The sequence below is a fragment of the Reyranella sp. genome, assembly GCF_052439685.1.
Taxonomy (GTDB): Bacteria; Pseudomonadota; Alphaproteobacteria; order Reyranellales; family Reyranellaceae; genus Reyranella.
In genome coordinates, this window is the sequence record NZ_JBQVQG010000004.1 from 60,562 (window position 1) to 116,075 (window position 55,514).

At 65.4% G+C, this 55,514-nt stretch carries 55 protein-coding genes (2 of these 55 only partly in view); 28 read left to right on the top strand and 27 right to left on the bottom strand.

The window, feature by feature from the left end; genetic code table 11:
• The 3 genes in view from cobS to ACT6UX_RS07285 are tightly spaced (at most 18 nt apart) and all read left to right on the top strand, a layout consistent with a single transcriptional unit that may run on beyond the window.
• Positions 1-760 carry the 3' portion of a cobaltochelatase subunit CobS gene (gene cobS, locus ACT6UX_RS07275; protein WP_444774479.1) on the top strand. Its footprint begins 245 nt before the window's first position, so only the last 760 of its 1,005 coding nucleotides appear in the window; the start codon falls outside the window, past its left edge; it ends in the stop codon at positions 758-760.
• An 18-nt stretch (positions 761-778) separates the two neighbouring features.
• Positions 779-2,692, top strand: a complete 1,914-nt coding sequence (gene cobT / locus ACT6UX_RS07280; protein ID WP_444774480.1) for a cobaltochelatase subunit CobT — start codon at positions 779-781, stop codon at positions 2,690-2,692.
• 18 nt (positions 2,693-2,710) lie between these two features.
• Complete coding sequence (locus ACT6UX_RS07285; RefSeq protein WP_444774481.1) at positions 2,711-3,706, top strand: esterase-like activity of phytase family protein; 996 nt, start codon at positions 2,711-2,713, stop codon at positions 3,704-3,706.
• Positions 3,707-4,054: 348 nt separating this feature from the next.
• Here ACT6UX_RS07285 and rpmB read toward each other — a convergent pair whose 3' ends face one another.
• From rpmB to ACT6UX_RS07310, 5 genes are all read right to left on the bottom strand, one after another.
• Positions 4,055-4,363, bottom strand: a complete 309-nt coding sequence (rpmB, locus tag ACT6UX_RS07290; RefSeq protein WP_444774482.1) for a 50S ribosomal protein L28 — start codon at positions 4,361-4,363, stop codon at positions 4,055-4,057.
• A 75-nt stretch (positions 4,364-4,438) separates the two neighbouring features.
• On the bottom strand, positions 4,439-4,921 hold the full coding sequence (locus ACT6UX_RS07295; RefSeq protein ID WP_444774483.1) for a YcgN family cysteine cluster protein: 483 nt from the start codon (positions 4,919-4,921) through the stop codon (positions 4,439-4,441).
• A complete protein-coding gene (gene meaB, locus ACT6UX_RS07300) occupies positions 4,911-5,909 on the bottom strand; it encodes a methylmalonyl Co-A mutase-associated GTPase MeaB (RefSeq protein WP_444774484.1) in 999 nt (332 codons plus the stop codon). The genes ACT6UX_RS07295 and meaB overlap by 11 nt, the downstream gene beginning before the upstream one ends.
• Positions 5,910-5,924: 15 nt before the next feature.
• Positions 5,925-7,082: an MFS transporter gene (locus ACT6UX_RS07305; RefSeq protein WP_444774485.1), complete on the bottom strand. Its 1,158-nt coding sequence runs from the start codon at positions 7,080-7,082 to the stop codon at positions 5,925-5,927.
• Complete coding sequence (locus ACT6UX_RS07310) at positions 7,069-8,937, bottom strand: ABCB family ABC transporter ATP-binding protein/permease (protein WP_444774486.1); 1,869 nt, start codon at positions 8,935-8,937, stop codon at positions 7,069-7,071. The genes ACT6UX_RS07305 and ACT6UX_RS07310 overlap by 14 nt, the downstream gene beginning before the upstream one ends.
• Positions 8,938-9,043: 106 nt before the next feature.
• On the opposite strand from ACT6UX_RS07310, the gene ACT6UX_RS07315 reads away from it, so the two are divergent.
• The gene (locus ACT6UX_RS07315; protein WP_444774487.1) at positions 9,044-9,877 is read left to right on the top strand and encodes a DUF3108 domain-containing protein; all 834 of its coding nucleotides are present in this window, start codon (positions 9,044-9,046) and stop codon (positions 9,875-9,877) included.
• Positions 9,878-9,959: 82 nt separating this feature from the next.
• Here the strand turns inward: ACT6UX_RS07315 and ACT6UX_RS07320 are convergent, their stop codons facing one another.
• From ACT6UX_RS07320 to ACT6UX_RS07330, 3 genes are all read right to left on the bottom strand, one after another.
• A complete protein-coding gene (locus ACT6UX_RS07320) occupies positions 9,960-10,274 on the bottom strand; it encodes a GIY-YIG nuclease family protein (RefSeq protein WP_444774488.1) in 315 nt (104 codons plus the stop codon).
• 93 nt (positions 10,275-10,367) lie between these two features.
• Positions 10,368-12,524, bottom strand: a complete 2,157-nt coding sequence (gene scpA / locus ACT6UX_RS07325; RefSeq protein ID WP_444774489.1) for a methylmalonyl-CoA mutase — start codon at positions 12,522-12,524, stop codon at positions 10,368-10,370.
• A gap of 42 nt (positions 12,525-12,566) precedes the next feature.
• Positions 12,567-13,778: a polyhydroxyalkanoate depolymerase gene (locus tag ACT6UX_RS07330; protein ID WP_444774709.1), complete on the bottom strand. Its 1,212-nt coding sequence runs from the start codon at positions 13,776-13,778 to the stop codon at positions 12,567-12,569.
• Positions 13,779-13,859: 81 nt separating this feature from the next.
• Here ACT6UX_RS07330 and ACT6UX_RS07335 point away from each other — a divergent pair, with 81 nt between their 5' ends.
• Positions 13,860-14,516 (top strand): glutathione S-transferase family protein, encoded by a 657-nt coding sequence (locus tag ACT6UX_RS07335; protein ID WP_444774490.1) that lies wholly within the window; start codon positions 13,860-13,862, stop codon positions 14,514-14,516.
• A 155-nt stretch (positions 14,517-14,671) separates the two neighbouring features.
• Here ACT6UX_RS07335 and ACT6UX_RS07340 read toward each other — a convergent pair whose 3' ends face one another.
• Entirely contained in the window at positions 14,672-15,205 is a 534-nt protein-coding gene (locus tag ACT6UX_RS07340) for a DUF3833 family protein (RefSeq protein ID WP_444774491.1), read from the bottom strand.
• Positions 15,206-15,314: 109 nt separating this feature from the next.
• Between ACT6UX_RS07340 and ACT6UX_RS07345 the strand changes: the two genes are divergently transcribed.
• A complete protein-coding gene (locus ACT6UX_RS07345) occupies positions 15,315-16,274 on the top strand; it encodes an alpha/beta hydrolase (protein ID WP_444774492.1) in 960 nt (319 codons plus the stop codon).
• Between the two features lie 135 nt (positions 16,275-16,409).
• On the opposite strand, the gene ACT6UX_RS07350 is transcribed toward ACT6UX_RS07345, so the two are convergent.
• Positions 16,410-18,224, bottom strand: a complete 1,815-nt coding sequence (locus ACT6UX_RS07350) for an adenylate/guanylate cyclase domain-containing protein (RefSeq protein ID WP_444774493.1) — start codon at positions 18,222-18,224, stop codon at positions 16,410-16,412.
• Positions 18,225-18,376: 152 nt separating this feature from the next.
• The gene (locus tag ACT6UX_RS07355; protein WP_444774494.1) at positions 18,377-19,282 is read right to left on the bottom strand and encodes a LysR substrate-binding domain-containing protein; all 906 of its coding nucleotides are present in this window, start codon (positions 19,280-19,282) and stop codon (positions 18,377-18,379) included.
• Positions 19,283-19,399: 117 nt separating this feature from the next.
• Here ACT6UX_RS07355 and ACT6UX_RS07360 point away from each other — a divergent pair, with 117 nt between their 5' ends.
• Together ACT6UX_RS07360 and ACT6UX_RS07365 are read left to right on the top strand one after the other, a co-directional pair.
• Complete coding sequence (locus tag ACT6UX_RS07360; protein WP_444774495.1) at positions 19,400-19,951, top strand: carboxymuconolactone decarboxylase family protein; 552 nt, start codon at positions 19,400-19,402, stop codon at positions 19,949-19,951.
• Between the two features lie 129 nt (positions 19,952-20,080).
• Positions 20,081-20,947, top strand: coding sequence for an alpha/beta fold hydrolase (locus tag ACT6UX_RS07365; RefSeq protein ID WP_444774496.1), 867 nt, complete (start codon positions 20,081-20,083; stop codon positions 20,945-20,947).
• Between the two features lie 198 nt (positions 20,948-21,145).
• On the opposite strand, the gene ACT6UX_RS07370 is transcribed toward ACT6UX_RS07365, so the two are convergent.
• The 5 genes from ACT6UX_RS07370 to ACT6UX_RS07390 form a co-directional block, all read right to left on the bottom strand.
• Positions 21,146-21,538, bottom strand: a complete 393-nt coding sequence (locus ACT6UX_RS07370; protein ID WP_444774497.1) for a hypothetical protein — start codon at positions 21,536-21,538, stop codon at positions 21,146-21,148.
• 247 nt (positions 21,539-21,785) lie between these two features.
• A complete protein-coding gene (locus tag ACT6UX_RS07375) occupies positions 21,786-23,207 on the bottom strand; it encodes a UvrD-helicase domain-containing protein (protein ID WP_444774498.1) in 1,422 nt (473 codons plus the stop codon).
• Positions 23,197-24,906: an ATP-dependent nuclease gene (locus ACT6UX_RS07380; protein ID WP_444774499.1), complete on the bottom strand. Its 1,710-nt coding sequence runs from the start codon at positions 24,904-24,906 to the stop codon at positions 23,197-23,199. Before ACT6UX_RS07380 ends, ACT6UX_RS07375 begins: the two co-directional genes overlap by 11 nt.
• A 269-nt stretch (positions 24,907-25,175) precedes the next feature.
• On the bottom strand, positions 25,176-25,676 hold the full coding sequence (locus ACT6UX_RS07385) for a hypothetical protein (protein ID WP_444774500.1): 501 nt from the start codon (positions 25,674-25,676) through the stop codon (positions 25,176-25,178).
• 142 nt (positions 25,677-25,818) lie between these two features.
• A complete protein-coding gene (locus ACT6UX_RS07390; protein ID WP_444774501.1) occupies positions 25,819-26,352 on the bottom strand; it encodes a hypothetical protein in 534 nt (177 codons plus the stop codon).
• Between the two features lie 483 nt (positions 26,353-26,835).
• Between ACT6UX_RS07390 and ACT6UX_RS07395 the strand changes: the two genes are divergently transcribed.
• Positions 26,836-27,777, top strand: a complete 942-nt coding sequence (locus tag ACT6UX_RS07395) for an IS110 family transposase (RefSeq protein ID WP_444774502.1) — start codon at positions 26,836-26,838, stop codon at positions 27,775-27,777.
• A 71-nt stretch (positions 27,778-27,848) separates the two neighbouring features.
• On the opposite strand, the gene map is transcribed toward ACT6UX_RS07395, so the two are convergent.
• A complete protein-coding gene (gene map, locus ACT6UX_RS07400) occupies positions 27,849-28,595 on the bottom strand; it encodes a type I methionyl aminopeptidase (RefSeq protein ID WP_444774503.1) in 747 nt (248 codons plus the stop codon).
• Between the two features lie 131 nt (positions 28,596-28,726).
• On the opposite strand from map, the gene ACT6UX_RS07405 reads away from it, so the two are divergent.
• From ACT6UX_RS07405 to ACT6UX_RS07425, 5 genes are all read left to right on the top strand, one after another.
• Entirely contained in the window at positions 28,727-29,869 is a 1,143-nt protein-coding gene (locus ACT6UX_RS07405) for an acyl-CoA dehydrogenase family protein (RefSeq protein WP_444774504.1), read from the top strand.
• A gap of 154 nt (positions 29,870-30,023) precedes the next feature.
• Positions 30,024-31,235 (top strand): acetyl-CoA C-acetyltransferase, encoded by a 1,212-nt coding sequence (locus ACT6UX_RS07410; RefSeq protein WP_444774505.1) that lies wholly within the window; start codon positions 30,024-30,026, stop codon positions 31,233-31,235.
• A 103-nt stretch (positions 31,236-31,338) separates the two neighbouring features.
• A complete protein-coding gene (locus ACT6UX_RS07415) occupies positions 31,339-33,588 on the top strand; it encodes a 3-hydroxyacyl-CoA dehydrogenase NAD-binding domain-containing protein (RefSeq protein ID WP_444774506.1) in 2,250 nt (749 codons plus the stop codon).
• Positions 33,589-33,707: 119 nt separating this feature from the next.
• The gene (locus ACT6UX_RS07420; protein ID WP_444774507.1) at positions 33,708-34,496 is read left to right on the top strand and encodes a 2-keto-4-pentenoate hydratase; all 789 of its coding nucleotides are present in this window, start codon (positions 33,708-33,710) and stop codon (positions 34,494-34,496) included.
• Positions 34,497-34,522: 26 nt separating this feature from the next.
• Positions 34,523-35,008, top strand: coding sequence for a cupin domain-containing protein (locus tag ACT6UX_RS07425; RefSeq protein ID WP_444774508.1), 486 nt, complete (start codon positions 34,523-34,525; stop codon positions 35,006-35,008).
• A gap of 19 nt (positions 35,009-35,027) precedes the next feature.
• On the opposite strand, the gene ACT6UX_RS07430 is transcribed toward ACT6UX_RS07425, so the two are convergent.
• Positions 35,028-35,396 carry a hypothetical protein gene (locus ACT6UX_RS07430; protein ID WP_444774509.1) on the bottom strand — a complete coding sequence of 123 codons (369 nt, stop codon included), beginning with the start codon at positions 35,394-35,396 and terminating at the stop codon, positions 35,028-35,030.
• Positions 35,397-35,610: 214 nt separating this feature from the next.
• On the opposite strand from ACT6UX_RS07430, the gene ACT6UX_RS07435 reads away from it, so the two are divergent.
• The 5 genes from ACT6UX_RS07435 to ACT6UX_RS07455 all read left to right on the top strand — a co-directional run bounded on the left by ACT6UX_RS07435 (position 35,611) and on the right by ACT6UX_RS07455 (position 40,196).
• On the top strand, positions 35,611-36,150 hold the full coding sequence (locus tag ACT6UX_RS07435) for a 2'-5' RNA ligase family protein (RefSeq protein WP_444774510.1): 540 nt from the start codon (positions 35,611-35,613) through the stop codon (positions 36,148-36,150).
• A gap of 17 nt (positions 36,151-36,167) precedes the next feature.
• Positions 36,168-36,740 carry a 2'-5' RNA ligase family protein gene (locus ACT6UX_RS07440; protein WP_444774511.1) on the top strand — a complete coding sequence of 191 codons (573 nt, stop codon included), beginning with the start codon at positions 36,168-36,170 and terminating at the stop codon, positions 36,738-36,740.
• Between the two features lie 27 nt (positions 36,741-36,767).
• Positions 36,768-37,484 carry a RibD family protein gene (locus tag ACT6UX_RS07445; RefSeq protein WP_444774512.1) on the top strand — a complete coding sequence of 239 codons (717 nt, stop codon included), beginning with the start codon at positions 36,768-36,770 and terminating at the stop codon, positions 37,482-37,484.
• A gap of 91 nt (positions 37,485-37,575) precedes the next feature.
• A complete protein-coding gene (locus tag ACT6UX_RS07450; RefSeq protein WP_444774513.1) occupies positions 37,576-38,784 on the top strand; it encodes a putative DNA modification/repair radical SAM protein in 1,209 nt (402 codons plus the stop codon).
• Positions 38,781-40,196, top strand: coding sequence for a UdgX family uracil-DNA binding protein (locus tag ACT6UX_RS07455; RefSeq protein ID WP_444774514.1), 1,416 nt, complete (start codon positions 38,781-38,783; stop codon positions 40,194-40,196). Before ACT6UX_RS07450 ends, ACT6UX_RS07455 begins: the two co-directional genes overlap by 4 nt.
• On the opposite strand, the gene ACT6UX_RS07460 is transcribed toward ACT6UX_RS07455, so the two are convergent.
• Complete coding sequence (locus tag ACT6UX_RS07460) at positions 40,193-40,669, bottom strand: PaaI family thioesterase (RefSeq protein ID WP_444774515.1); 477 nt, start codon at positions 40,667-40,669, stop codon at positions 40,193-40,195. The genes ACT6UX_RS07455 and ACT6UX_RS07460 overlap by 4 nt on opposite strands.
• A 30-nt stretch (positions 40,670-40,699) precedes the next feature.
• Entirely contained in the window at positions 40,700-41,632 is a 933-nt protein-coding gene (locus ACT6UX_RS07465) for an IclR family transcriptional regulator (RefSeq protein WP_444774516.1), read from the bottom strand.
• Between the two features lie 278 nt (positions 41,633-41,910).
• Between ACT6UX_RS07465 and ACT6UX_RS07470 the strand changes: the two genes are divergently transcribed.
• Genes ACT6UX_RS07470 through dxs form a run of 3 tightly spaced genes read left to right on the top strand, consistent with a single transcriptional unit; the run spans position 41,911 to position 45,040 of the window.
• Positions 41,911-42,165, top strand: coding sequence for an exodeoxyribonuclease VII small subunit (locus ACT6UX_RS07470; RefSeq protein WP_296322317.1), 255 nt, complete (start codon positions 41,911-41,913; stop codon positions 42,163-42,165).
• Between the two features lie 9 nt (positions 42,166-42,174).
• Positions 42,175-43,083 carry a polyprenyl synthetase family protein gene (locus tag ACT6UX_RS07475; RefSeq protein ID WP_444774517.1) on the top strand — a complete coding sequence of 303 codons (909 nt, stop codon included), beginning with the start codon at positions 42,175-42,177 and terminating at the stop codon, positions 43,081-43,083.
• Positions 43,084-43,123: 40 nt separating this feature from the next.
• On the top strand, positions 43,124-45,040 hold the full coding sequence (gene dxs, locus ACT6UX_RS07480) for a 1-deoxy-D-xylulose-5-phosphate synthase (RefSeq protein WP_444774518.1): 1,917 nt from the start codon (positions 43,124-43,126) through the stop codon (positions 45,038-45,040).
• Here the strand turns inward: dxs and ACT6UX_RS07485 are convergent.
• On the bottom strand, positions 45,037-46,443 hold the full coding sequence (locus ACT6UX_RS07485; protein WP_444774519.1) for an amidase family protein: 1,407 nt from the start codon (positions 46,441-46,443) through the stop codon (positions 45,037-45,039). The two genes, dxs and ACT6UX_RS07485, sit on opposite strands and share 4 nt — an antisense overlap.
• A 105-nt stretch (positions 46,444-46,548) precedes the next feature.
• On the opposite strand from ACT6UX_RS07485, the gene ACT6UX_RS07490 reads away from it, so the two are divergent.
• Together ACT6UX_RS07490 and ACT6UX_RS07495 are read left to right on the top strand one after the other, a co-directional pair.
• Positions 46,549-47,007: a hypothetical protein gene (locus ACT6UX_RS07490; RefSeq protein WP_444774520.1), complete on the top strand. Its 459-nt coding sequence runs from the start codon at positions 46,549-46,551 to the stop codon at positions 47,005-47,007.
• A 102-nt stretch (positions 47,008-47,109) separates the two neighbouring features.
• Complete coding sequence (locus tag ACT6UX_RS07495; RefSeq protein WP_444774521.1) at positions 47,110-47,670, top strand: hypothetical protein; 561 nt, start codon at positions 47,110-47,112, stop codon at positions 47,668-47,670.
• Positions 47,671-47,881: 211 nt separating this feature from the next.
• On the opposite strand, the gene ACT6UX_RS07500 is transcribed toward ACT6UX_RS07495, so the two are convergent.
• Together ACT6UX_RS07500 and ACT6UX_RS07505 are read right to left on the bottom strand one after the other, a co-directional pair.
• Entirely contained in the window at positions 47,882-48,544 is a 663-nt protein-coding gene (locus ACT6UX_RS07500; protein WP_444774522.1) for a peroxiredoxin, read from the bottom strand.
• 54 nt (positions 48,545-48,598) lie between these two features.
• On the bottom strand, positions 48,599-49,342 hold the full coding sequence (locus ACT6UX_RS07505; RefSeq protein WP_444774523.1) for an SDR family NAD(P)-dependent oxidoreductase: 744 nt from the start codon (positions 49,340-49,342) through the stop codon (positions 48,599-48,601).
• Positions 49,343-49,380: 38 nt separating this feature from the next.
• Between ACT6UX_RS07505 and ACT6UX_RS07510 the strand changes: the two genes are divergently transcribed.
• Complete coding sequence (locus tag ACT6UX_RS07510; RefSeq protein ID WP_444774524.1) at positions 49,381-50,136, top strand: TlyA family RNA methyltransferase; 756 nt, start codon at positions 49,381-49,383, stop codon at positions 50,134-50,136.
• Here ACT6UX_RS07510 and ACT6UX_RS07515 read toward each other — a convergent pair.
• From ACT6UX_RS07515 to ACT6UX_RS07525, 3 genes are all read right to left on the bottom strand, one after another.
• On the bottom strand, positions 50,111-51,073 hold the full coding sequence (locus ACT6UX_RS07515) for a methyltransferase (protein WP_444774525.1): 963 nt from the start codon (positions 51,071-51,073) through the stop codon (positions 50,111-50,113). The genes ACT6UX_RS07510 and ACT6UX_RS07515 overlap by 26 nt on opposite strands.
• A complete protein-coding gene (locus tag ACT6UX_RS07520) occupies positions 51,070-52,122 on the bottom strand; it encodes an alcohol dehydrogenase (protein WP_444774526.1) in 1,053 nt (350 codons plus the stop codon). Before ACT6UX_RS07520 ends, ACT6UX_RS07515 begins: the two co-directional genes overlap by 4 nt.
• Positions 52,123-52,188: 66 nt before the next feature.
• Positions 52,189-53,136, bottom strand: coding sequence for a VOC family protein (locus tag ACT6UX_RS07525; RefSeq protein WP_444774527.1), 948 nt, complete (start codon positions 53,134-53,136; stop codon positions 52,189-52,191).
• A 71-nt stretch (positions 53,137-53,207) separates the two neighbouring features.
• Here ACT6UX_RS07525 and ACT6UX_RS07530 point away from each other — a divergent pair, with 71 nt between their 5' ends.
• From ACT6UX_RS07530 to ACT6UX_RS07540, 3 genes are all read left to right on the top strand, one after another.
• The gene (locus tag ACT6UX_RS07530; protein WP_444774528.1) at positions 53,208-54,137 is read left to right on the top strand and encodes a fumarylacetoacetate hydrolase family protein; all 930 of its coding nucleotides are present in this window, start codon (positions 53,208-53,210) and stop codon (positions 54,135-54,137) included.
• Between the two features lie 105 nt (positions 54,138-54,242).
• Positions 54,243-54,758, top strand: a complete 516-nt coding sequence (locus ACT6UX_RS07535; RefSeq protein ID WP_444774529.1) for a GNAT family N-acetyltransferase — start codon at positions 54,243-54,245, stop codon at positions 54,756-54,758.
• A 133-nt stretch (positions 54,759-54,891) separates the two neighbouring features.
• On the top strand, positions 54,892-55,296 hold the full coding sequence (locus ACT6UX_RS07540) for a RidA family protein (protein WP_444774530.1): 405 nt from the start codon (positions 54,892-54,894) through the stop codon (positions 55,294-55,296).
• A gap of 62 nt (positions 55,297-55,358) precedes the next feature.
• Here ACT6UX_RS07540 and ACT6UX_RS07545 read toward each other — a convergent pair whose 3' ends face one another.
• A protein-coding gene (locus ACT6UX_RS07545; protein ID WP_444774531.1) for an Hsp20 family protein crosses the window boundary here: on the bottom strand, positions 55,359-55,514 show its end. The gene runs 297 nt beyond the window's last position; the window shows 156 of its 453 coding nt (coding positions 298-453); the start codon falls outside the window, past its right edge; its stop codon occupies positions 55,359-55,361.

The following is a 55,514-nucleotide window of genomic DNA, read 5'->3' on the forward strand; positions in this document are numbered from 1 at the left end:
GACCCACATCGAGCAGGTCGCGTCCCGCCTCAACTGGCCCTGCCTCCGCGTCAACCTTGACAGCCACATCTCGCGCATCGACCTGATCGGCAAGGACGCCATCGTCCTGCGCGACGGCAAGCAGGTGACCGAGTTCCGTGAGGGCATCCTGCCGTGGGCGCTGCAGAACCCGACGGCCCTGGTGTTCGACGAATATGATGCCGGCCGCGCCGACGTCATGTTCGTGATCCAGCGCGTGCTCGAGGTCGACGGCAAGCTCACCCTGCTCGACCAGAACAAGGTCATCCATCCGCATCCGGCGTTCCGCCTGTTCTCGACCGCCAACACGGTCGGCCTCGGCGACACGACGGGCCTCTATCACGGCACCCAGCAGATCAATCAGGGCCAGATGGACCGCTGGTCGATCGTGACGACGCTGAACTACCTGCCGCACGAGCAGGAAGTGAACATCGTCGCCGCCAAGACGCCGCACTACAACAGCGAGGAAGGCCGCAAGACCATCGCCGCCATGGTGGCCCTGGCCGAGCTGACGCGCGCGGGCTTCATCGCCGGCGACATCTCGACCGTCATGTCGCCGCGTACGGTGATCACCTGGGCCGAAAATGCGCGCATCTTCGGGGGCGACGTGGGCTTTGCCTTCCGTCTTACCTTCCTGAACAAGTGCGACGAGGTCGAGCGCAGCACGCTCGCCGAGTACTATCAGCGCTGCTTCGGCAAGGAATTGCCGGCGACGAGCGGCAAGGGCGGCAAGCTGCACTAAGTTAGTAAAGAGGGCCGCATGGCCAAGGACTCCACTCCCCTCGAGGAGTTTCGTCGCGTCACCGCCACCACAATGCGGGCGGTGTCGCACAAGGAAGTGAACGTAGCCTTCGTTCCCGATGGCGGTTCGCTGCTGGGCCAGGAGGCCCGCATCACCGTGCCGGCGCGCGACCTGCCGGCCGAGGATGTGAGCCGCGTCCGCGGCGAGGCCGATTCGATGGCGCTGAAGCTGCGCCATCACGACCGCAAGACCCATCTGCGCCGCGTGCCCCGCGGCGAGGCGGCGCGCGCGATCTTCGAGGCCGTCGAGCAGGTCCGGGTCGAGGCGCTGGGCGCCCGCAAGATGGTCGGCGTCGCCGACAATCTTTCCGCCCTGTGGCGCCAGCGCTCCGACCAGCGCGGCCATGCCCGTATCAAGACCAAGGAGGACGCGCCGATCGCCGACGTGATCGGTCTGATCGCCCGCGAGCAGCTGCTCGGCGCGGCGCCCCCCGAATCGGCCAAGGCGATGGTCGACATGTGGCGCGCCGACATCGAAAGCGCCGCCGGCCGCGACTTCCAGAAGCTGCGCGATTCGCTCACCAACCAGGAATCCTTCGCCCGCGCCGCCCGCCAGCTCATCCGCGACCTCAAGCTGGGCGATGAGACCGCCGAGCTGCAGGACGACGACAACGAGGACTCGCAGGACCAGGAGAACGCCGACGGTCAGTCGAACGAGACCGGCGACGACCAGAGCGATTCGAGCGAGACCCAGGGCTATGGCGCCCAGGGCGAGGAGACCGAGGACGCCTCCGAGCAGGACGACGCCTCCGAGACCGCCGCCGACCAGGCCCAGACCGAGATGCAGATGGGCTCGGGCGACGAGGAGGAGCCGGGCCGCGCCGAGCGTCCGTGGCTGCCGCCGGGAGCGCTCAGCAACGAGCCCGCAGGCCAGCAGTATCACGCCTATTCCAACAAGTTCGACGAGATCGTCGAGGCCGACGCCCTGTGCGACGCCGAGGAACTCGGCCGCCTGCGCAACCACCTCGACCAGCAACTGGCGCACCTTCAGGGCGTGATCGGCAAGCTCGCCAATCGCCTGCAGCGCCGCCTGATGGCGCAGCAGAACCGCGCCTGGGAGTTCGACCTCGACGAGGGCATCCTCGACGCCGCGCGCCTCACCCGCGTCGTCACCAACCCGATGCATGCGCTGTCGTTCAAGACCGAGCGCGACACCAACTTCCGCGACACGGTGGTGTCGCTGCTGATCGATAATTCGGGCTCGATGCGCGGCCGGCCGATCACCGTGGCGGCGATGAGCGCCGACATCCTCGCCCGCACCCTCGAACGGTGCGGCGTGAAGGTCGAGATCCTGGGCTTCACGACTCGCGCCTGGAAGGGCGGCCAGAGTCGCGAGCAGTGGCTCGCCGCCGGCAAGCCGGCCAACCCGGGCCGCCTCAACGACCTGCGCCACATCGTCTACAAGCCGGCCGATGCGCCGTGGCGCCGCGCCCGCAAGAACCTGGGCCTGATGCTGCGCGAGGGCATCCTCAAGGAGAACATCGACGGCGAGGCGCTGCTGTGGGCGCATAGCCGCCTGCTGCCGCGCCCCGAAGAGCGCAAGATCATGATGGTGATCTCCGACGGCGCGCCGGTCGACGATTCCACCCTGTCGGTCAATCCCGGCAACTATCTCGAGCGGCATCTGCGCGACGTCATCGACTGGATCGAGACGCGTTCGCCGGTCGAACTGGTCGCCATCGGCATCGGCCATGACGTCACGCGCTACTATCGCCGCGCCGTCACCATCGTCGACGCCGACCAGCTGGGCGGCACGATGATGGAGCAGCTCGCCTCCCTGTTCGACGACGACGACAAGAAGGACACGCGCGCCGCCCGCGGCTCGGGCAAGCAGCCCGGCAAGGGCGGCAAGACCGGCAAGCGCGCGGCCTAGGTCTCGCGTCTGCCTCCGGTGGCGAACCGCGTCCTTCTCACGCTCTGCCTGCTCGTCGCGGCCTGCGCCGGCATCTCGCCGCCGCCGGCCGGCGCGCAGGAACAGCCTGTCACCATCGAGAGTTCGCCGCTCACGCTCAAGATCGACGAGCCCAAGGCGACGAAGGTCGGCCGCCTCGTGTGGCGCGGCGGGATCGAGATGCGCGCCAACCTGCGCAATTTCGGGGGCCTGTCGGATCTGCACGTCACGCCGGACAACCGCACCCTCACCTCGATCTCCGACGAGGGCGCCTGGCTGATCGCCACGCCCCGCTTCGACGCCAACGGCACCCTGGTGGGCCTGAGTGATGCGCGGATGGGTCAGCTGCGCGGCCTCGACGGCAAGCCGATCGAGAGCAAGGCCGAAGCCGATGCGGAGGCGTTCGCGCGCCTGCCCGACGGATCGTGGCTGGTGGCCTTCGAGCGCCGGCACCGGCTGTGGCGCTATCGGACACTGACGGAGACACCGCTCCCGGTCGAAGGCCCCGCCGATATCGGTCGCCAACCCGCCAACGGCGGCATCGAGGCGATGACCGCCCTCCCGGACGGCACGGTGATCGCGATCAGCGAGGAATACAGCCGGCAGGCCGATACGGTGACGGGATGGATCGGCAAGCCCGAGGCGGGCGGCCGCTATGCCTGGAGCGCTTTCGCCTACGCCACCATCCCCGATTACAAGCCGACCGCGCTCGCGGTCCTGCCGGACGGCTCCTTCGCCACCTTGGAGCGGGCTTTCGACATGGTGCGCGGGGTGCGCGTCCGGGTGATGCGATTCGAAGCCGCCCAGCTCAAACCCGGTGCGACCGTGAAGCCCGACGAGCTGGCGCGCCTCGCCTCACCCTACGCCGTCGACAATCTCGAAGGGCTGGCGGCCACACGCGGCGCCAAGGGCGAAACGCTGCTGTGGCTGATGTCGGACGACAACTTCAACCCGCTTCAGCGCAATATTCTGATGCTGTTCGAATTGGCGCGTTAGAGTCTTTCTGACTTCACTCGAATCAGAACAGACTTTCCAACAACGACCTCACCCTGAGGAGCGAACGCAGTGAGCGTCTCGAAGGGTGGGCACGAGCACCACGTCCTTTGCCCATCCTTCGAGACGCACGCCTATGGCGCGCTCCTCAGGATGAGGTGGTGTGGTCAATTTGAAGCACAACGACGACAGCGCCGCCCCAATGACGAATGGTCATCCCCTTCCCCATTCAAATAGGAAAGTGCCCCGTCATACGGGGCGATGGGGTCATGGCGCGGTCGTTCGTCCTTCGGCGCTCTCGGACATTGCAGACAATGTCCTGTCGCTCACGGGGCTGAGCTTCGCTCAGCCCTAAGCCGCAGCCTGCTTCGCGTCCTTCTTGCCCTTGGCCGACACGACGCGGCGCTTCAGCACCTTCATCTCGGGCGAGAGCTTGCTGTCGTTCGTGCCGAGCAGATAGGCGTCGATGCCGCCATTATGCTCGATCGTCTTGATGCCACGCGGCGTCAAGCGCATACGCACTGAATGACCCAGCGCCTCCGACAGGACCGAAGCGACCTGGAGGTTCGACATGAACCGGCGCTTCGACTTGTTGTTGGCGTGGCTCACATTGTTGCCGTACTGGACGGCCTTGCCCGACAGGGCGCAACGACGAGGCATGGCGATATCCGCTAAAAAAAACGATCCCGCCGGAGGGCGGGAAGGCCGGCTTTTTACGGGCCCAGACGGTGCCCGTCAAGCGAACCAGTCCACCACTCTTTCGCTGATGTCGTCGACCTGGTCCTCGGGGATCACCCGCCCCCGGGCAGAGATTCCCGCCTCGTGCACGGTGTTCGGGTCACCCGAGATCAGGGGGTGCCACCAGTAGAGGTCCTGCTTGAGGTGGACAAGCCGATAGCCACAAGTCCTTGGGAGCCAATCCATCTTGGCCACCACCTTTGGGGTCAGCTGGATGCACTCAGGCACGATCTTCTTGCGGTTCTTGTAGTCCTTGCAGAGCGCCGTCTTGGGATCCAGCAGCCGACAGCAGGTGTCGGTCTGGGCGAGCTCGCCCGTGCCTTCGTATTCCAGCTTGTTGACGCAGCACATGCCGCAGCCGTCGCAGAGCGATTCCCACTCCTGCTGGTTCATCTCCCCGAGGGTCTTGCGCTTCCAGAAGGGTTCCTTCTGGGCCTCGGCGGCACGACGTGCGCGCTTCAGAAAGGATTTAGCGGCCATGGAAGGCTTGTAGCATGGACCTTGCCGCCGCGGCGGGAGTCAGACGGCCGGCCTCGACCTCACGCTCCAGCGCGCCCACCCGCCGCCGGACCTCGGGATGGCCCTTCAGCTCCGCCAGCAGGGTTTCGCCGACCTCGTTCCACATCCACGCCCGCGCCTGCTCGGCCCGGCGCTTCTGGATTCCCGTCTCACCCACAGCCGTGTTGAAGCGCTCGACGACGTCCCAGATTTCGAGAATGCCCTCGCCCGTCTGGGCCGAACTGGTGGTGACCTCGGGCGTCCATCCGGGGGTCGGCGAGCGCAGCATGCGCAGCGCATGCTGGTAGTCGGCGGCCGAGCGCCGGGCGGTTGCCTTGAGATCGCCGTCGGCCTTGTTGACCACGATCAGGTCGGCGAGCTCGATCACGCCGCGCTTGATGCCCTGCAGGTCGTCGCCGCCGGCCGGCAGCAGCAGCACGATGAACATGTCGACCATGTCCGAGACGGCCGTCTCGGACTGGCCGACCCCCACCGTCTCGACGATCACCGTGTCGAAGCCGGCGGCTTCCACCAGCAGCATCGTCTCGCGCGTGCGCCGCGCCACGCCGCCCAGGGTGATTCCCGCCGGGGACGGCCGGATGAAGGCGGCGGGACGGCGCGACAGCTCTTCCATGCGCGTCTTGTCGCCGAGGATCGAGCCGCCGCCGCGCTTGGACGAGGGATCGATCGCCAGCACGGCGAGCGACCGGCCGCGGTCCAGCAGCGACAGGCCGAACCGTTCGATCAGGGTCGATTTGCCGACGCCGGGCACGCCGGTGATGCCGAGCCGCACCGACTTGCCGCTATGCGGCAGCACCTCGGCGAGCAGCGCATCGGCGCGCGCCCGGTGGTCGCTGCGGGTCGATTCGATCAGGGTGATGGCCTGTGCCAGCGCACGCCGGTTGCCTGCCAGCAGGGGCGCAAGAAGGGGGTCGGCCGACTCGCCGGAAATCGCTGCGGACGCATTCATCGGCAACCAGCCTTATCAGCCGCGGCGGCGCATTGCCAGCAAGGCGCCCACCGTGGCGATCGCGTAGAAAAAGCCCAGCGTCCAGCCGAGGCCGGGCTCGCCGACCGCATCCATGGCCGCCCCCGTCAGCGGCCGGCCGACCAGCCCGCCCACGACGTAGATCAGGCTGAAGGCGGTATTCGCGCGGGCGATGTCGCCGCCGTTGAAGCGCTGGCCGAGCAGCGCCAGGCCGACCGGATAGATGGCGAACGAGATGCCGCCCCACAGCATGATGACGCCCACGATGGAGAGCGACTGCGCCGGCACGAAGGTGAGGCCGATCACCAGCGCCGCACTGACCATTGCGAGGCCCGCCAGCACGCCCCGCCGGTCGAAATGGTCGGCCAGCCAGCCGATCGGCCATTGCAGGGCCACGTTGCCGACCACGAAGGCCGAAAGCCATAGCGCACCGGTCTCCGGCGCCACGCCGGCACTGACCGCATAGACCGGCAGGAAGCTGAAGGCGACCTGCTCGCCGAGGCCACCGGCAAAGGCCGCGAGCATGGCGAGCGGCGCCGCCAGGAAGATCCTGCCGTAGCCGCTGTCGGCGTGATGCCGGATCGCCGGCGCCCGGTACCGGTAGGGCAACAGCGGCAGCGCGACCAGCAGGGCGAGCCCGGCGCAGGTCAGGAACGGCACCGGCCCGTAGACCCCGACGACCTGCAACACGAAGGGTCCCAGCGCCATGCCGCCCGCAAACATCGCGGCATAGATCGCCATGACCCGGCCGCGTCGCTTCTCCTCGACGACGAGGTTCATCCAGATCTCGCTCACGACCCACGGCACGCCGCCGACCGCGCCGTGCACGAAGGTGAGTGCGAACCAGGCGACCGGATCCGTGATCAGCGTATAGCCGACCGTACACAGGGAGCCCGCCAGGACGGCGGCCAGGATGAGCGGCACGGCGCCGAACCGGGCGGCCAGCCGCGGAATGTACGGCCCGGTGGTGAGCATGCCGATCGCCCAGCCCGCGGCGATGATGCCGATGGTGAGATTGTCCTCGCCCCGCCGCTCCAGGGCGAGCGGCACGAGCGGCATCGCCGCACCCGACTGCAGGCCGATGGCGGCGCAGGCGGCGAAGACGGGAACGAGGGAGCGCCAGGGGCCGGTGGCAGGCGTGCTAGTCGCCGACACGCAGATGCCCTTCGGCACGGTACGAGGCCGGCTCCTCGACGCGGCGCTCGGCCGCGGCGGCGGCCTCCTGCTGGCGGCGCCACATGTCGGCGTAGAGCCCGTTGCGGGCCAGCAGGTCGCCATGCCGCCCGCGCTCGGCGACACGGCCGCGATCGAGGACGATGATCTCGTCGGCGTTGATGATGGTCGACAGGCGATGGGCGATGATCACCGTGGTTCGGCCACGGCTGACCTCTTCCAACGAGCGCTGGATTTCCTGCTCGGTGCGGGTATCGAGCGCGCTGGTCGCCTCGTCGAACAGCAGGATGCGCGGATTCTTGAGGATCGTCCGCGCGATCGCCACGCGCTGCTTCTCGCCGCCCGAGAGTTTCAGCCCGCGCTCGCCCACCGTGGCCTCGTAGCCCTGCGGCAGGGCCACGATGAAATCGTGGATGCGCGCGAGGCGGGCGGCCTCTTCGACCTCCTCGCGGCTGGCGCCGGGCCTTCCGTAGGCGATGTTGTAGTAGATCGTGTCGTTGAACAGCACCGTGTCCTGCGGCACGACGCCGATCGCGGCGCGCAGGCTGGCCTGCTGGACGTCGCGAATGTCCTGGCCGTCGATGCGCACATGGCCGGCCGACACGTCGTAGAAGCGGAACAGGATGCGCGAAACGGTCGACTTGCCGGCGCCGCTCGAGCCGACGATGGCCACCGTATGGCCCGGCGCCACGCGAAAGCTGACATCGTGCAGGATCGGCCGCGACGGCTCGTAGCAGAAGTCGACATGGTCGAACACGATCTCAGCCCCGGCGACGGCGAGCGGTGGCGCGCCCGGCTTGTCGGCGATCTCGGCCGGCACGTCGAGCAGGCCGAACATCTTCTCCATGTTCACGAGCGCATTGCGGATTTCGCGATAGGCGAAGCCCAGCATGTTGAGCGGCATGTAGAGCTGGATCAGGAAGGCGTTGACCGCCACGAAGTCACCGATCGTCATCGTGCCGGCGATCACGCCCTGGCCCGCCATCGCCATCACGGCGACGAGGCCCACGGAGATGATGGCTCCCTGTCCGATGTTGAGCAGCGAGAGCGTGCGGCTGGAGCGGATCGCGGCATCCTCGTAGCGCCGGCGGCCGACATCGTAGCGCCTTGCCTCGTGCGGCTCGTTGCCGAAATACTTCACGGTCTCGAAGTTCAGCAGGCTGTCGATCGCCTTGGCATTCGCCTCGGTGTCGGCTTCGTTCATCGAGCGCACGAACTTGATGCGCCATTCCGAGAAGACGATCGAGAAGACGATGTAGACGCCGACCACGACCAGCGTCACGACGGAGAAGCGCCAGTCGTAGAGGCTCCACAGGATGCCGCCGACCAGCATGATCTCGAACAGCGTCGGCAGGATGTTGAAGGTCGTGAAGCGGATCAGGAAATCCATGCCCTGCGTGCCGCGCTCGATGACGCGACTGATGCCGCCCGTCTGCCGCTCGAGATGGAACCGCAGCGACAGCGCATGGAGATGTCCGAACACTTCGAGCGCCAGGTTGCGGATCGCCCGCTGGGCCACCGGGGCAAAAATGGCGTCCCGAATTTCGCCGAAGGCCTGCGCGGCCACGCGCGCGAAGCCGTAGGCGACGATCAGGGCGATCGGCACCGCGACCGCCTGGGCGGCCTGTGTCCCCAGCGCATCCACCGCGTCCTTGTAGAGAAGCGGGACGTAGACGTTCGTGACTTTGGCCACCACCAGCAGCACCAGGGCGATTGCGACCCGTACGCGGAGCGCCAGTTCATTCTTCGGCCACAAATGGCGCCCGAGAATTTTGATGACGCCCCACGCGCGGGGTCCGTCCACCTTGGGAATGCCGTCAGGGCCTGGATTCGACATGAACGAAAAATGCCTTATTGGGCCACCATGTTGGATGGCGAAGGGCGCCGCGGCCTTCTATCCTGCCCGGCGAGCCGACGTAAGCCCTTCCGGGAAAGGGAGTCTCATGAGATTTCGTAGGGCCCTTGCAGCGATTGCCTTGAGCACGGCCGTGCCCGGCGTGGCGGCGGCCCAGGACGCCGCGTCCGGCGCCCGGCAGGTCGATATCGCCTACGAAATCACCTTCGCGGGCCTCTCCGGCTTCCGCATCGACGTCACGGCCAAGTTCAACGGCGCCAGCTACGACATCCAAAGCCGGACCTTCAAGGAAGGCGTCCTGCGCGCGGTCACCATGCATTATGACGGTCGCAACCGCGCCTGGGGCGGCTTCTCCCCGCAGGGGGCGCGTCCGGCGGCCGGATCGCTGTCGATCGTCGTCGGCGACAAGCCGCGCACCTGGATCGCACAGTATGCCGGCAGCACGGTGCAGGAGACCCACAACCCCGCCTACACGCCGTCGCCGCAGAACACCATCTCCGAGGAGCAGCGGCGCGGTTCGCTCGACCCGCTCTCGGCGGCGCTGAGCGTCGGCATGGCCGGTGACGCGGCCTGCGACCGCACGGTCCAGACCAACGACGGCAAGCGTCGCATCGACGTCATCATCAAGAAAGTCGGCACCGAGCCCGCGGCCAAGGCGGGCGTTCCGGGCGCGCAGGGCGACCTGCTGGTCTGCGAGATCTTCACCCGGCGCGTGGCCGGCGAGTTCGACAGCGCACCCAAGGAGGCCGAAACCGAGCGCGAACGGCCGATGCGCGTCTGGCTGGCCCACATGGACCAGAGCCAGATCCGCTACCCGGCCAAGCTCGAAGCGCAGACCGGCTTCGGCACGATCCGCGGCCGCATCCTCTCCTTCCGCGAACGTCCGATGACGCCGGACGAAAGTCAGGCGATGCGGAAGTAGCGAGGAAGCGAAGGATTCCTGACGTCGTTCAGGGTGACACCGTTGCCGGGTCTGCGCGGTGCGCCAATGCAGAAAAAATGTGTCATGACGAGCGCAGCGAGGGATCCTTGCTCGGCGACACTTCCAAAAGATCAGCCCATGTTGGATTGGCGGCCTCGACCAACTCATTCTTCTTCGACCGCCGCCATCCCTTGATCTGCTTTTCCCGGGCGATCGCATCCTCGACGTACTGGTAATCCTCGGCATAAACGAGGGTCGTCACATTGTAGCGGCCCGTGAAGCTATCTCTTGAAGCTTCGCGATGCTGAGCGATCCGATTTTCGAGATTGTTCGTCACGCCGACGTACATGACGTTCCGGCTGGTGTTGGTGAGCATATAGACCCAGTAGGTCGGCATTCATAACGCCGCGAGACGTCAAGGATCCCTCGCTGCGCTCGGGATGACACCATTTTTGTCATCCCGAGCGCAGCGAGGGATCCTTAGGTCATCTCAGGCCGCGCGCTTCTGGTCGCGCTGGCGCAGGATCGAGAGGATTTCGGCGGCGGCGGCGGGGATGTTGGTGCCCGGTCCGTAGATCGCGGCGACGCCGGCCTTCTTCAGGAAATCGTAGTCCTGGGCGGGAATGACGCCGCCGACCACGACCATGATCTCCGAGGCATTCTGCTTGGCCAGCTCCTCGATGAGCTGCGGCACCAGCGTCTTGTGGCCGGCGGCCTGGCTCGAGATGCCGATCACATGCACGTCGTTTTCGATGGCGGCGCGAGCGGCTTCCTCGGGCGTCTGGAACAGCGGGCCGATATCGACGTCGAAGCCGAGATCGGCAAAGGCGGTGGCGATCACCTTGGCGCCGCGATCGTGGCCGTCCTGGCCCATCTTCACGACCATGAGACGCGGCCGGCGGCCCTCCTCCTCGGCGAAGGCGGCGATGTCGGTTCGGATACGGTCGAGGCCGGCATCGCCCTCCCACTCGCCGGCATAGACGCCGGCGATCGAGCGGATGGTGGCCTGATAGCGGCCGTAGACGCCTTCCAGCGCCGACGAGATCTCGCCCACCGTGGCGCGGGCGCGCGTCGCCTCGATCGAGAGGCCGAGCAGGTTGCCGGTGCCGTTGCGGGCGGCCTCGCCCAGCGCCTTGAGGGCTGCGACGCACTTGGCTTCGTCGCGGGTCGTGCGGATCGTGTGCAGGCGCTTCAGCTGGGCCTCGCGCACGACGTCGTTGTCGATGTCGAGGATGTCGATGGCCGACTCTTCCTTGAGCTGGAACTTGTTCACGCCGACCACGATCTCCTCGCCGCGATCGATGCGGGCCTGGCGGCGTGCCGAGGCCTCCTCGATGCGCAGCTTGGGCATGCCGGCCTCGACGGCCTTGGTCATGCCGCCCAGCGCCTCGACTTCCTCGATCAGCTTGCGGGCCTCGGCGACCAGGCTGGCGGTCAGCGATTCGACGTAGTAGCTGCCGGCCAGCGGATCGACGACCTTGGTCACGCCGGTCTCGTGCTGGAGGATCAGCTGGGTGTTACGCGCGATGCGCGCCGAGGTCGGCGTCGGCAGCGCGATCGCCTCGTCGAACGAATTGGTGTGCAGCGACTGCGTGCCGCCCAGTACCGCCGCCATCGCCTCGTAGGCGGTGCGGATGACGTTGTTGTACGGGTCCTTCTCGGTCAGCGAGACGCCCGAGGTCTGGCAGTGGGTGCGCAGCGACAGCGAATCGGCCTTCTTGGGCTCGAACGGCTTGATCAGCTCGGCCCACAGGAAGCGCGCGGCGCGCAGCTTGGCCGCTTCCATGAAGAAGTTCATGCCGATGCAGAAGAAGAACGACAGGCGCGGCGCGAAGGCGTCGATGTCGAGACCCTTCGCCTTGGCGGCGCGCACATATTCGAGACCGTCAGCCAGCGTGAACGCGAGTTCCTGGACCAAGGTCGAGCCCGCCTCCTGCATGTGATAGCCGGAGATCGAGATCGAGTTGAACTTGGGCATGTAGAGCGCCGTGTGCTCGATGATGTCGGCCACGATGCGCATGGAGGGTCCGGGCGGGTAGATGTAGGTGTTGCGGACCATGAACTCCTTGAGGATGTCGTTCTGGATCGTGCCCGCGAGCTTGTCCTGCGGCACGCCCTGCTCCTCGGCGGCGACGATGTAGCCGGCCAGCACGGGCAGCACGGCGCCGTTCATCGTCATCGACACGCTCATCTTGTCGAGCGGGATGCCGTCGAACAGGATCTTCATGTCCTCGACGGAATCGATCGCCACGCCCGCCTTGCCGACGTCGCCGACGACGCGCGGATGATCCGAATCGTAGCCGCGATGGGTGGCGAGATCGAAGGCCACCGACAGGCCCATCTGGCCGGCCGCGAGATTGGCGCGATAGAACTTGTTGCTCTCTTCCGCGGTCGAGAAGCCGGCATACTGGCGGACCGTCCAGGGACGGCCTGCGTACATCGTGGCCTTGGGCCCGCGCGTGAAGGGCGGGAAGCCGGGCAGCGAGCCCACCGCCTCGATCTGCTCGAGGTCGGCCGCCGTGTAGAGCGGCTTCACGGGAATGCCCTCGGGGGTCATCCAGGTGAGATCGTCCAGCGGGCGGTCGCGCAGCTCCTTCGCTGCGAGCTTTTCCCAGTCGGCGAGGGTCTTCTTCGGAAAATCGGCCATGCCCGCAATGTACTGCGGATTTTCGGCCCCCAAAAGACCCGCTTATTCGTTGGCCAAAATCGTGTTTCGCACCAAGGGATAGATCTGGCCGGCCCAGCGACGGCCGCTGAACACGCCGTAATGGCCGACGCCGGCCTGCATATAGTGCTTCTTGCGATAGGGTCGCAGGCTGGAACAGAGATCGTGGGCGGCGACGGTCTGGCCGAGCGCGCAGATATCGTCGCGCTCGCCCTCGATGGTGAACAAAGCGGTGCGACGGATCGCCTTGGGGTTGACCCGCCGGCCCTTCCAGTCGAGTTCGCCCTTCGGCAGCCGGTGCTCCTGGAACACCCACTGGACGGTCTCGAGGTAGAACTCCGCCGTCATGTCGAGCACGGCGAAATACTCGTCGTAGAAGGCCTTGATCGTGTCGGCCTGCTCGGTCTCGCCCTTGGACAAATGCTTGTAGAGGTCGGCCTGTGCCTTGATGTGGCGCTCGGCGTTCATGCTCATGAAGGCGGTGAGCTGGATGAAGCCGGGATAGACCCGCCGCGTGGCGCCGGGATAACGCATCGGCACGCGGTGGATCAGGTTCTGCTCGAACCAGCTGATCGGCTTGCCCATGGCCAGCTCGTTGACCTTGGTCGGGCTGACGCGGGTGTCGATCGGGCCGGCCATCAGGGTCATGCTGCTCGGCTGCGCCGGATTGTCGTCCTCGGCCATGATCGCCACCGCCGCCAGCGCCTGGACGCAGGGCTGGCACACGGCGATGACATGGGCACCCGGCCCCATCACTTCGAGGAACTTGATCAGGTGCTCGACATATTCGTCGAAGCCGAAGCGGCCGTTCCAGATGCCGACGTCGCGGGCATTGGCCCAGTCGGTGATGTGGACGTCATGGTCCGGCAACAAAACGCGCACGGTATCGCGCAGAAGCGTCGCGAAATGCCCTGAAAGAGGCGCGACCAGCAGGACCTTGGGCTGCGGCGGCACGCCCACCTTGGCGAAGCGCAGCAGGGTGCCGAACGGCGTGGCGAACACCTCTTCCTCGCGCACCGTCACCGTCTGGTTGCCGTAGGGCACCTCGGTGATGCCGAAGGAGGGCCGGCGATGGCTGAGCGTGGCCCGCGTCGTCATCTCGCACATCGCGCTGGCCGCCCGCCAGCTGTCGGGCGTCGGACTGCCCCCCGCGGAAAGGGTCTGCCCTGCCGCTGTCGCCCACAGGCGGACCGGGAGCATCATGTCGGCGGCGGTCTGATACATCGCATAAAGCATAAGGGGCGACCGGCTCGGAATTTGCATCTTCGAGGGCACCTAAGATACAGACAGTCCCACCAACCGGGAGGGGTGGAGTCCATGGCCAAGGCCTCGCTCACCATCAGTAGCAAAAACTATTCCTCTTGGTCACTGAGAGGTTTTCTTCTCTGCCGGATGGCCGGCCTCGATTTCGAGGAGCGGGTCGCGCCGTGGGACGATCCCTCCACCCGCGCCGAGCTTCTGCTGCTGTCCCCCTCGTTCCTGGTGCCCTCCCTGGAGGATGGTCCGGTCAAGGTCTGGGACACGCTGGCCATCGCCGAATATCTGCACGAGACCAAGCCGGACGCCGGCCTGCTGCCCAAGGATCCGGCAGCGCGCGCCCATTGCCGCGCGGTCTGCGGCGAGATGCATTCGGGCTTCGCCAACCTGCGCTCGGCCCTGCCGATGAACCTCAAGGTCCGTCACGAAAGCTTCAAGGTGTGGGGCGGCGCCCAGGCCGACATCGAGCGGGTGACCACGATCTGGCGCGACTGCCTGCAGAAATATGGCGGCCCGTATCTGTTCGGGAAGACCCCGACCATGGCCGACGCCATGTACGCCCCGGTCTGCACCCGCTTCCAGACCTACAACGTGAAGATCGACCCGGCCTCGGCCGCCTATCGCGACCTCATGCTCGCCTTCCCGGCGATGGTGGAATGGACCGCCGCCGCGAAGTCCGAGCCCGAGGAAGTCGAGGAGCTGGACGTCGAGTTTTAGGCGCCTTTAAAAATAGCCCGTCGTCTCGACCGAAGCACCGAAGGTGCGGAGCGGGGTGTCCATCTCTAGACCAAAAGCCGGCAAATCGTCGGGAGAAGGTCTCTCCGCTCCGCCTCGCTGCGCGAGGCTCCGGTCGAGACGACGGGGGTTTTAGCTCAGCTCCCCGGCGCCCGCCTCAGCTCCAGCTCGACCCGGCCGACGCGGAGGCCCCATTTGCCGACGGTGGCCTTGTTGATCAGGGAGCCGTCTGGGTTGAGGGCCAGGACGTCGGAGAAGTCGACGGTCCAGCCGCCCAGGCTCACCGCATATTCCAGCCGCACCACCTTGCCCTCGGTCCACGCCCGCGCCTGCCCCACGACATCCTCGCGATTGCCGACATAGGTGCCGGGCGCGGTGCGCTCCAGACGCCAGGTCTTGCGGTCCTTCTCGCCGTCGGCATAGGCGAAATCCTCGACCAGGGTCAGCACCTTGCCGTCCCACGTGCCGTCGATCACCACGTCGAAGCGGCGCTGCGAGCCGGTCCAGCTGTTGGTGAACACGCCCTGCCCCACCGTGCGGCCGGGGAAGAACTGTTCCAGCACCAGCGGCGGCGCCGCACTGGCGACCGGCGCGTCCGGCGGCGAGGCGCAGGCCCCCAGCAGCGCGAGCAGGCCGAGCGGGGAGAAACGGGACGGCAGGCTGTATGTCATGGCGGTTGTACGCCGGGACGCGCCCTGCCGGATCACCCGCCGGGTTACCCCCTCTTGTCGGCCCGCGCCCGGCCGCGCACTCTCCGCGCCGACGAACCGGAGGAAACCGATGCTCGACGCCGAAGCCCGCACCCTGCTCGACCTGATGGAGGAGGCCACCAAGGCCGGCCGGCCGAAGCTGGAATCCCTGCCGCATGCGATCGGCCGCGCCGCGGTCGACAAGATGTCGGAGGACAGCGAGGCCGATCCGCCGCAGATCGGCGACACGGTCGACGGCGTCTTCGCCGGACCGGGCGGGCCGGTCAAATACCGGCGCTACCTGCCGCTCGGTGAGACGCTGGCCCTGACGAAGGGTCACCTGCCGACCCTGATCTACTATCACGGCGGCGGCTTCGTGATCGGCAACATCGAGACGCACGATTCGACCTGCCGGCGGCTGGCCCTCAAGAGCCGCTGCCAGGTGATCTCGATCGACTACCGCCTGTCCCCCGAGCATCCCTTCCCCGCCCCGATCGACGACGGCATCGCCGCCTTCCGTTACGTCCGCGACCATGCCGCGTCGCTGGGCGCCGATCCGGCCCGCCTCGCGGTCGGCGGCGATTCGGCGGGCGGCGCGGTGGCCGCCGTCGTGTGCCAGGCGATGCGCGACGCGAAGGAAGCGGGCCCCGCCTTCCAGATGCTGATCTATCCCGCGACGGATTCGAGCAAGGAGAGCGCTTCGCGTCAGAAGTTCGCCGAGGGCTATTTCCTGACCAAGGGCCTGATGGACTGGTTCTGGAAGGCCTATGTGCCGGCCGGCACCGATCTCGCGGACCTGCGCCTGTCGCCGCTGCTGGCCAAGGACTTCGCCGGACTTCCTCCGGCCTTCGTGCTCACCGCCGGCCACGACCCGCTGCGCGACGAGGGCCGCGCCTATGCCGACCGCCTGATCGACGCCGGCGTGAAGACGACCTACGTCAACTATCCCGGCACCATCCACGGCTTCTTCTCCCTGACGCGCTTCCTGCAGCAGGGCCTCAAGGCGAACGACGAGGCGGCCGCGGTGATGGGGGCGTTCTTCGAGACGTGAGGCCGTGCGTCGCCATCGCCTCAAACCACCACCACCACCCTCATCCTGAGGAGCGGTCCGCAGGTCCGCGTCTCGAAGGATGGGCAACGGACGAGGTGCGCGTGCCCACCCTTCGAGACGGCGCTTCGCGCCTCCTCAGGGTGAGGTGGTTGTCTGTAGGGGCGCGGAGGTTGAAGGGCCGAGACGCACGAACCCCACCGGCCGGTCGAAGCCCTTCAGCACGACCTCTTCCTCGCGCTTCGCGACGTCGGCGATGACGCCCTGAACCGCGGGATCGTCGGCCACGGCGCGACTCAACACGACGTCGCCGCCGTCGCTCTGGCCCTGCAGCCGGGCGGCCATGTTCACGGTGGAGCCGAAATAGTCGAGCCGGTCGTTCAGCGTCACCACCACGCTGGGCCCCATGTGGACGCCGAGCTTCAGCGACAGATCCTGATCGGCGATGCGGGCCTGCATGGCGAGCGCCGCCCGCACCGCATGGGCGGGATCGCCGAACGAGGCCATGACGGCGTCGCCGATGGTCTTCACCACCGCGCCGTCATGGTCGCGCACGATGGCGGCCAGCAGCGCGAAATGCTCGCGCACGACGTTGTAGGCCGCGGCATCGCCCAGCCGCTCGTAGAGCGCGGTCGAGCCGCGCAGGTCGGAGAACAACAGCGCCACCTGGCTCACCCCCGCCTCGTCGCCCGGCCGCAGGGTGGCGGCGGCGAACAGGTCACGGAAGGCCTGCAGCGAGATCACCTCCGGCACGGTCAGCGCCTCGCGCGTCCAGCTGCGATCCTCGATCAGCGCCGCCAGCTCGAAGCCCGCCTCGTTCACGAACGCGACGGTTCCCGCCTCGCCCGAGCCCGCCGGCAAAGCCTCGACGCCCGCCGCCGTCACAAGCAGGCCCGGAAACGCCCCGCCTTCATAGTCGACATCGACCGTTGCGCCGGGATGCAGCGTGCGCAGCCGGTAGCGGCCCGGCGGCAGATCGACCGCCACGCTCCGCCGCTCCCCCGGCGCCAGCAGCAACTGGACCGCGACATGCGGCGTCGCCATCGGGCCGGAGAGGCAGAAGCCGCCCGCCAGCAGCGGCCGCACCGAGGGCGCGGGCGCGAAGGAGAGCTCGACGTTCTTCTCGAAGTCGCGGTCGTAATCGATGTTGCAGGAGGGACAGTGCGCGCCGCGCGGCAGCTCCGACAAAGCCGAGGCCGAGAGCTTGGGCCCGCGGCAGTTGGTGCAGAGCAGGTCCCAGCTCATGGTCAGCAGCCCCGCCCGCACCGAGGCGAGGCAGGCTTCGATGGCGGCGCGCGGCGCCACGCCGAGCTGGCGCGCCAGCCGCTTGGGCTTGAGGTGCTGAAGGTCGCTCGCCATGCCGCCCAGCACCGTGCCGGTCAGCACCCGACCGAGCCCGTTGCCGTAGGGGCTGCGGTCGATCTCCAGCGCCATCGCCGCCGCGCGCTCGAACGCGCCCTCGGGCAGCGCGGGATGCGGCAGCTCGAACGGCGTCTCGCGCTGGCCCTTGAGGAAGGACACGGCCTCCAGGATGCGCTTGCCCACGGCGGCGCCGGCCTGCTCGGCCAGCCGCTTGCCGAACAGGCGGCCCATCAGGGTGAGCGGCTCCCATTCGAGCGCGTAGCGCACCACCGAGCCGCCCTTGCCGTCAGCGGAAAGATCGAACACCGGCCCGAAGCGGCGGAACGGCCCCTTGGAGAAGACCCGCGACACGTTGAAATGGCGGCCCAGCACCCACTCGTAGGGCTTCTCCTCCCAGTCGAGCGTGAACCCCGCCGCCTTGCCGCGGCCGCGGCGCAGCACCGTGCCGTTGGGCTGCGGCGTCTCCTCCAGCACATAGGGCGGCAGGCCCATCGCCTCGTTGAAACGGTTGGTGTCGGCCAGCACCGGCCACAGCACGGACGGCGGCAGATCGAAGGTCCAGCTCCAGGTGCGGCGCGAGAGGGGCGGCATGGGAGTGGTACTGTAGCACGCGGGCGGGCGGATCAGGGGAGGAGCCGTCGTCGAGCATGTCCTTGCCCGGCATGGCAAAGGCCGCCTGTCGCCGCGTCCATGCACCTCATGGATTCCCGTTGTCGGTTCTCGCCGGCTTGTCTGACGCGTTCCTAGAGGACGCCGCGCGACAGTGCAGTCTTCAGCAACGGAGCGGCGAAATCGAGAAAGGCGCGCAGCTTCAGCGGCAGGAGCGGCTGCCCGGTATGGACGAGACTGACCGGCGAGGGCGCCGCTTCGAATTCCTGCAACGCAACGACCAGCGTCCCGGCCCGCACCGCCTTCGCAACCTGGTACGACAGCACGCGCGTCACGCCGACGCCGGCGATCGCCGCATCGATGGCGGCTTCCGCCGTGTTGACGACAAGTCGCGAGTGGATCTTCACGACAGAATCCGACTTTCCGGCTTTGAACGTCCACGAATCGGCAGACATCAGGCCGGAGAAAGTGATGCAGTCGCGCGTCGCCAGTTCCCTGGGATGCTGCGGCATGCCGTGCTCGGCGAAATAGGCCGGGCTGCCGCACAGCACGCGCCGGGTCGACCCGACCCTGGTCGCAACCATGCTGCTGTCGGGAAGCTCGCCGATGCGAATGGCGATATCGACGCGGTCTTCCTGCAGGTCGACGATGCGATCGGAAAGCATCAGCCGGATGTCGATCTCCGGATGTGTCTTGAGAAAAGCCGATGCAACGGGAAGGACGTGAAGGCGGCCGAAGACGATGGGCGCGGAGAGGCTGAGTTCGCCTTTCGGTGCGCTGTACTCGCCCGACGCCGAGCGTTCGGCCTCGGCGACGTCGTCGAGGATCCGCCGGCAGGCCGCAACGAAGGAACGGCCCGCGTCGGTCAGCGTGAGCTGCCGGGTCGACCGGTTGAGCAGGCGGGTGCCGAGATGTCGTTCGAGGTCGGACACTTTGCGGCTGACGGTTGCCAGCGGCATGCCGAGACGTCGGCCTGCCGCCGACAGGCTGCCGGCATCGACAGCCTCGCGAAGGATCGACATGGCATCGAGGCGGTCCATCCGGCTTCCATTTTTTGAGAGGATACTTCTAGATAATACCGTCTATTTGACGAATTCGGAAGGATTTAGACATCCGCGCATCGGGCCATTCCGGCCCGCCCGCACAGGAGCCACCGAATGTCCCGCATCCCGACCCCCGCCACGATCGACGCCGCACCCGCCGCTTCGCAGCCCATGCTCGAAGCGGTCAGGAAGCAGATTGGCGTCGTCCCCAACCTGTTTCGCCTGGTCTCGAACAGCCCGGCCGCGCTCGAAGGATATCTCGGCCTGTCCGGCGCGCTCGCCAAGGGGGCCCTGCCGGCCCAGACCCGCGAGCGCATCGCGCTGGCCGTCGCCGAGATCAATGGCTGCAACTATTGCCTCTCCGCCCACAGCTATATGGCGAAGAACCTGGCCAAGCTCGACGACGCCGAAATCGCCGCCAACCGTGGTGGCGCGTCGAACGATGCCAAGGCCGATGCCGCCGTCCGCTTTGCCGCCAAGGTCGCGCGCGAACGCGGGCACACCAGCGAAGACGACCTGCGCGCCGTCAGGCTCGCCGGCTACAGCGACGCCCAGGTCATCGAGATCGTGCTCCACGTCGCCCTCAACACCTGGACCAACTACATCAACGAAGTCGCCAAGACGGACATCGACTTCCCGGTCGCCGCCGCCCGCAAGGCAGCTTGAATTCAAGGGCCTGCTTCGAGCGCGACCACTCCATTCACTCACAAAAGGTGATCCATGAAATCTGTTCCACACACTTCTGCTGAGACGTCCGTGAAGGGAACCTGCACATCTCCCCGGAACGCCACCCAGGTGACGTTCGGCAGCGTGAAGGTTGGCGGGCTCGACATCGCCTACCGCGAGGCCGGCGATCCGAAGCACCCGAAGCTCGTCCTGTTGCACGGCTTTCCGGCCTCGTCGCATCAATACCGGAATCTCATCCAGGTTCTGGCCGATCGTTTCCACGTGATTGCGCCCGACTATCCGGGCTTTGGAAACAGCGACGCGCCCGATCCCGCCGACTACGCCTATACCTTCGACGGTATCTCCCGGATCATGGAAGGCTTTCTGGCGGCTAAAGGCTTCGATCGCTACGGCCTGTTCGTTCAGGACTACGGCGGCCCGGTCGGCTTCCGCATAGCCGAACGGCATCCGGAGGCTCTGGACTGGCTGATCGTCCAGAATTCCAATGCCTACGAGGAAGGCTTCACCGCAGCATGGGACGGCTTCCGCGGCGCGCTGTGGAAGAACCGATCTGCGGAGACGGAAAAGCCGCTAGCGGCGTTCCTGACCCATGATGCGATCAAGGGCATCTACCTGCATGGCTCCGCCCACCCCGAACTGATCAGTCCGGACAACTGGGAGTCCGACTACGGCTTCATGCAAAGGCCTCACAGTGTCCGGATCAACCTCGATCTGTTCTACGACTATCGTACGAACGTCGCGCTGTATCCGCAGTGGCAGAAATTCCTGCGCGAGCGTCAACCGAAGACCCTGATCTTCTGGGGTCAGGACGACGTCTTCTTCACCCCTGAGGGGGGCGAGGCCTTCCTGCGCGACGTGCCGAAGGCGGAACTGCATCGCCTGGCCGCCGGACACTTCGCCGTCGAGGACAACCTCGAATACATCGCTGCAAACATCAAACGTTATTACGAGACCAAGGTTCTCCCGTCTCGTTGACAAGCTATCGACGGCCAGGTCGCGCCAGGTCGCGCGCCCTGTATCATCCCCGACGGAAGAATGTTCCGTCGGGGGTGCGTTGATCGTACGCCTTGGCTCGAGGCTCGGGTGCCGCGCGTGTCGTTGCCGAACATCGCCGTCATGCGGGCGCAGGCATAGGCTTTGTCGGGCACGACGTTGGCGCCCTGGCCGGCGCAGTTACGGGTCGCGCCGGCCGCACAGGCGGCCCATCAGGGTGAGCGGCTCCCATTCGAGCGCGTAGCGCACCACCGAGCCGCCCTTGCCGTCGGCGGAGAGATCGAACACCGGTCCGAAGCGGCGGAACGGCCCCTTGGAAAAGACCCGCGAGACGTTGAAATGCCGGCCCAGCACCCACTCGTAGGGCTTCTCCTCCCAGTCGAGCGTGAACCCCGCCGCCTTGCCGCGGCCGCGGCGCAGCACCGTGCCGTTGGCCTGCGGCGTCTCCTCCAGCACATAGGGCGGCAGGCCCATCGCCTCGTTGAAGCGGTTCGTGTCGGCCAGCACCGGCCACAGCACGGACGGCGGCAGATCGAAGCTCCAGCTCCAGGTGCGGCGGGAGAGTGGTGGCATGGGGTGGGAGTGTAGCACGCGGGCGGGCGGATCAGGGGTGGGAGATCACGGGTGGGTGAGGCACCAGGTGCCAGGCGGGGATGACTTACCGCGCGCTTCACGAATGCAAGAATTTCGCTACTAGCCTCACACGAGAGAAAGTCCGAAATTTCTTCGCCGTGGTTCACGACATTGGCAACTGCATCGACATCATGGTGACCCAAAAAGGCGATCAGTCAGGGCCGCTGAGTCGCCAAACGACTTAGTGTCATCTTACTGGCGAGAGAGTGTTGCCACGATTGCAGATGATCAATCGTTTGGCCCCGCGTGTCATAGCCACATACAAGTGATTCGCATTCATCTTCTCAGTCTCAAGAATTACACAAGTCTCGGCCTCTAACCCTTTCAGTAGCAACGTACTGCCAACTGTACGCTTCGCGAGTGGCCTGCCAACCAAGCGAGTTTGCTCACGTACCGTTGTCGCCGCCTCTACGGGTGAAACGCCGGTACTATCGCAGATCTTCAAGACATTATAAGCACCACGTAAGATCGCCGGGCGATGCGAGCGGACACCGCCTTCTTCATTGATGGCGGCCAAGGCGGCACCGGCAGCTGCATATGTTCTCTCATCCTCAAACCGGAGCATCGCAGCTTCAGTATCAGAGGCAGCGCGTTTCGCGCGTCCAGCACGCAGTGTCGCCAAGCGAGTAATCATATCGCTGGCACCAACATTCACCATAACAGAGCCGGCGAAGGAAATAAGATGCTGAACCGCGTTTGCTGCCCTCACGTCGAAGCTGTCCGCGAAAGACGTGAGATCTGTCAGATCTACATTCTCCACCGTAACCGCTCCCGGAATTTGCGACGCATAAGCTTGTTGCCCGGAAGGTCTCGTTGACTCAGCTATGATTAGTACCTTTTCGTCCCCAGGAGCATTCCACCGACCGGCGGCCAACCGAGCGGCATGGTCTCGGGCATCTCCGTAAAGCGGAACCCATGTGACATTCTTCGGAATAGAACCCGCGAGATCAATGTTGCCACTTGTCTCCAGAATTTTTCGGATGTCGAGTAGCCATCGGCCAAATTGCTCTTCCCCGACTCGAATCCACCTATGTGGAGTTCTTAGCTCGCCAACCACCGGGAAGTGTTTGCAAACCTGCTCATGCCAATCAGGCAATGGATCACCGAAGCCAAAAATGGCTTGCATAGGGTCCCCAAGGAGAACCGTTCTAAGTGCCCGCCCTGCGTGATAGACGAGACCATGCTGACGTTCCGAGCAGTCCTGATACTCATCCACAATGAGGCGATCATACGAAGCGGCCAAGACGTCATCTATGTGCCGACCCTCTAGAAGTCTCCATGCTGCTTCTCGAATGAGGGGGTAATCGCGTTTCCGATTGTTGAGAAGTAACGCCGTCGGGTCGATTCCTGAGCGCTGTGGAAACGTCTTGGCAAGACGAATAGCCCATCCGTCAATTGTGGAAAGTCGATACCGAGAAGACGGAACTCCTTCTCGATCAAGGCGGGAACGCAGCGCGGCAACTCCCGCATTTGTATGGGTAAGAACGAGAATCGGTTTACCGTCGTCATGCCGCATCAGAGCATCGGCTATGAGATGCGTTTTGCCGCAGCCAGCGGGAGCGGTGATGATACCGCGATCAATCGCTAGCAGGTCGATCTCAACCGGCACTTTGCATCCATCTCCAGATATCGTCGACGATAGCTCGAAAACCGGGCTCGCTTTGGTCCAGGTGCGGTCCCACAATGTCCCGACCAATCTCCTCAGCTCTCGATACTGTCTTGAACCAAGGGTTCTGCTTTGTCTTAGACGCCGCTGCCATTGCCAAGCGCGATGATTGTGTAACGGCAGTCTTGCATGCGGCAAGATTGAGAGTATTTCCGCTTACGGACTTGATCTGGTTGTCAATCAAGTCGGCTCCAAGAAACTCCTCTGCTTTTGCGAGAAGGCTAAGCACAGCCGCATCAGGCATGGATTGAAACAATTCATCTTCCAGTGCGCGCCCGGCTCGCCATTTTAGCACAGAGCTCGCGCCTGCTTGAAAAGCTGCTTCAATGCCCGCGTCAGGTTGTGCATCGTCGTCGCGAAGAACGGAAACGCGGTAACGAAGATCCCTGAACGGCTGCGCTCTGTTGTAGAGTTGCGACACGCCTTTCGCGTCGATGAGACTGACGCCGCTCGCATGAATAGAAATTTGGTTGAGCGTTGTCTTGTAGATGTCGAGACCGCGTATCAATCCAACTTCTGTTGCGCCTTCGCAAACAAGGATTGACGGCGCAAGGAAAGCTTCCGGAAAGGTCCGGATGGTTCCTTGCATTTCGTTCTGCGTGCCAACCGCTGTCGCTATGTGGCCCTGATCAGTCTTCCTGACTACGACGAGCTGGTCCCCGGATAGTTCGCGCAGGGCAACGGGCGAGTGCGTTGTAATGAATCCTTGCAAAGGAGCTTGCTGCTCTTTCGCGCCAAGTGACCCCAGAAGTCGCAATATTCGATGGGGCTCTAGCCCGTGTTCAAGTTCATCAATGAGAATGACTGAAGCCTTCGCGGCTGCCTTGCGCTGCAAACCTGTGAGCAAGAGACGGGTTGACCCAACGCCAAGCGCTCGAAGAGGAACGCCATCTGGCCCATGAAGGGCAATCGTGCCACCAGTGAATGACACCGAATGAGCGTCCAACATAGCCTTAAGCGGTCCACCGGTAGCGATGCCCAATTCTTCCGCCGTCTGGGTTACAATCTGCAATGTTGCGCCAAGCTGCGCCTCTGCTGCGTTACCGAACGCGAGCCTTGCATCACGAGCAGCCTGGGCAAGTGCAGCTGAGGTATCTGCGCGTTCTTCAGACAGCTTGGTAAGCACGGATCCTCTCCGCCATGCGAGATTGTGATCCGCAAGTGCGCCAATGCGATTTGGCGAAATCCGGGCGCGATCGGCCCATGTTAGAAAGCGCTTTTGATCGCGAAGGTCCTCACGCCCGGATACAAGACGCCAAACGGGATCAAGATCACCACCAACAGTGACATTTATTGTGAGGACGGTCTCATGACCGGAGTGCGGTTCATCCGCAACTTCACCATTCGCTGGATTGAGACTGCGAAGATAAGGCGCGTAAGTCTCGATGCTCTTCAACCCATCGTCCAACTCACCGATTGTGATTGAGATTGAGATTGGGGTCTCAACATCAAGATCATGAAAATCGGCATCGGTGATGCTGGGGTTACGTCTTGTGCCGAGACACAGGTCTATTGCATCAAGGATTGTAGACTTGCCGGAATCGCCTGGTCCGATTAGGCAGTTTAGCCCCGGCCCCGGCATCCAATGCAAATGCTGGATGCAGCGATAGTGTTCGATTGCAACAACTCGGATGCGTGCCAAGTGTTCTCCCCCCGGCAGTCACCATAGTGGAAAAATGGACTGCTCGTAATAGGGGCAATCACGCGCGCGATTCGGCTCCCCATTCACTTGGGCACACGGTCTGTGCCTTTCTTGTCACGCAGAGGGTCCCAAAATCTCTCAATCGATTGTGAGCTACTTCATCAATTAGCGGACCACTACGCGTTTTCTATCAGAAGTAGGCCGTGCCGCGATCGGCAGATTCGCGACTGAGCAGGCCGCGTAATCGAAGTGCACACTACTATCGTAACCTAAACCAATTTGGGAGGTGGATAAGGAACGGCATCACCAGGAGCCAACCGAAACCGCTCAACGGGACCATCTGCCGGGCCGATTGCTTCAATATCCCAGTCTGGGGCGCCATGCCTCTTCACAGCAGCGATTGCTTCATCGGGGTCAGGAGTAGCGGCAATCCACAGCGTAACTGTCGGGCGCTCCCAACCTTTGTGCATCGTGACTCGCACGATAGTGCAGTCCGAATCTTTGAGAGGAGACAAGCGAGTTCCCTTCTCATGAGCTAGGGCTGAAAGCGCAGTCAAATTGCGCGACCGCCCAGACGCCAGATATGCCCTCAGGTCTTCGATCGAAATGTACACATAGACCACTTCATTGCCGGGAGCTGCGGTCCAGCTAGCTGCCTTGCGGCCAACTTGCTCAACATGGGCAGCATAGGGCGTCAGAAGCCCCGGCAGTTCACTAACAAACTCCCGGTGTTCCTTCTCAGAGATCATTGCAAGGTAGAGAATTGCCATGGCGCGAATCTATCACCCCGGCAATTGGCCAACCAGAGTGCCAATCTTTCAAGTCGCAGAGAATCACAGCCGTAGCTGAAGCATACCTTGCTTGACATGCTGATGGGGGCTTTGCCGGCAGCAGGAAGAGATCCTCGAAAATTCAAGGCAACGTCACCTTCACCAGCTTCCCGCCCCGCACGTCCACCCGCTTCATCATCGAGCCGCCCTCGGCGCGGTGGCCGGGGCCGTCCCACTTCACGGCGGTCGTGACGTACCAGACGCCGTCGGGGACGCGCGGGAAGGAGAAGCTGCCGGAGGCGTCGCAGGTGGTGCGGCGCAGGGTCGAGACGTAGAGTGGGTCGTCGCGCTCGAACTTCACCGGCGCCAGGCTGGCGGCGCGGGTGCCGCGCGCATCGTTGCCGAAGATCGCCGTCATGCGGGCGCGGGCATAGGCGCTGTCGGGGATGAGGTTGGCGGCCTGGCCGGCGCAGGTGTGGATGGTGTCGCCCGCCTTCATGGTCGCCATGCCGCTCACCGTGTTGGCGCCGCTCTTCTTCGACCACTCGACCTCCGAGGCCGGGATCGGCTGCGACAGCGCGCTGGGCGGCGGCGGGGCCAGCGCCTGGTCGATCTGGGAGCAGCCGGCGGCGGCGACGGTGGCAGCGAGGCCGAGGATGAGGGCGGTGTGCTTCATGGGAGGGGCTGACTCCGGGCTCGTGGGACGGATCGAGGGGCGAAAAGCGTAGACGACAACGCGGGTTGCGGGCCTGTGTTCCTTTCGTGGTTTCGCGGGCGGGGCGGGCTTGGGAGGCCGAATAAACGAAATAATCGAAACAAACGAAACATTCGAAATGAATGTCGCACCTTTTGTTGCGAGTCGGTCGCATTTGACCGTCGTCCCAGGGCGGGGGTTACCCCGCCCGAACCGGAGCGCAGCGGAGTGCAGTGACCTTGCCTCCACGATTAGCCGGCTTTTAGAGAGAAGGTCTCTTGTGTCTTTGAGATTGGGTAAACGCAGACCGGGTCGTGGCTGCTCGAACAGCCACGACCCGGCGACGCGAAGACCGTAGGTCTCTTGGTTACAGTCCGCAGTGGAGCAAGGCTCTCGCGTCGTCATCTTCATCAGCCCGAACGGTTGCCAGGGTTTGAGCCCGGACCACAAGGATGGGAGAGGAAGATGGCCGATATGGTACGGCTGGCTGGCATCGATGTCAGCAAGGACAAACTGGACGTGCACGTACTGCCGTCGGGCGAGAGCCGGACGGTTGCCTATGACCGGCGAGGCCTGGCCGGGTTGCGACGATGGCTGATCGGTCTGGGCGTCGCGTTGGTGGCGGTGGAAGCCAGCGGCGGCTACGAGCGCGAGGTCAGCGAAGTGCTGGAAGATGCCGGCTTGATCGTTCACCGGCTCAATCCCCTGCGGGTGCGCCGCTTTGCCCAGCTGAAGGGCCGACTGGCCAAGACCGATCGTCTCGATGCCCGCACCATCGCCGAGTTCGCCTGCGCCTGGCCGCAAGAACGCCAGCCTCGGCGCGATCCCCGGCGTGAGCGTCTGGCCGAACATCTGCTGGTCCGGCGGCACACCCAGGACGCCATCCTGGACTGCATCAACCAGCTCGAGCACCTGCGCGATGGGCCGCTGCGCCGGCTCGTGACCGCCCGCAAAGCATCGTTGGAACGGGTGCGCGACAAGCTCGACCGCTGCCTGGTCGAGCTCATTGCAGAACACGACGACCTGGCTGACCTCAGCGAACGACTGCGCAGCGTGCCGGCGGTTGGTCCGGTCCTCGCCACCACCCTGATCGCCCTGCTGCCCGAACTCGGATCCTTGACCCGCCGGCAGATCGCCTCGTTGGTGGGTGTCGCTCCCTTCGATCGCAGCTCGGGCCGGCAGAACAGTCCCAAGAGCATCGAGGGCGGCCGCGCCGCCGTGCGCAAAGCCCTCTACATGGCCGCGATGGTGGCCTCGCGACATAATCCAATCATTGCTGCCTTCTACGAGCGACTCGCCGCGAAGAAGGGCAAGGTCCGCCTCGTCGCCTGCATGCGAAAGCTCATCGTCACGCTAAACGCCGTCGTCAGAGATGGCACTCAATGGCAGCAGCCGCGACCCACCTGAAAACAAGACGGTTGCTCCGCTCCGCCTCGCTGTGCAAGGCTCCGGTCGAGACGACGGGGCGGTAGCGCGGCTCAAGCCAGCGTGAGGATCAGCGGCCCGCGGCGGGTCGCGACCAGCGTGTGCTCGTACTGCACGGCAGCCTGGTGCAGCGGGGGACGCAGCGTCCAGCCATCGTCCATTTCCTCGACATGGTCAGCGCCCAAGGACAGGAACGGCTCGATCGTGAAGACGAGCCCTTCCGTGATCCGGCGGCGGTCGTGCTTCTCGTACCAGGTGGGGATTTCCGACGGCTCGTCGTGCAGCGAACGACCGATGCCGTGGCTCGCCAGATTGCGGATCAGGCTGTAGCCGTTCTTCTTCGCAAAGGTCTCGATGGACCGGCCGATCTCGTTCAATCGGGCGCCCGGCTTCACGGCCCGGATGCCGGCCCACATGGCGCGCCTTCCATCCTCGCAGAGGCGCTCGATGCGCGGGCTGGTCGGCGGCACGGCGAAGCTGGCGCCGGTGTCGCCGAAAAACCCGTCCAGTTCGGCCGAGACGTCGATGTTGATCAGGTCGCCGGCCTTGATGACCGTTTCGTCCGGGATGCCGTGGGCACAGTCCGGGCCCACCGAGATGCAGGTCGCGCCGGGAAAATCGTAGGTGAGTTCAGGGGCCGAGCGGGCGCCTTCCTTCTCCAGCAGAGCGCGGCCGAGATCGTCCAGCTCTTTGGTCGTCATGCCCGGCTCCAGCGCCTCGCCCATGGCGGTGAGGGTGCGGGCCACCAGACGGCCGATGATGCGCAGCTTCTCGAGCTGCTCTTCATTTTCGATGGTCATCGTCACCCTCCTAACCGCCGTTGACGTTTACGTAAAGGTAAACTACCTACCATGGGCTGGCGGACGAACCGCCGGCGGCTCACAGTCCTCTCAAGAAGACTGACCATATCGATCGTTGGAGGACGATGCTCGTGACTGCCGCTCTGGCCGCGCATTACACGCAAGAACACCAGATGTTTCGCGACACCTGCCGGCGCTTCTTCGAAAAGGAAGTGACCCCGTTCCACATGAAGTGGGAGGAAGAGGGGATCGTGCCGCGCGAGCTGTGGCGCAAGGCAGGCGAGCAGGGGCTTTTGGGCATGACCATGCCCGAGGCCTATGGCGGCGCCGGCGCGGATTTCCTCTACAGCGCCATCATGATCGAGGAGCAGGGACGGGCGCTCGCCTCGGGTCCGGCCTTCTCGCTGCACAACGACATCGTGGTTCCCTACCTGCTCCACTACGGCACCGAAGAGCAGAAGAAAAAGTGGATTCCGAAGGCCTGCTCCGGCGAGCTGGTCACGGCCATCGCCATGACCGAGCCGGGCACGGGCTCTGACCTGCAGGCGGTGAAGACCACGGCCGTCATGGATGGCAACCACCTGGTCATCAACGGCTCCAAGACCTTCATCACCAACGGCCAGCTGGCCGACCTGGTGATCGTCGTCGCCAAGACCGACCCCACGCTCGGCGCCAAGGGCACGTCCCTCATCGCCGTCGAGACGAACACCGAGGGCTTCAAGCGCGGCCGCAATCTCGAGAAGATCGGCATGAAGGCGCAGGATACGTCGGAACTTTTCTTCCAGGACGTGCGGGTGCCGGCCGACCATCTGCTGGGCGGGCCGGGCATGGGCTTCGTTCAGCTGATGCAGCAGCTGCCGCAGGAGCGGCTGGTCATCGCCATCCAGGCGGTGGCGGCGATCGAGGCGGCGCTGGAGCATACGCTCGCTTACGTGAAGGAGCGCAAGGCGTTCGGAAAGCAGATCATCGATTTCCAGAACACGCGCTTCAAGCTGGCCGAACTCAAGACCAAGGCCCATATCGCGCGGGTCTTCGTCGACGATTGCGTCGCCAGGCACCTCAAGGGCGAACTCGACGTGGCGACCGCGGCGATGGCCAAATACTGGACGACCGAGCTGCAGTGCGCGCTGATCGACGAGTGCCTGCAGTTCCACGGCGGCTACGGCTACATGTGGGAATACCCGATCGCCCGCCTCTACGCCGACGCCCGCGTGCAGAAGATCTACGGCGGCACCAACGAGATCATGAAGGAACTCATTGGACGCACGCTCTGACGTACCATCCTCATCCTGAGGAGCCGCGCCTGGCGCGGCGTCTCGAAGGATGGGCAACACCAAGACTGGTTCCCACCCTTCGAGACGCGGTCTTGCAGATCGCTCCTCAGGGTGAGGTCAAAGGGTAATCTGAACTATCGAATAGGAGACCGACATGACCGACGCATACATCTACGACGCCGTCCGCACGCCGCGCGGCAAGGGCCGCAAGGATGGTTCGCTGCATGAAGTGACGCCGGTGCGCCTGGCCGTCACCGCGCTGCAGGCCGTGCGCGACCGCAACAATCTCGACACGCACCTGGTCGACGACATCGTGCTGGGCTGCGTCATGCCGATCGGCGAGCAGGGCGCCGACATCGCGCGCACCGCGTCGGTGATGGCGGGCTACGCCGAGACCGTCTCGGGCGTGCAGGTCAATCGCTTCTGCGCCTCGGGCCTCGAGGCCACCAACATGGCGGCCGCGCAGGTCATGTCGGGCCAGAGCCAGGCCGCGATCGGCGGCGGCGTCGAGAGCATGAGCCGCGTGCCGATGGGCTCGGACGGCGGCGCCTGGGCGGTCGATCCGGCCGTGGCGATCCCGATGTATTTCGTGCCCCAGGGCGTTTCGGCTGACCTGATCGCCACCAAGTACGGCATGAGCCGCGACGACGTCGACAGCTATGCCGTCGAATCGCAGAGGCGCGCCAAGGCCGCCTGGGATGCCGGCTACTTCAAGAAGTCGATCGTCCCGGTTCGCGACCAGAACGGCATCGAGCTGCTGGCCCGCGACGAGTTCCTGCGCCCGACCACGACCATGCAGACGCTGGCCGCGCTGGAGCCCAGCTTCAAGATGCAGGGCGAGATGATGCCCGGCTTCAACGCGGTGGCGCAGCAGCGCTATCCCGAGGTCGAGAAGATCAATCACGTGCACCATGCCGGCAACTCTTCGGGCATCGTCGACGGCGCCGCCGCGATCCTGGTGGGATCCAAGGAGTTCGGCGAGAAGGCGGGGCTCAAGCCGCGCGCCCGCATCCGCTCGTTCGCCTCGATCGGCTCGGAGCCGGCGATCATGCTGACCGGCCCGGCGCCGGCCTCGGAGAAGGCGCTGAAGCGCGCCGGCATGTCGGTCGGCGACATCGACCTGTTCGAGCTGAACGAGGCCTTCGCGGCCGTCGTGCTGCGCTACATGCAGATCCTCAAGATGCCGTACGACAAGATCAACGTGAACGGCGGCGCGATCGCCATGGGCCATCCGCTGGGCGCCACCGGCGCGATGATCCTGGGCACGCTGCTCGACGAACTCGAGCGCCGCAACCTGTCGACCGGCCTCGCCACGCTGTGCGTCGGCGGCGGCATGGGCACCGCCACCATCATCGAGCGCGTCTGATCATTGCTGGGAGCGCGCCACTCCAGTGGCGCATCTTCCTTGGCATTTCGACACACATGAGCGCCAGGGGTGTGGCGCGCTCCCAGCGAAGAGGGATTGAAACATGATCAACTACAACGTCGATTCGGACGGCATCGCCACCATCACCTGGGACATGCCGAACCGCGCGATGAACGTGCTCAACGAGGCCTCGATGACGGCCTATGCCGGCGCGCTCGAGACCGCCCTGAAGGACGACAAGGTCAAGGGCATCATCATCACGTCGGGCAAGGACAGCTTCATCGCCGGCGCCGACCTCGAGATGATCCTGGGCCTCGACACGTCGGACGCGTCGAAGCTGATGGAGCAGTTCAGCCAGCTGCAGAAGATGTTCCGCCGCCAGGAGACCGGCGGCAAGCCGATCGTGGCCGCGATCAACGGCACGGCGCTGGGCGGCGGCTTCGAGATCTGCCTCGCCACCCACTATCGTATCGCCGCGGCCAACCCGAAGACCAAGGTCGGCCAGCCCGAGGTGAAGATCGGTCTGCTGCCGGGCGGCGGTGGCACGCAGCGCATTCCGCGCCTGATCGGCGTGCAGAACGCCGCGCCGATCCTGCTCGAAGGCAAGGACCTCACGGTCGATGCCGCCAAGGGCCTGGGGCTGATCCACGAGCTCGTACCGGCCGGAGAGCTGCTGGCCCGCGCCAAGGCCTGGCTGACGGCGCCGGCGACCGAGCAGGTCGTGCCGGAATATGCCGGCAAGGGTGCCAAGGCGATCGACGGCCGCGCCGTGCAGCCGTGGGACCGCAAGGGCTTCAAGGTCCCGGGCTTCCCGGGCGGCCAGGTGTGGAGCCCGCCGGGCGTCATGACCTTCATCGGCGGCAGCGCCATGGTGCGCGGCAAGACCAACGGCGTCTATCCGGCGCCGAAGGCGATCATGAGCTGCGTCTACGAAGGGCTGATGCTGCCGTTCGATGCCGGCCTTAAGGTCGAGACGCGCTACTTCGTCTCGCTGCTGCGCGACCCCGTCGCCAAGAGCATGATCCGCACGCTGTTCTTCGGCCTGCAGGAAGCCAACAAGCTGGTGCGCCGGCCCAAGGGCGTGCCGAAGCAGGAATACAAGAAGATCGGCGTGCTGGGTGCCGGCCTGATGGGCGCCGGCATCGCCACCGTCTCGGTGCAGGCCGGTCTCGACATCGTGCTGATCGATCGTGATCAGGCGGCCGCCGACAAGGGCAAGGCGCATATCGCCGACGAGCTGGGCAAGCTGGTGAAGCGCAAGCGCCTCGACCAGGCGAAAGCCGACGCGATGCTGGCCAAGGTCACGGCGACCCCGGACTTCGGCGCGCTCAAGGATTGCGACATCGTGATCGAAGCGGTGTTCGAGAACCGCGAAGTGAAGGCCGAGGCCACGAAGAAAGCCGAGGCGGCGCTGCCGAAGACCGCGGTCTTCGCGTCGAACACCTCGACCCTGCCGATCACCGGCCTCGCCGAAGCCTCGTCGCGGCCCGACCACTTCATCGGTCTCCATTTCTTCTCGCCGGTCGAGAAGATGCCGCTGGTCGAGATCATCGTCGGCCAGAAGACCTCGCAGGAGACGCTCGCGCGGGCGCTCGACTTCGTCCAGAAGATCCGCAAGACGCCAATCGTCGTGAACGACAGCCGCGGCTTCTTCACCTCCCGCGTCTGCGGCGCCTTCATCAGCGAAGGCCATCGCATGCTGAAGGAGGGCATCCCGGCCGCCATGATCGAGAACTGCGCGCGCTATGCCGGCATGCCGGTGGGCCCGCTGTCGCTCAACGACGAGGTCGCCATCGACCTGTCGTGGAAGATCATGGACCAGACGCGGCGCGACGCCGAGGCTTCGGGCCAGAAGTTTGAGGGCGCCGGCACCGAGGACATCCTCGAGCTGATGGTCAAGAAGCTCGAGCGCTTCGGCCGCAAGAACGGCAAGGGCTTCTACGAATATCCGGCCGACGGCAAGAAGCGCCTGTGGCCGGAGCTGCAGAAGTACTTCCCGGCCGATCCGGCGCTGCTCTACGGCGAGGGCGAGGACAAGCGCGCCAAGGAGGACGAGATCAAGAAGCGCCTGCTCTACGTGCAGGCGGTCGACACCGCGCGCTGCCTCGAAAGCAACGTGCTGACCAACCCGCAGGACGGCGACGTGGGCTCGATCATGGGCCTGGGCTTCGCGCCGCAGACGGGCGGGGCGATCAGCCTGATCGACCAGGTCGGCATCAAGACGTTCGTCGCCGAGTGCGACGCTTTCGCCAAGGCGTACGGCGCCCAGTTCGAGGTGCCGAAGCTCCTGCGCGACATGGCCGCCAAGGGCGAGAGCTTCTACGGCAAGTACCAGCCGGCGAAGGCGGCGTAGCCGCCAAGCCTGCTCTCATAGTCCTCTCGCCCGCCGGCACGGGCGGAGAGGAACATGAGCTTTGAACTTGCGTCGCGGGGCAGTAAAAAGCGCGACGCCAGATCAAAGGGAGAAATGCCGTGGACGCCAAGGAAATCGCCGCACTCGCCGACCGTATCGTCGAAGGCCGCTGCTCGAAGACGACGATGGACTGGCTGGCGGACGCCACGGCGAGCCTCTCCGAGGCCGATGCCTACAAGGTCCAGTTCGCGGTCCACGACAAGCTCGAAGCCGCCGGCTGGAAGCTCGCGGGCTGGAAGGTCGCCTTCGCCGTTCCGGCGCAGTACGAGCCGCTGAAGCTCTCGGGTCCGGCCTTCGCCGGCCTCTACACCAGCGGCATCCGCCAGAGCGGCGCGGTGTTCGAGAAGGGCTGGCCGCTCAAGGCCGGCGTCGAGTGCGAGATGGTCGCGCGCATCGCTAAGGACGTGCCGGCCGGCACGGAGTACACCGCCCAGTCGATCCAGGCCTTCGTCTCCAACCTCTATTGCGGCATGGAAGTCGTCGAGAACCGCTACGGCGATGTCTCCAAGCTGGGCGGCCCGGGCCGCATCGCCGACGACGTGCTGCAGGCCGCCTGCATCGTCGGCACCGAGATCAAGGACTGGCAGAAGACCGACTTCGTCAACGTCAAGGGCCGCTCCGAGTTCGAGGGCAAGGAGATCGGCGCCGGTCCGGGCAGCAACGTGATGGGCGGCGCGATGATCTCGCTCGCCTGGCTCGCCAACAGACTGATCGCCAACGGAAAGCAGCTGAAGGCCGGCGACATGATCCTCACCGGCTCGGTGCACCCGCCGCAGTTCCTGCCGGGCGCCGGTGTCGCCAAGACCGAGTTCGCCGGGCTGGGCGGGGCGGAGATCACCGTCAAGTAAGAGTATCCCTGACTGCGGAGGCGGGCATGGCGAAGCCGATCGTGAACCTCGACGACGTGGCGTTCGACGACGTCGAGGAGGATGGCCTCTACACCTCCCGCCGCGCCCGCTTCAGCGACGGGATCGGCGCGCAAAACCTCGGCTACAACCTGACGGTCCTGCCGCCCGGCAAGGCCCAGTGCCCGTTCCACAGCCATCACGGTGAGGAGGAGATGTTCCTCATCCTGGAGGGCGAGGGCGAGCTCAGGTTCGGCGACCAGCGCTATCCGCTCCGCCGGCACGACGTCATCGCCTGTCCGCCCGGCGGCGCGGACGTGGCACACCAGATCATCAACACCGGCACGGAGACGATGCGCTATCTCTCCGTCTCGACCCGGGTGCCGCTCGATGCCTGCGAGTATCCGGATTCCGGCAAGATCTCGATCGTCGCCGGAAATGGCGACACCACGAAGCTCTGGAAGATGTTCCGCGCCGAGACCACGGTCGACTACTACGACGGCGAGAAGAAGTAACCTCGCCAACGGGGCAAGGTCAGTCGCCGCGGCCGTTGGCAAGCAGCCGGTCGAGATGCGCTGTCTCGTCTGACCAGCCGCCCGGCGGCCAGGGCGCCGAAGGGTCGATCGGTTCGCGCAAGGGGGCGGCCGGCATCTCGGCGCCCTCCAGCATCTCGACATCGATCCTGAAATCTTCGTCCTGTTCGAAGCCGTGCCAGTGCAGGAACTCGACATAGGCGCGCCGGCCGTCGCGCAACTGCAGCACGAAGCCGGCCGAGCTGTCGTGCATGTCGCCATAGGCCCAGAAGCGGTCGACGTGCGCGACGTCGGCCGGCGAGAAGCCATGGCTGTCGGCGTTCAGGACGTCGAGCGCATGGCCGAATTCGTAGAAGCCGCGGATCTGCATGAGCCCATCGTATCAAATGTTTCGAGTCAGCCCCGGGCTCTTGCCTTATCCCCGATGAGAACATAACATGAACATAACGTTGAGGAGGCAGGCAGTGGGCGTACATTTCGGGGCGACGATCGAAACATTCGGAGGGCGCGCTCCGCTCGCCCCACGAGCCGAGCAGGGTCCGTCCCGCCTGGGCGTCGACCGGCTCCACCGGCGTCATGCAGGCATGCGCCGCAGCCGGCAGAGTTTCACCGACCGGCTGTTCTTCGCGGTCCTACCGGACGCCGCGACGGCCGAACGTATCTCCGAGCGCGCTGCTGCCTGGCGGGCCGCGCATGGTCTGACGGGGCGACTCCTGAAGGCGGGGCATTTCCACGTCACCCTGGCCTCCGTGCATGAAGGCCATGGCCTGCCGGATGCCGACGAGATCGACGGCTGGATGGCGCGGGCCAGCGGGATCCTGATGCCGTCCTTTTGCGTCGGGTTCGACCGTCTCATGAGCTTCTCGAATGGGGCCCTCGTGCTGACGGGTGATGACTCCACGGTCGGCATGGAAGTTCTCCAGCAGCGCCTCTGCGATTCGCTCGACGATACGCCGCGGCCGGCCCGCCGCTACACGCCGCATGTGACCCTGCTCCATGACGGCCATCACATCGAGCCCGAGCCGGTCGAGCCGATCACCTGGACGGTTCGCGAGGTCGTGCTGGTGCACAGCCTCATCGGCCAGACGACACATCGGCACGTCGCCCGGATCCCGCTGGGCTGAAATCTTTGAGCGACGAAATGATTACGGTGCGGCCGACCGATCGGCTGTTCTTCGCCGTGATTCCCGACGAGAAGACGGTTGAAGCGATCTGCCGCGAACGCCGGAAGTTCTGCGAAAAGATCGGCCTCTCCGGCGTGGAAGTCCTGCCCGAGCATCTCCACGTCACGCTGTGGCATGTCGGCGATGACATCGTGCCGCCGACGTCGGGGGAAATCGACGCCCTCATGCAACGCGCCAGCGCCGTCGAGGCACCGCCGTTCGAGATTTCCTTTCGGCGAGCCAAGTCCCTCGGCCGAGGAGCCTTCGTGCTGTTCGGCGGCAAGGGGAGTGCCAGCCTCGCAGCGATCTCTACCAGGCTTCGCGATGTGCTGACGCGGCCCGGCGCCGAAAAGAAGCGCCCCTTCATGCCTCACATGACGCTGTTGAGGAGCGAGACGATCGTGCCGCCGCGCGCGATCAAGCCGATCGCCTGGACGGCGCGCGAGATCGTCCTGGTCCACAGCCTCCTCGGTAAGACCATCCATCGTCACATCGGGCGCCTCCCGTTGAGGCCCGGACGGCAATTATCGTTGCCGGGATTTGATTTCTGAGGGTCTGCCTTCGGCTATCATACGGGCATGAAACCCTACGTCCTCTGCCACATGGTCTGCAGCGTCGACGGCCGTATCTGGGGCAGCCGCTGGCGGCCGAAGGCCAACATCGTGCCCAACCTGTTCGAGCGGCTGCATGACCAGATGGGCGGCGGCTCATGGCTGTGCGGGCGTGTGACCGCGCAGGAGTTCGCCAAGGGCACCGAGCCGGCCTATCCGCCGACCGACCAGATATTCCCGCGCGAGAACTGGTTCGCACAGCGCGAGGCCAAGGCCTGGGGAATCTTCCTCGACGGCCACGGCAAGGCGGTGTGGGCGCGACGGGACATCGGCGGCGATCCGATCCTCGTGATCCTGACCGAGGCAGTGCCGGACCGGCACCTGGCCGGCCTGCGGGCCGACGGCGTCTCCTACATCTTCGCCGGCAAGACCGAGATCGATCTGGCGGCGGCGCTGGAGACGCTCAGCCGCGAACTGGGCATCGAGCGGATCATGCTGGAGGGCGGGGGCGGGGCGAACGGCGCCTTTCTGCGCGCCGGGCTGATTGACGAATTGAGCCTGGTGATCTGTCCCGTCATCGACGGCAGCACTGGCGGGCCCATCGTGTTCAACTCGGGCGACACCGACCTCGGCCCGGCGCCGATCGAGAGCATGACGCTCGTCAGCCACGACGTCCTCGAGGGCGGCACGATGTGGCTGCGCTACAAGTTGCGTTCGACATCGACCCAAGCGGGCGCCTCCTAACGGCTTGATTTTCAGGAATAAAGCGGCGCCTCTTGCGCTTGCCATCAATGAGAACATATAGAGAACAACGCTCTCGTAACAGGAGACGTTGTTGGACGAAAAGCTCACGACCAAGCTGCGCATTCTGTCGGACGCGGCCAAGTACGATGCTTCGTGTGCCTCATCGGGGGCGCCAAAACGGGCGGCCGGGCTCGACGGCATCGGCTCGACCAGCAACGGCATCTGTCATGCCTACACGCCGGACGGACGCTGCGTGTCGCTGCTCAAGATTCTGCTGACGAACTACTGCCTGTTCGACTGCGCCTATTGCATCAACCGCCGCTCCTCGAATGTCGAACGGGCGCGCTTCACGGTCGACGAGGTGGTCTCGCTGACGCTCAACTTCTACAAGCGGAACTACATCGAAGGCCTGTTCCTTTCGTCGGGCATCATCCGCAATCCCGACCATACGATGGAGCAGCTGGTGCTGGTGGCAAAGACGCTGCGCCACGAGCATGGCTTCGCAGGCTACATCCATCTCAAGACCATCCCCGAGGCCAATCCCTGGCTGATCGAGCAGGCCGGGCTCTTCGCCGACCGCCTGTCGATCAACATCGAGCTGCCGTCGGCCGACAGCCTGGCGCGCTTCGCGCCTGAGAAGAAGGCGGCGTCGATCACCGGCGCCATGGGCCAGATGAAGGAGCGCATCGACGAGGCCAAGGAGGATCGCCGCAAATTCTCGCCGGCCGGTCAGAGTACGCAGGTCATCGTCGGCGCGGACGCGACCACCGATGCGGCGCTGCTGAACACCAGCGCCGTGCTCTATAAGGATTATGCGCTGCGCCGGGTCTACTACTCCGCCTTCAGTCCCATACCGTCGCCGAGTGCGGTGCTGCCGCTCAAGGCACCGCCGCTGCAGCGCGAGAACCGGCTTTATCAGGCGGACTGGCTGCTGCGCTTCTACGGCTTCTCCGCCGACGAGGTCGCGAGCGCCAGCCGTGACGGCATGCTCGCGCTCGACATCGATCCCAAAGCGGCCTGGGCGCTGCAGAACCGCGAGCGCTTTCCGCTCGACGTGAACACGGCCGATCGCGAGATGCTGTTGCGCGTGCCCGGCCTCGGCGTGCGCTCGGTCGACAGGATCATCGCGGCACGACGGCACGCGCGGCTGCGCCTCGCCGACATCGGCCGGCTGGCGCGCAGCGTGAAGCGGCTGCTGCCTTTCCTCATCACCGCCGACTATCGGCCGACGAAGATCTCCGACCGGGCCGACCTTCGCCCCAACCTCGCTGAGGCGCCGGTGCAGGGGAACCTCTTTTGATCGGTGTCGCGCTGCACGAAGGTGCCGACATCGAAGGCTTCCGCGCCGTCGTCCGCAGGCTCGCCGCGGGCAAGGTTCGGCCGGAGTCGGTTTCGTGGAGTTCGGCGGGCGAGGTCGATCTGTTCGGCGATCGGGAACGGGGCACAGAAAGTGCCGCTCCGGTCGCCTTGCCTCGCGCCCTGGGCGAGTTGATCCCGCTCGTGGTCTGCCATTCCGACCGCGAGCGCTATGGCTTGTTGTATTCGGCGATCTGGCGGGTGCTGCACGGCGAGCGCGCGCTGCTCGACGTCCAGAGCGATCCGCTGGTGCATCGCCTGGAGGGCATGGCGAAGTCGGTGCGCCGCGACCTGCACAAGATGCATGCGTTCGTGCGCTTCCGCGAGACGCACGATCCCGACGGCACGGAAAGGTTCGTCTCCTGGTTCGAGCCCGAGCATTTCATCGTCGAGGCGACCGCCGGCTTCTTCGTCGAGCGGTTCCAGAGCCTGGTCTGGTCCATTCTCACCCCGAAGGGGGCGCTGCATTGGGATCGTCAATCACTGAGGATCGCGCCGCCCGCGCAGCGCAGCGACGCGCCCCAGTCCGACGGCTTCGAAGCGGCGTGGCGCTGCTACTACGAGAACGTCTTCAACCCGGCGCGCCTCAATCCCAAGGCGATGCGGCAGCACATGCCGGCGAAGTACTGGCGCAATCTGCCGGAAGCGGCCTCCATCGCGGGCCTCGTGCAGCAGGCGCCGGCGCGGGCCCGCGAGATGATCGCGCGTGAAGCGGCGGAGCGGGAAAAGCGCGATCCGCTCAAGGCGGTGGCAGCGATGGCGGAGCAGGGACCGCAGACCCTGGAAGAGCTGAACCGGTTGATCGCGGCCTCCGAGCCGCTGACTCCGGGCGCCGATCGGGCGGTGCTGGGCGAGGGGCCGATGGAGCCCGCGGTCGCGTTCGTCGGCGAGCAGCCAGGCGACCAGAAGGAGCGCGAAGGGCGGCCGTTCATCGGTCCGGCCGGGCAGCTCTTCGACCGGGCGCTGGGCGAGGCGGGCATCGATCGCGCGAGCGTCTACGTCACCAACGCGGTGAAGCACTTCAAATACGAACCGCGCGGCAAGAAGCGGCTGCACAAGCGGCCGAACCCCGGAGAGGTGAAGCGCTATCGCTGGTGGCTGCAGCGCGAGCTTTCTTTCGTGCGGCCGAAGCTCGTGGTCGCGATGGGCGGCACGGCGCTGCTCGGGCTGACCGGCAAGCCGCTCTCGGTCCTGAGGTCACGAGGTCCGATCAGTTTCGACGGACTGCCGGGCTACGCGACGGTGCACCCGTCCTACCTGCTGCGCCCGCCGGACGAGGCGGCGAAACGCGAAGCCTATGACGCGTTCCGGGACGACCTGGTCGCGGTGCGCCGCCTGATTGCCGCGAACGGTTAGTCCGCGGCCTTCTGGTCGAGGAATTCCAGCACGCCGTCGCTGCGCTCGCCCTTCAGGTAGCGGAAGGTGCCAGCGCCGGTGGCGAGCAGCTCGTTCGCCTGGTTGTAGATCTCGGTCTCGGCGGCGAAGGTGCTCTGGCTGGTCGAGGGGCGCCAGGCGCCCAGGATCGTGAGCACGTCGCCTTCGCGACCGGCCTTGATGAACTGGGTGGTGAAGGCCAGCGTCACGGAGAGCCGCCGCGTCGTCGCCGTCTCATTGAAGGTGCAGGCGAAGCCGCTCGCCGAGTCGAGCAGGGTCATCAGCACGCCGCCGTGCAGCAGGCCGTTGGCGTTGCAAAGCTCGGCGCGTACGTCGAGGCGCATCTCGACGAAACCGTGCCGCCACGCCACGACCTGATGGCCTATTACGCCATTGAAGCCGCGAAACTCATAAGGAGCGACCGGCCGAGCGTCGGCCGGTCGTTGGATAGCCATGTCTGGAAAGCCTCGAGAGGAGGGGCGCGCCTAGCGGCGCGCCATCGCCGACATCGGCGGCCGATGACCATTGCTCATCATCGGACGCATGGCCGGGCCGGCCGAGGCTGCGATGGCCGGCTGCGCCGCCATGCCGGTGCGGATGTCGCGCGCGACCTTGACCAGTCGCGGGCCCCAGTCGGCTTCGAGGCGGTCGCGGCTGATCTGGTAGATCGGCGCCGAGGCGTTGACGGCATAGGCCGCCGTGCCGTCGGAATTGCGCAGCGGCGCGCCGACTCCACACAGCTCGGGCAGCCACTCGCCCCAGGTGACGCAGAAGCCGCGGTCGGTCAGTTCCTTGAACGAGCGCTCGAGACCGGCCTTCACCTTCGTCCAGTCGTCGCGCCAGCGGCGACGGATGGCATCGATCTGCTTGTTACGGTCGACGTCCGGCAGGGTGAACAGGTAGGCACGACCCATTGCCGTGCTCGCCATCGGGACGCGTGTGCCGACGTCGTGGGTGATCGCGACCACCGACGGGCCGCGGCAGGCTTCGAGGTAGATCATCGAGTGACGGTCGCGGCCGCCCAGCGCGGTCGAGGCGTTGAGGGCGTGTGCGAGCTGCTCCAGCGGCTGACGCGAAGCGCGGCGGACGTCCATGCTGGAGATCGCGGCGTAGCCCAGCGCGAGCACCGAGGCGCCGAGCTCGTACTTCCGGAAGCGGCGGATGTAGTTGAGGTAGCCCAGCTCGGTCAGCGTGTGGGTGAGGCGGGCGACGGTCGGCTTCGGCAGACCAGTGCGATGGGCGATCTCCTGGTTGCCCAGCATGCCCTCGCCGGCGTGGAAGGCGCGCAGGATGTCGAGGCCGCGCGCCAGCGCCGTGACGAACTGGCGATCCTTGCTGCTCGACCCCTCGGCGAGGCCGTTCTCGATAGAGCTCTGGAAGGCTGCGGTTCGCGTTACGAGATGACTGACGTTGCCCATCGGCGTCTGCTCCTTTGGTAAATGGCCGTTTATTTCTTTGCGGAGCGGAACCTGCCATCGCCTCACCCGTACCGCAATGCGCCAGAGCGGGTTTTGTCCTGCGAACATGCAAAGCGGCCATGTCACAGGTGCGTGAATTGATTATCATCAGTTGCACTCGCGTAGTTCTGCTCTCTGATTCGGGAATTTTCGGCCTATTTTGATGACGCGAGCGGCATCTTTCGACATGTTCGCCGCGGCCGGGTACCATCCGGACCACCCCCTTCAAGAGGCAAGAATTGGCTAAAGAACCCACACTGCCAAAGGACATTACGGCGCTCTCATTCGAGGATGCGCTCAAGGAACTGGAAGGCATCGTCCAGCAGCTCGAGCGCGGCCAGGTGAAGCTCGACGAGGCCATTTCCGCCTATGAGCGCGGCGCCTTGCTGAAGCGCCACTGCGAGCAGCGGCTGGCCGAGGCCAAGATGAAGGTCGAAAAAATCGTCTTCTCCGCCGACGGTTCGGTCGCGACCCAGCCGGCGGATCTCGGCTGATCGACGCCCATGCCGTTGTCGTCGCACACCGGGTTTGACGCTGCGCTTTCGTTCGCGGCCCAATCCGTCGAACGCACCATGGAGCGGCTGCTTCCGAGCGGTGCCTCGGGCGAGGCGCGCGTCTTCGAGGCGATGCGCTATTCGAGCCTGGGCGGCGGCAAGCGGCTGCGGGCCTTCTTCGTGCTGGCCGGGGCCACCCTGTTCAAAGTGGGTACTCTGCCTGCTTTGAGGACGGCCAGTGCCATCGAGTTCGTGCACGCCTATTCGCTGATTCACGACGACCTGCCGGCGATGGACGACGACGATCTGCGGCGCGGAAAACCATCGTGCCACCGCCAGTTCGACGAGGCGACGGCCATCCTCGCGGGCGATGCCCTGCAGGCATTGGCTTTCGAGGTGCTGGCGGAGGAGGAGACCCATGGCGATCCCGCCGTGCGGGTTGCGCTGATCGCCGAACTCGCGAAGGCAGCCGGGGCGCGCGGCATGGTGGGAGGGCAAATGCTCGACCTGCTGGCCGAGCAGGAAGGCTCGGATCAGTCGATCGGGGCCATCACGCACCTGCAACGATTGAAGACCGGTGCGTTGATCTCGTTCTCGTGCACCGCCGGCGCCGTGCTCGGCAAAGCCAGCGATCACGCCCGCTCGGCGCTTTCGATGTATGCCCACGATCTCGGTCTCGCCTTCCAGATCGTCGACGATCTGCTCGACATCGAAGGCAACGCGGCCGAGCTGGGCAAGACGCCCGGCAAGGACGAGGCAGCGGGAAAGGCCACCTTCGTATCGATCCTGGGGGTCGAGCGCGCCCGGGCACAGGCGGGAATGCTGGCGCGACAGGCCGCCGCGCATCTCGAGTCGTTTGACGAGGCGGCGGATTTGCTAAGGCAAGCCACAGAATTCGTCGTGGCGCGTCGCAGCTGAAGTTGGGGCACGGCTCGCCGTGCAGGAGTATGATGTTTCAATGACCGGCCAGAGTACGACGCCGCTGCTCGATACCGTCGACGTTCCCGCGGATCTTCGCCGGCTGCGTCCGGAGCAGCTCCCCCAGCTTGCCGATGAACTGCGGCAGGAGACGATTTCGGCCGTCTCGGTGACCGGCGGCCATCTCGGGGCGGGCCTGGGCGTCGTCGAGCTCACCGTCGCACTCCACTACGTCTTCGACACGCCGCGGGACCGGCTGATCTGGGACGTCGGCCATCAGGCCTATCCGCACAAGATCGTCACCGGCCGGCGCAGTCGCATCCGCACCCTGCGTCAGGAGGGCGGGCTCTCCGGCTTCACGCGCCGTTCCGAGAGCGAGTACGACCCGTTCGGGGCCGCCCATTCCTCGACCTCCATTTCGGCCGGACTCGGCATGGCGGTGGCGCGCGACCTGTCGGGCGGCTCGAACAACGTGGTCGCCGTCATCGGCGACGGGGCGCTCAGCGCCGGCATGGCCTACGAGGCGATGAACAATGCGGGCGCGTTGCGCTCGCGGCTGATCGTGGTGCTGAACGACAACGACATGTCGATCGCGCCGCCGGTCGGCGCCCTCTCGGGCCATCTCTCGCGGCTCCTGTCGGGCCGGCCCTACGTCACGCTTCGCAATCTAGGCCGCACCTTCGCCGAGAGCCTGCCCAAGCCTCTGGAATTGGCGGCCAAGCGCGCCGAGGAATTCGCCCGCGGCTTCGTCGCCGGCGGCACGCTGTTCGACGAACTCGGCTTCTACTATGTCGGTCCGGTCGACGGTCACAATCTCGATCACCTGCTGCCTGTGCTGAAGAACGCCCGCGACAGCCAGCTCGACAAGCCGATCCTGGTCCATGTCGTCACCAAGAAGGGCAAGGGCTACGCCCCGGCCGAGGCGAGCGCGGACAAGTACCACGGCGTCGTGAAATTCGACGTCATCACCGGCAAGCAGTCCAAGCCGATCGCCAATGCGCCGCAATACACCTCCGTGTTTGCCAAGGCGCTGATCGCGGAAGCGGAAGCCGACAAGAAGATCGTGGCGATCACCGCGGCCATGCCGTCGGGCACCGGCCTCGACAAGTTTGCCGAGCGATTCCCCGAACGCACGTTCGACGTGGCGATCGCCGAACAGCATGGCGTGACCTTCGCCGCCGGTCTGGCGACCGAAGGCTACAAGCCGTTCACGGCGATCTATTCGACCTTCCTGCAGCGGGCCTTCGACCAGGTCGTGCACGACGTCGCGCTCCAGAAGCTGCCGGTGCGATTCGCCATCGATCGTGCCGGGCTGGTCGGCGCCGACGGCGCCACCCATGCCGGTTCCTTCGACGTCGCCTATCTCGGCTGCCTGCCGGATTTCGTGATCATGGCCGCAGGGGACGAACTCGAGCTGATGCACATGGTGGCGACGGCGGCCCAGATCGACGACCGTCCGTCGGCCTTCCGCTATCCGCGCGGCGAGGGAGTGGGGATCGAGCTGCCCGCCAAGGGCACGCCGCTCGAGATCGGCAAAGGCCGGATCGTGCGCGAGGGCACCAAGATCGCGATCCTGAATTTCGGCGCGCGCCTGCAGGAGTGCCTGGTGGCGGCGGAGGATCTCGGCGCCAAGGGGCTGAGCACCACGGTGGCCGATGCCCGCTTTGCCAAGCCGCTCGACACAGACCTGATCCGCCGGCTCGCGCGCGAGCACGAGGTGCTGATTACGATCGAGGAAGGTTCGGTCGGCGGCTTCTCGAGCTTCGTGCTGCAGTATCTCGCGACGGCGGGTCTGCTCGACGGCGGCCTCAAGGTGAGGCCGATGGTTTTGCCGGACCGCTTCCTCGATCACGCCGCGCCGGCCAAACAATACGAATGGGCCGGCCTCAACGCACCGCAGATCGTGGCGACGGCGCTCGCGGCGCTCGGCCAACAGACCGAGCGCGCGCGCGGCTAGTCGCGCGGGTCGATGGGGGTGAGGCGCGGGGCGTGCGCCTCGACGATCTCCGCCGCGTCGAAGCAGAGATCCTCGCGGAAGCGGGCGGCGATGACCTGGACGCCCACCGGGGTTCCATCGGCGAGGCCCGTGGGCACCGAAACCGAGGGATAGCCCAGCACGGGCGTTGCGAGCAGGCAGTGCTGCGCCGCCATCATGGCGTCGACCACCGGCTGGTCCTGCAGGTCGAGCCCGTCGGGGAAGGGCAGGACATGCGATACCGGCACGACCGCCACCGCATATTCCGCGAAGAACAGCGACCAGGCGCGCATCAGGGCGAGGCGAAGTCCGAACGCGTCGAGCAGACCGCCGGCATCGATCTCCGGCACGTAGCGCAGATGGCCTTCGACGTTGCGCCGCGCGGCGGCGTCGCCGAGCGCCTGCACCGTGGCGACGAATCCCCGCCGCTCGTCGTTGACGACCATCCGGTGCCAGAGTTCGGCTGCTTCGCCCAGCCGAGGCGGTGCGATCTCCACGACCTCGTAGCCGGCCGCTTCGAGGGCCTTGCCGGCTGCCACGACTGCCGCCCGCACCTCCGGCACGACGTCGTCGAACGGGGCTGGCGCGATGGCGGCGCGCAGCGGGCGTGACGGTGCGGGACCGGTGAGCGGCGCCGGTATCCAGTTCGGATCGCGCGCATCGCCCATCGCCATGGCGGCGAAGGCGAGGCGAACGTCAGCGACGGTGCGCGCCAGCGGTCCCTGAACCGACATGAGCTGTGCCGTGATCGGCCGCTCGGCGGTGGCGGATGGGTTGAAGGCCGGCACACGGCCCGGCGTCGGCCGGAGGCCCGCCACACCGCAGGCATAGGCGGGGTAGCGGATCGAGCCGCCATAGTCGTTGCCATGTGCAATCGGGCCCATGCCCGCCGCCAGCGCCGCTGCCGCGCCGCCGCTCGAACCGCCGGGCGTCAGGCCCTTGCCCCACGGGTTGCGCGTCGAGCCATGCAGGTCATTGTCGGTGAACCAGCGGTGCGAGAAGGCCGGCGTGTTGGTGCGGCCGACGATGATCGCGCCGGCCTTGCGCAGGTTGCCCACGACCGGGCTGTCCTCGGTCGCCACCAGATCGCGAAACGCCACGACGCCGTTGGTGGTGGCGCGGCCCTTGGTGTCGACGTTGACCTTCACCGTCACCGGCACCCCGTGCAGCGGCCCGCAAGCAGCACCCCTGTGGCGCGCGGCGTCAGCGTTGCGAGCGGCCTGCAGGGCCTCGTCGGCCATCACGTCGACCACGGCGTTGACCTTAGGATTGACCGCCTCGATCCGGCCGAGGACCGATCGCGTCGCGTCCTCGCTCGAAACCGCGCCCTGTGCGATGGCCCGCGCCAGATCGACGCCCGACCAGCGCCAGAGTTCGTCCGTCATTTCCGCGTCTCCCCGAAGATCGTGAGCAATCGAGACTAAGGCGAATTGGTCTAGCGCTCGACGCCTAGTTCTTTCACGTTCCCCATCTTACCAAGGCTATGGCACGTGAAATTTTCCGTCGTCGACCGGAGCCTCGCACAGCGAGGCGTCGTGGAGAGACCTCTTTTCCATTCGAAGCCGCCAAACCGAGGAAAAGAATCCCGCCAAGCCGCTCGACACCGACCTGATCCGCCGGCTCGTGCGCGAGTACGAGGTGCTGATCACGATCGAGGAGGGTCGGTCGGCGGTTTCGCGAACTTCGGGCTGCAATATCTCAGGACGTCGGGCCTGCTCGACGCCGGACTCAAGGTGCGGCGGCTGGTCCTGCCCGACCGTTTCATCGGTCACGCCTCGCCGGCCCGCCAGTATGAATGCGCCGGTCTCAACGCGCCGCAGATCGTGGCGACGGCGCTGGCCGCACTCGGCCAGAGTCGGAGCGCGCACGGTTCGCAGACGAAATCATTCAATATTGGGGATAACTGTCTAGCGGATGCGTCAGCAGCCGAATATTACGCGCTGGATTGACTTCATTCCTTGCTTGATAGCTGGATTGTCCTGTCCGAAATAAATCTATTGTCAATTTCTGTCTTGGTGGTATCTTGTGCGGGCGAGAGACAAGGGGCCCGTATGGAACCGAAAACATCGAAGGCGGATTTCATCGAATTTCTGGACTATGTCGCCCAGAAGGGATTGATGCCTACTAACACTGCTCAAGCGCGCAAGGCGGCGGCCGGAAAGGTGCTTAGTGTTCTATCTGACAATGAGATGCAGGACGTCCTCAGCCTGGATCTTGATAGTGTTATGGCTCGGTTCAATAATCTGCACGGGAAATCTTACACGCCAGAGAGTCTTGGGGCATACAAGAGTCGCGTGCGAAGCGCGTTAGATGATTTTTCAAACTATCTGAAGAATCCACTGGCTTTCAAGCCTTCGACGCAAAGCCGAGATCGAAAACCTGCTTCGACGTCCCCCAGTTCTGGTCAAAAAGCCACTAAGGATCGCAGCATCGATCAACCATCTAGATCAGCGCCGTCATTAGGGGACATCGGTCCGATGTCCGGCAGTATTCTACCAATCCCAATTCGGGCTGACCTGACAGTGATGATCCAAGGATTACCATTTGATCTCACACCTGCTGAGGCCAAGAAAATCGCAGGCGTAGTTCAAGCGATGGCTGTCGAGACGTGAAGCGAAATCGGCCTCCTTCCAAAAGAGGCCATATCTGCCGGCCATTCAGCTGGCAGGGGACGGAGCTGCCGGGGTGGAGGTCCAAACTCCAACACCCGGCAGTCCATTAGTATTGTGCACCAAGTCAATTGCTTCGCAAGCTTTGACGGGCGGCGCCGGGTCGCTCTCGCCGCTCGAACAAAAATCGTGGACTTAACGCAGGGCTGCCAGTTCAGTCCTTGGGCTGCGGCACGATGCGCAGGTAGGGCTTTGGGGCCTTCCACCCGTCCGGGTACTTGGCCTTCGCGGCCTCGTCCGACACGGCGGGCACGATGATCACGTCCTCGCCCTTCTTCCAATTCACCGGCGTCGCCACCTGATGTTTTGCGGTGAGCTGGCAGGATTCGAGCAGGCGCAGCACCTCGTCGAAGTTGCGGCCGCTGCTCATCGGATAGACGAGCATCGCCTTGATCTTCTTGTCCGGCCCGATGATGAACACCGAACGCACCGTGGCATTGTCGGCCGCGGTGCGGCCTTCGGAGGTCGTGCCGGCGCCTTCGGGCAGCATGTCGTAGGCGGTCGCGACCTTGAGTTCGGGATCGCCGATCATCGGGAAGGTCACGGCGTGTCCCTGGGTCTCCTCGATGTCCTTGGCCCACTTGGAGTGGTTGGTCACGGGATCGACCGAGAGGCCGATGATCTTGGTGTTGAGCTTGTCGAACTGCGGCTTGAGGCCGGCCATGTAGCCGAGCTCCGTCGTGCAGACCGGCGTGAAGTCCTTGGGATGCGAGAACAGGATCGCCCAGCCGTCGCCGATCCACTTGTGGAACTCGATCGGACCCTGGGTCGTCTCCGCCTTGAAATCGGGCGCGGTCGAATTGATGCGAAGCGTCATCGGTGAAGTTCCTCCAGTTTGCGGAGCGCACCTCAACCTTTCCGCCCAGCGAGGTCAAGCCTTGGCAGGAATCCAGCTCGTAAGGCCCAATCCACCATCAACTTCTACTGTCGTCCCCACCACATAGCGGCCAAATCTTTCCGAGAGAATCGCGACCGCGACCTGGGCGATGTCGTCGGGCGTGCCCGGGCGGCCGAGTGGAATCTGGGCCACGAGGTCGGCGAGATTGTCCGCCACGAAGCCGCCACCGGGAATCGCGCCCGGCGCGATCGCGTTCACGCGGATGCCGTCCGGCGCCAGCACGCGCGCCAGCTCCTTCATCACCATCGTCATGCCGGCCTTCGAGGCGCTGTAGTGGGGCAGGTTGCGCGGCGTCTCGCGGTGCTGCGACGTGACCAGGATCATGCGGCCCTTGATCCCGTTGTCGCGCATGTGGCGACCGACTTCGCGGGCGAGGAAGAAACCCGAGCGCAGGTTGATGTCGGTCATCCGGTCCCAGGTCTCCTCGCTGACCGACAGGGGCGTATCGACCTCGAGACGGCGCGGGCTCGCGGCATGCACGAAAAGGGAGATCGTGCCGAGCTTCTGCACGGCTCCGTCGAGCAATTCCTTCCAGCCGCCCTTCCTGGAAAGGTCGCCTTGCAGGAAATCGATGCCGTCTTCCGCAGGCGGGGCGGCGACGTCGCTGCCGAGCACGATCGCGCCCTCGGCCTTCAATGCTTTCGCGATGCCGCGACCGATGCCGCCGGCGCAGCCGGTGATCAGGGCGCGCTCGCCCTCCAGAAGTTTCATGCTCATGCCCGGCATGCTAGCAGGTCCCCGGAAGGGAGACAGTATTGGCGAAGACACGGCTGGACGTGGCCCTGGTCGAGCGCGGGCTCGTGGAAACGCGCGCCGCCGCGCAACGACTTGTCATGGCCGGGCTCGTCTTCTCGAACGACCGGCGGCTCGACAAGGCCGGGCAGGGCGTCACCGCCGAGATGCCGCTCGAGGTGCGCGGCCAGCTTCATCCCTATGTCTCGCGCGGCGGGCTGAAACTCGAGAAGGCGCTGGATCATTTCGCGATCCCGGTGACGGATCGTATCGCGCTCGATGTCGGCTCCTCGACAGGAGGGTTCACCGACTGCCTGCTGCAGCGGGGCGCGGCCAAGGTCTATGCCGTCGATGTCGGCACCAACCAGCTCGCCTGGAAACTGCGCACCGACCCGCGCGTCGTCTCGATGGAGAAGACCAACATCCGCGACGTCACGCGCGCGCAGGTTCCGGATCCGATCGACCTCGTCGTCTGCGATGCCTCGTTCGTTGGCCTGCGGCTCGTCCTGCCGGCCGCGCTCGCGCTTGCCGCGCCAGGCGCGCATCTCGCGGCCCTCATCAAGCCGCAGTTCGAGGTCGGCAAGGGCCGGGTCGGGAAGGGCGGCATCGTGCGCGAACCCGAACTGCACGAAGAAGTCGTCGAGACGATCTCGTCCTGGCTGGCCGGACAACCCGGCTGGCAGGTGCTGGGCGTGACCGAGAGCCCGATCACCGGTGCGGAAGGCAACAAGGAATTCCTGATCGCGGCCGTCCTCAGCGGCGCGCCAGCGTCACCCTGAACTTGTTGTTGTCGGCCAGCGTCTCGAACGACGCGAAGTTGGTCTTCAGGAGCGGCTCGTAGGGCAGGCCGCGGTTGGCGACCATGTAGAAGCGGCCCCGTGGCTTCAGCGCTCGCGCTGCGACGGCAATGAAGCCCTGGCCCAGCGAGGGGTCTGCGGCGCGGCCGGCATGGAAGGGCGGGTTGCAGACGACGGCATCGTAGGTCGCGGGCGCTGCCTCGTTGATCAGATCGAGCCAGTGGAACGTCGCGCGCGGGTCCGTGACGTTCGCCCGGCTCGCTTCGACCGCACGATGCTCGGCGTCGATACCGTCGATCTTCGTGACGGCAGGACAGGTGGCGAGAACGTGGCGCGTGAGGAAGCCCCAGCCGCAGCCGAAGTCGGCGACGTGTCCGAAGAGGTCGTGGGGCAGGTGTGTCGCGAGCATCGCCGAGCCGTCGTCGACATGATCCCACGAGAAGATTCCAGGCTGGCTCTGCCACGAACCGTCGCCAACGGAATGCAGGGTCGTGAGTTTCTGCCAGTAGTCGGGGGGCGCGTGGCTTCCCTTCACGAACCAGAAGACGCGGCTGTGGAACTTCGAGAGCGAATCGACGCCGCCGAAGGCCTTGCCGGCCTGCTTCTCCAGGCTGGCAGCGCCGTCATCGTTGGCGCCGCTGCAGACGAGCGTGCCGCCGGGCGCGAGTAGCGCCCAACCGCGCGCGATGTTGGCGAAGTTCTCTTCCTTGTGCTTGGTCAGCAGCACGAGGCCGAGTTCGTGGCCGCCGCTTTCCAGGCGTGGCACGGCCTTCTTCAATCGAAGAAAGGCCGGCCGGAACGACTGCTCCGCGTCGATGTCCGCAAACGGCGGATCCTCGGCGCGAATAAAGAACGCCCGCCTTTCGGCGAGCGCTCCGGTTTCGAAGGCGTGGGCGAGGGCGCGTGTGGCCTGGCTCACGGGACGAGGACGGCCCGCCCCATGATGAGGCCCTTGCGCAGTTCCTGCAGCGTCGCATCGGCCTGGTCGAGCGTGCGCTTGACGACCGGCACCGGCGTCACCTTCCCGGTGGTGACGAGGTCCATCATCTCCTTCATCTCGCCCGGGCTGCCCGTGACGGAGCCCACGATCTGGCAGCCGGTGAAGGCGAACATCGGCATCGGCAGCGAGAAGGTGCCGCCGAACAGGCCGACGACGACCAGCCGGCCGCCGCGGGCCAGTGCCTTGACGCCGAACTGCGCGGTGCTTTCGGCGCCGACGAAGTCGATCGCCGCGCCGACGCCGGTCCCGCCGGTCAGTTCGAAGATCTTCTTGCGGGCATCCTTGTCGCGCGGGTCGATGGCGGCGACCGCGCCGTTGTCGAGCGCGAGCTTGCGCTTGTTCTCATCGATGTCGGCCACGATCGGCGCATGGCCCAGCACCGACTGCGCGAACTTCACGCCCATCAGGCCGACGCCGCCGGCGCCGATCACCAGGATCGGCTTGCCGGCATCCTCGCCGACCGCCTTCTTCACGGCGCTGAAGGCGGTGATGCCGGAGCAGGCATAGAGGCAGGCCAACTCGGTCGGGATGTCGCCATAGGGATAGAGATACTTTGCGTCGGGGACGAGAACATGGTCGGCATAGCCGCCGTCCTTGTTGACGCCGAGCGCGCGGGGCGCCGGGCAGAGATGCTCGCGGCCGTTGGCGCAGTACCAGCAGGTGCCGCAGCCGATCCAGGGATAGACCACCGCCTTGTCGCCGACCTTGGCGCCCTTGGCGTCGGGACCCAGGGCCACGACCTCGCCCACGATCTCGTGGCCCATGGTGCGCGGCGGGTTCATGGTCTTCTGCGTCGACACCTTGTTGCCGCCGCCCATGTCGAAGAAGCCCTCCCAGAGATGGACGTCGCTGTGGCAGACGCCGGCGGCCGTAACCTTGACCAGGACCTCGGCGCCCTGCGGCGCGGGGTTGCTCTCCTCGACCTTCTGCAGGGGCTGGCCGAATTCGACGACCTTGTAGCTCTTCATTGGGACTCTCTCCGTTGCGAACCGGGGCGGACATTAGGACGAAGAACGGGGCGGGCCAACCGATCCTTAGGGGCTGGCATGACCGATGAATCGCTCCGGCGGTCCGTCGCCCCACTGCGACCGGAGACCTTCGTCCGCGTTGACGAGATTGCCGCCATCGGCCGCGTTCAGGCGGTCGGTGTCGGCCCAGCGCTCGTGCACACGCCCCCAGGGATCGCTCCAGTAGTCGTAGACCTGGCTGCCCAGCAGATGGCGGCCAATGCCCCACACATGATCGTATTTGCCCAGCCGCTTCAGATACTCATGGTCCTGGAAGACGCAGTCGATGTCCTGAACCTCGTAGGAAACGTGGTGCAGGCCGGCTCTTGTACTGTGGTTGCAGAAGAATACGTGATGATCGACGTAGGCATCGCCGCGGTCCAGCCGGTTGAAAGAACCGATGATGTTGTCCTCCTGGCCCACATAAACGTCGTCGGAGCGGATCATGCCCAGCGTCTCGCGGAACCAGGCTACCGTATCGGTCACCCTGGGCGACGCGAGCACGCCATGGCCGATGCGCTGGATCGATGTCGGCGACGCGCCAAGCCGCATCACCCGGCCGACGCGACGTCCCGGCTCGCGCGCCGTATTCTGTTCGTCCCGAGCGACCCGGATCGGCTCGACCCGCTTCTGTCCGGCCACCACTTCGATCTGGTAACCGTTGGGTTCGGTCAGCCGCACGCGCCTGCCGCCGCCCGGTTCGTCGAGAGTTTCGATGCCAGAGGCACCTGGAAGCCGGGCGAGGCGCTCCAGATCGTCCTCGTCCTCGGCATGGTAGGCAAAGCCGACGAACTTCGTTCCGCCCTTTTGCGTGACATGCAGATGATGGTGATCGTCGGTCCCACGCATGTAGAGCGCAGTCGCTGTGCGTTCAGCACGGACGAGGCCGAAATGCGTGAGGAACTCCTCCATTTCGTCGAGGTCGGGTGCTTCCATCCGCGGCCAGGCAAATTCCGCTGCCTTGATGACGGCCATTGCTTCCTCCGCTTTTTGGAGGAACGCTAGCCGTATCAGGCGATCCTGAAAAGGACCGAAGGGAGAGGGAAGTGAAGATCTGCTATTTCAACGACTACCGGCTGGGCGTCATCAAGGGCGATCAGGTCATCGACGTGACGGATGCCGTGAAGGACATCCCGCATCTCGACTCGCGGGACCTCATCATCGGCCTGATCGCCAAGTGGGATGCGTACAAGGCCAAGGTCGAAAAGGCCGCCGCCGAAGGCAAGGGTGTTCCGGTATCGGGCGTGAAGCTGCGTCCGCCGGTCCCGAAGCCCGGCAACATCGTCTGCATGGCGGTGAACTACATGGAAGACGGCACCTTGCCGGAGAAGCCGGCGATCAACGCCTTTCATAAGGCGGCGACGGCGGTGATCGGCGACGGCGACACCATGGTACTGCCCGACGCGCCGGCCACGATCTTCGAGGGCGAGGCGGAGATGGCGCTGGTCATCGGCAAGCCCGCGACGCGCGTCGCCCAGGGCGACGCCTTCAAGCACATTTTCGGCTACACCTGCTTCATCGATGGCTCGGCCCGCGGGCTGCCGCCGCCGGGTAACGTCTTCTTCCAGATGAAGTCGCGCGACACCTTCGCGCCGATCGGCCCGTGCATCGTCACCGCCGACGAGATCGCCGATCCGCAGAACCTGAACATCACCCTGACCAACAACGGCACCGTGATGCAGAAGTTCAACACTTCCGACATGGCGCACCACATCCCGCGCATCATCGAGTGGGTGAGCTCCATCCACACGCTGGAGCCCGGCGACATCGTCGCCACCGGGACCAACCATCGGGGTCTCAACTCGTTCATGGACGGGGACAAGATCGAGCTGACGGTCGAGAAGATCGGCACGCTGAAGTTCAGCGTGAAGGACGAACTGAAGCGCACCTGGGCGCGCACGACGCGGCTTCAGCACAAGGAGAAGGGCGGCGAGGGCCCACACACGCCGCAGCTCACCGGCAAGTACGCCAAGTAGTAGGCGCTCTGCAGCCTTCTCCGATCCTTCCCCGGCAGGTGGGGAGGGGCGGAGAAGGCACGCTATTTCAACCTTGAGAGGTATCGAGAGATGGGTGGCCCTGGAATGACGCGTGCCGACGTTCAGATACGCCGGATCGCTCCGTCGGAAGCCGCCGAATATCGGACCATTAGACTTGAGGCGCTTCAACGAGACCCCGAAGCCTTTGGCGCCACATTCGAGTCTGAGAATGCTCAGCCGCTGACATGGTTCGCGGATCGGCTAGCCGGATCCGAGGTGTTGGGCGCATATCGTGATCTTGAGCTTGTGGGTACGGCTGCGCTTTCCGTTCGACAAGGTCCCAAGGAGGCCCACAAAGGTATTGTGTGGGGTGTATATGTTCGGCTGGAGGCAAGGAGGGCGGGCGTTGCGCGCCTATTGACGGAGGCCATCATCCAACTTGCACGTTCGCGTGTTGAGTTGATTCAGCTGACGGTGGCCTTGGGCAACGAAGCCGCGCATCGCATGTACGCAAGCCTTGGCTTTTTGGAATATGGGACTGAGAGGAATGCTCTGAAGCAGAATGGCCGTTACTACGACGAAATCCTCATGGCCAAGAGTCTGACACCAAAGTCGGACTGAGACATCACCCGAGTATCAAGGCGATGTCATAAGGTCTTCGTCCAGTTCTTGTGGGCGTGAGGATCGGTTGGGCTCGCAGAGAATCCCGGTGTGAACCGGCCAACATGGAAAGAACGGCGCCGTGACTCGATTCGTGGATGTTCCGGCCGGGCTCTTCGACAGTCGGGAGTACGGCTTCGCCCAGGTAACGGTGACACAGACACCTGTCGGTCCGGCGGTGCATGTGTCCGGGCAGGTGGCCTGGGACGTCGATCGCAATGTCGTTGGCCGTGACGACATCCGCCGCCAGCTCGAGAAGAGCCTCGAGAATCTGGCCACGGCGCTGGCGTCGGTCGGCGCGAGTCTCGATCAGGTCGGCGCGTTGCGGCTCTATATCAAGCAAAGCCACATGCACGAGGGCAAGGCGATCAGTGGCGCCCTAAAAGCGGTCTTCGGCGACAATCCGCCTTGTACGACATGGATCGGCGTACCGGGCTTGGCTGACGACGCCTTTCTCGTCGAGGTCGAGCCTTCAACCGTGTTTCTGGCGCGTCCCTGAGACAAAGAAAGGGCGCCGCGGTTTCCCGCGACGCCCCTTCGAGACAGCAGGCTGCTACCTGCTTAGTGAGTAAGCGCTGCCGGGCCAGAGCCGGGCTGGACGGGGATCGCGCGGGGCTTCTTCTCCTCCGGGATCTCACGCTGCAGCTCGATCGTGAGCAGGCCGTTGGCGAGCTTCGCACCCGTGACCTTCACATGGTCGGCGAGCTGGAAGCGGCG

What these genes read in the sequence shown, in the direction of transcription:
- ACT6UX_RS07395 (WP_444774502.1), top strand. Translation starts at nt 26,836, where the DNA reads ATGGCCGATATGGTACGGCTGGCTGGCATCGATGTCAGCAAGGACAAA.
- ACT6UX_RS07430 (WP_444774509.1), bottom strand. Translation starts at nt 35,396, where the DNA reads ATGCAGATCCGCGGCTTCTACGAATTCGGCCATGCGCTCGACGTCCTG.
- ACT6UX_RS07330 (WP_444774709.1), bottom strand. Translation starts at nt 13,778, where the DNA reads ATGCTTTATGCGATGTATCAGACCGCCGCCGACATGATGCTCCCGGTC.
- ACT6UX_RS07410 (WP_444774505.1), top strand. Translation starts at nt 30,024, where the DNA reads ATGACCGACGCATACATCTACGACGCCGTCCGCACGCCGCGCGGCAAG.
- ACT6UX_RS07520 (WP_444774526.1), bottom strand. Translation starts at nt 52,122, where the DNA reads ATGAAGAGCTACAAGGTCGTCGAATTCGGCCAGCCCCTGCAGAAGGTC.
- ACT6UX_RS07445 (WP_444774512.1), top strand. Translation starts at nt 36,768, where the DNA reads ATGAAACCCTACGTCCTCTGCCACATGGTCTGCAGCGTCGACGGCCGT.
- ACT6UX_RS07425 (WP_444774508.1), top strand. Translation starts at nt 34,523, where the DNA reads ATGGCGAAGCCGATCGTGAACCTCGACGACGTGGCGTTCGACGACGTC.
- ACT6UX_RS07370 (WP_444774497.1), bottom strand. Translation starts at nt 21,538, where the DNA reads ATGCCACCACTCTCCCGCCGCACCTGGAGCTGGAGCTTCGATCTGCCG.
- ACT6UX_RS07360 (WP_444774495.1), top strand. Translation starts at nt 19,400, where the DNA reads ATGTCCCGCATCCCGACCCCCGCCACGATCGACGCCGCACCCGCCGCT.
- map (WP_444774503.1), bottom strand. Translation starts at nt 28,595, where the DNA reads ATGACCATCGAAAATGAAGAGCAGCTCGAGAAGCTGCGCATCATCGGC.
- ACT6UX_RS07355 (WP_444774494.1), bottom strand. Translation starts at nt 19,282, where the DNA reads ATGGACCGCCTCGATGCCATGTCGATCCTTCGCGAGGCTGTCGATGCC.
- ACT6UX_RS07525 (WP_444774527.1), bottom strand. Translation starts at nt 53,136, where the DNA reads ATGGCCGTCATCAAGGCAGCGGAATTTGCCTGGCCGCGGATGGAAGCA.
- ACT6UX_RS07345 (WP_444774492.1), top strand. Translation starts at nt 15,315, where the DNA reads ATGCTCGACGCCGAAGCCCGCACCCTGCTCGACCTGATGGAGGAGGCC.
- ACT6UX_RS07295 (WP_444774483.1), bottom strand. Translation starts at nt 4,921, where the DNA reads ATGGCCGCTAAATCCTTTCTGAAGCGCGCACGTCGTGCCGCCGAGGCC.
- dxs (WP_444774518.1), top strand. Translation starts at nt 43,124, where the DNA reads ATGACCGGCCAGAGTACGACGCCGCTGCTCGATACCGTCGACGTTCCC.
- ACT6UX_RS07435 (WP_444774510.1), top strand. Translation starts at nt 35,611, where the DNA reads ATGCGCCGCAGCCGGCAGAGTTTCACCGACCGGCTGTTCTTCGCGGTC.
- rpmB (WP_444774482.1), bottom strand. Translation starts at nt 4,363, where the DNA reads ATGCCTCGTCGTTGCGCCCTGTCGGGCAAGGCCGTCCAGTACGGCAAC.
- ACT6UX_RS07500 (WP_444774522.1), bottom strand. Translation starts at nt 48,544, where the DNA reads ATGACGCTTCGCATCAATTCGACCGCGCCCGATTTCAAGGCGGAGACG.
- ACT6UX_RS07350 (WP_444774493.1), bottom strand. Translation starts at nt 18,224, where the DNA reads ATGCCGCCCCTCTCGCGCCGCACCTGGAGCTGGACCTTCGATCTGCCG.
- ACT6UX_RS07460 (WP_444774515.1), bottom strand. Translation starts at nt 40,669, where the DNA reads ATGGCTATCCAACGACCGGCCGACGCTCGGCCGGTCGCTCCTTATGAG.
- scpA (WP_444774489.1), bottom strand. Translation starts at nt 12,524, where the DNA reads ATGGCCGATTTTCCGAAGAAGACCCTCGCCGACTGGGAAAAGCTCGCA.
- ACT6UX_RS07505 (WP_444774523.1), bottom strand. Translation starts at nt 49,342, where the DNA reads ATGAGCATGAAACTTCTGGAGGGCGAGCGCGCCCTGATCACCGGCTGC.
- ACT6UX_RS07390 (WP_444774501.1), bottom strand. Translation starts at nt 26,352, where the DNA reads ATGAAGCACACCGCCCTCATCCTCGGCCTCGCTGCCACCGTCGCCGCC.
- ACT6UX_RS07340 (WP_444774491.1), bottom strand. Translation starts at nt 15,205, where the DNA reads ATGACATACAGCCTGCCGTCCCGTTTCTCCCCGCTCGGCCTGCTCGCG.
- cobT (WP_444774480.1), top strand. Translation starts at nt 779, where the DNA reads ATGGCCAAGGACTCCACTCCCCTCGAGGAGTTTCGTCGCGTCACCGCC.
- ACT6UX_RS07475 (WP_444774517.1), top strand. Translation starts at nt 42,175, where the DNA reads ATGCCGTTGTCGTCGCACACCGGGTTTGACGCTGCGCTTTCGTTCGCG.
- ACT6UX_RS07335 (WP_444774490.1), top strand. Translation starts at nt 13,860, where the DNA reads ATGGCCAAGGCCTCGCTCACCATCAGTAGCAAAAACTATTCCTCTTGG.
- meaB (WP_444774484.1), bottom strand. Translation starts at nt 5,909, where the DNA reads ATGAATGCGTCCGCAGCGATTTCCGGCGAGTCGGCCGACCCCCTTCTT.
- ACT6UX_RS07320 (WP_444774488.1), bottom strand. Translation starts at nt 10,274, where the DNA reads ATGCCGACCTACTGGGTCTATATGCTCACCAACACCAGCCGGAACGTC.
- ACT6UX_RS07385 (WP_444774500.1), bottom strand. Translation starts at nt 25,676, where the DNA reads ATGGCAATTCTCTACCTTGCAATGATCTCTGAGAAGGAACACCGGGAG.
- ACT6UX_RS07485 (WP_444774519.1), bottom strand. Translation starts at nt 46,443, where the DNA reads ATGACGGACGAACTCTGGCGCTGGTCGGGCGTCGATCTGGCGCGGGCC.
- ACT6UX_RS07315 (WP_444774487.1), top strand. Translation starts at nt 9,044, where the DNA reads ATGAGATTTCGTAGGGCCCTTGCAGCGATTGCCTTGAGCACGGCCGTG.
- ACT6UX_RS07465 (WP_444774516.1), bottom strand. Translation starts at nt 41,632, where the DNA reads ATGGGCAACGTCAGTCATCTCGTAACGCGAACCGCAGCCTTCCAGAGC.
- ACT6UX_RS07310 (WP_444774486.1), bottom strand. Translation starts at nt 8,937, where the DNA reads ATGTCGAATCCAGGCCCTGACGGCATTCCCAAGGTGGACGGACCCCGC.
- ACT6UX_RS07415 (WP_444774506.1), top strand. Translation starts at nt 31,339, where the DNA reads ATGATCAACTACAACGTCGATTCGGACGGCATCGCCACCATCACCTGG.
- ACT6UX_RS07495 (WP_444774521.1), top strand. Translation starts at nt 47,110, where the DNA reads ATGGAACCGAAAACATCGAAGGCGGATTTCATCGAATTTCTGGACTAT.
- ACT6UX_RS07535 (WP_444774529.1), top strand. Translation starts at nt 54,243, where the DNA reads ATGACGCGTGCCGACGTTCAGATACGCCGGATCGCTCCGTCGGAAGCC.
- ACT6UX_RS07440 (WP_444774511.1), top strand. Translation starts at nt 36,168, where the DNA reads ATGATTACGGTGCGGCCGACCGATCGGCTGTTCTTCGCCGTGATTCCC.